Here is a 57,671-nt window from a genome sequence, read left to right on the forward strand (position 1 = left end):
CAACCCGATCGGGGTGACCGAGAACGACATCTCGGTGGCGCGCCTCGAGAAGGGCGGCGACTAAAGCCTACTCGTTGCGTTTAAATACCGCTGGCGGAGCCCAAAAGGCTCCGCCAGTTTTTTTGTGGCGTATCTCAAGCGGGGCCGCACGCCGCGGATCACAAACGAACGCATGGGAACGCAGGGTTGGGCTTTTTGGTTGTCACCACATTCTCGGATGGATGCGGGGCCTCTGGGGAAAGACTGGCTATTAAGGTGCCAGAGGTCGCGTGAGCAAGGGCTTGCGTGTCGGGGCTTGTTGGAAAAAACCAGCCGTTTTCAGAGGGGTGGTGCATAACCTGGAATCGAAAAATTTCTTGATTTTGCCGGGTGAAAATGGCCCCTTAAGGTTGAGCGTGAGCGCTGAAAAAATCGGCGAGCGAGGAGGAGAGAGAACAGCATGATTACTGCAAAAGACGTAATGGAATTTCATACGCCTTCGCCAGAAGAGAACAACATGCACTGGGCGGAGACCAACTTCTTCGGGTTCTATATTTCGAAGGAGAAACTCACGATCGGCGTTTACAATATTTTTCGCAAGCCCTTGGGCGTCGTTCTTTCGAACGTCTTCGTTGCCAAGGGGTTCGGAAAAGACCCAACCGAATGCCTATTTAACGATTTTCGTGTGCATCTGCCTATCCCGCAGGATGCCAGGCTCGGCAATTACAGCTTGGCGAATGGCCTTCAGGTAAAGGCCCTCAATGCGCCGATGGACTACGATATCCAGTACCGCAGTGAAGACGGCGAGATGGAGCTGGATGTCCATTATGAAGGGCTGATGCCCCCTTATGATATTACGGACCCCAAGATGGACCCGATCACCGCCAAGCGGACGAAGGATCATCTGGCGAAAGCGCAAGGCTTCGGCACGGCCTACAACAAACATTTCGACCAGTCCGGCCGCTATACCGGCACGATGAAGCTTCGCGGCAAGAAGTATGCGATTTCCGAAATCTCGACCATGGACCACAGCTGGGGTCCCCGGCCGGAATTCAACTCCCATAACATGACCTGGGGTCATGTTCACGCCGAGCCGGACTTCGCCATCCACACGATTTTTCAGATCGATCCGAACAAGGACCCGGTCAATTACGGCGAGCTTGCCCATGGCTACGTGATGGAAGGGGGTAAATGTTACGGTCTGGTAAGTGGCAAGGGCCGTGCGCTGAAGCGCGAGGGCTATCAGCAGAAGGAGATCGAGGTCGAGGTTACGGACGTTCGCCAGAAAACCTTCAGCTACAAGGGCAAGGCCTTGACCGGCTATCCTTGGCTTGCCTGGCCGAGCGTGTGCGGGTTTCAGTCGTTGAACGAGGTGACGCTGAACGACGGCCGGAAGGCCTATGGCGAATGCCAGGATTTCATGAGCATGCCATACATGACGCTGCCGAGCCGGCCAAAATACTAGACCGCTCGTTCCCGGCGGCTATGCCGTTCGGGTGAAAGATCAGCCTTTGCGAAGCCCCCGTCGGTTGAGTCCGGCGGGGGTTTTTTCTTTGCGCCGTCGTCAAGGCGGGGCACATCTATTGCAAATCGCCTATTGCAAATAGCCAGGACAGGGGCTTGGAAGCGAGTTACATTTTTTCTCAAACGGTAAAAAGGCAAAGTCGGGAGGTACGCGATGATTACCGAGCGGGATGCCCTGTTTTTCCATGCGCCGACCTCGAAGGAGGATGCCCTTTACTGGGCGGAAACGAACGCCTGGACCTTCTATCTGCCGGAAGAGGAGATGATGGTCATTGTCTATGCGCTTTTCCGTAAGCCACACGGGATCGTACTGACGAACGTCTATGTCGTGAAGGGCTTCTGCCGCTACCCCTACGAGGCGCTGCATAATGACTTTTATGTTCATCTCCCAATTCCGGCGGGTATCGAGATCGGAAAATACCAGTTAGCCAACGGGCTATCGGTCGAGGTTACGAAGGCTCCGATGGATTACAAAGTGGATTACGTCGCCCGCGACGGAACGGAGCTGCATTTTACCTATGAAGGACTGATGCCGCCCTACGACATTCAGGATCCCAGGATGGACCCGATCACCGCCGTGCGTAGCAAGGAAGCGCTCGCTGAGCATCAGGGTTTCGGGACGGCGTATAACGGCCATTTTGACCACACGGGTCATTACGTCGGCGTGCTCAAGCTTCGCGGCAAGACCTACCCGATCGACAACGTCTCCACCATGGATCACAGTTGGGGTGTCCGCCCCGAATCGCGTTCCGGAAACATGGCTTGGGGAAATATCCATTTCGGCCGCGATCTTGCCATCCATTCGATTTTTACGATTGATCCCCGCGCCGGCGGGGCCTACGGCCCGCTCGCCCACGGCTATGTGATGGAGAATGGCAAATGCTATGGCTTGGTGAGTGGCAAGGGTGAGGTCACCGAGCGGGATGGTTTCTACTCCCGCAGCATCGCGGTCGAGGCCGAAGACGTCCGCGGTAAAACGTACCATTATACCGGCCGCGCGATGGCGGCCTTTCCTTGGTATTACCTTCCGAACGTCTGCGGCTTCCACACCATGCTGGAATACGAGATGGGTGGCCGGAAGGCCTATGGCGGCGTCATGGATTTTCTGCACATGGACTACATGATTGAGGGCCGCCTTTAACTATCGGAAGATGTCTTTTCGAGCCAAGGCCTTAAGCGATGCGACAACGCGGGAATCCAAGGCCGAATCCAAGCTCCTAACTATCCGTTCCATATATCGAATCGCGCAATACTGACCTTGAGTTTCCGGCAAAAGATGGCTAGCTTTTTTGTGAAAAAAAATATAAAAAAGTTATCGAAACCTCGGGTTCCAAAGGAGCCGCCCATAGGGGGTAAAGGGGTACGATACAACTTGTAAATACTAGAGGGGGGAGGCGTCTGTGTCCTTGCCGACTCGAAATGCATGCCCAATCCACCCGGTTTCATGGTGGGGGTTTTGCCGCGGCCGTTGTTCGGGTCCCGTCCTTCAGGCGGGGTCTCGCATAGTTGAATATTTATCCTCTCGGCGGCCTTCCCCATAAGGATGGGAGGAAGCCCTTCGAGTGCGCAAAAATTCTTTGGGTAAGGTTATTAAAGAAACAAGGATCATGAAAGATGACAGTCATAGCCGAAGGATATAACACCTTCAATACCAACAAAAAACCAAGCGGCACGGTGAAATACCTGGCTAGCCCGCAGGATGTGATTAAGCTTATTCAGGGCGGCAAGCTGAAGGAGCATATCCTGCTGGTTCGGGGCGGGACGACGACGTTCCTGGCACCCGCGCTCAGCATGGGCGCCATTGGGGTGATCACGATGTCCGGGGCGCCGGAATCGCATCTCGGAATTCTGACCCGCGAATTCCAGATCCCCTGCGTCATGACGGTTAACCTGAACGACAGCAAATCCAAATACGTTCCTGGCGAGACGCCGGATTCTCACTTTCAGGAAATCATTCAGACGCTGGAAGGAAAGAAGGTCACCTTGGACTGCAGCGATCACGATAAGGGCAGAATTTCTGCCTAGGGTTGGTTGCCGGGCGTGAAGGGCGTAAACACGAACAGGTAATTCTGAACGCAAAGATAAGCTTGAGGAGGCATACAATGGCTGTCACCGCCAAGGCGGGTAGTGAAAAATCCGAGTGGAAGAAACGGTATGAGCCCAACGACACGGGCCTTCGTTTCCAGGATTTGAAATACACCGGTAACTTTACGGATCTTGAGCCGGTTCCCGACGGGATTCTCGGCGACCGCATGATGAAGGCGCGCATGCGGAGCAAGGTCATCGAGAAGGTCACCAAACAAGACGTCCTCAAGGGCGAATTCACGGTCGACGAACTCAACGACCTTAACGATTATCTGGCGTGGAACATCTGGGACGTTCTCGTCATGCGGGCGACGGAAGGCGTCTCCGGCATGATCCCGCGGCAGGAATATGAAATGTTGTCCTTCATGCAGGAATTCTACCGTTATCCGGAATTCATGCGGCGGATAACGGACGAGGTGGGCGCACAAGGTGTCATGGACATCGGAGCCTCAGCGCGGCGCGAAATCGGCACGAAGGTCAATTGCGTGCACGACTGGTGCCTCGGCGCGGTCGCTTTTGCCATGGGTCGCTGTGGCCTGCTTGCCTTGGAGGTCATCAAACCGGACGATTATGTCGAGGAGAGCAATACCATCCTCAAGTTCATGCAGCGGGTCCTGTGGGGCAAGCGGCAGGACGGCTGGATTTTGAACTCCCAAGACCGCTATCGCTGCACAATCCACGAAAAAGACTTTCTCGAATCGCTGGTTACCCACTGTGAGAATTTCGAGCCCGGCTCGGAGAAACACGACAAATTCGTCGCCTTCAACGCGGCAGCGGAACTGCTGGCTTTCTTCGACCATTACGATTGCCGGCTTGGGCTGGGCGATACGGGCCCTTACCAGATGCCGGATGGCCGGATTCTGATCGTTCGCGATCTCTTCGTGAACGAAGATATCTATCATTGGAGCGACGTCTGCGAAGGCTTGCCGCATTGCTTTACGATGCTGGTGCTGGTTGATCCGGAACTCATGGGGCTTAAGGAAATCCGGGTGAACGATATCTCGACGAGCTTCACGATCCCGAAGAACTACATCGAGGCGATCACTGGCGGCGCGGTCTTGGTGCGGGAACAGCACGACACGCCAATGGGCGAGGTGTATGCGGTCGGTATCAACGACATCGCAAAGCATCTCGAGAAAATCCAGCAGGCCACCTTCAACATGTACAAGAAGACGGCGAAGATGTCCCGGCACGAGCTCTGCCTGAACGGCATCTACAGCTACTACATCGAAATGATCCTGCCGCATATGCGCAAGGCGGGCATGTACGACTATTTCAACAAGGAACACGATTTCTGGGAAATTGATCAACGGGTTGCGAATTACTATTACGAAATCAACAAACGCAACTTCGCCCAGGCGACCGTGCCTTTGAAGGTTTTCTCCGGCGCTGGCTATCTGCCGTTCTCGAAGAAGGCGGATCTTCGGCAGTCGAAGTATTTCTGGTCCTGACGCGTTACGGGACGGTCGAGAAATAGGGGATGGATCAAAAATGCGCACCGGAGGTCGTCTCCGGGCGCACTTTTGATAAAGTGCCTCTTGTATTAGATTTTGGTATCCGCTTGGAGACACCGCGGTTGACCATGAAGCTGGCCGCGGCGTTTGTGTTTGATAGAGGCAAAAAAGAGAAGTCGGTGAGATGATCAGTGATGAAATCTTTCGAGTACTGAATGCGGTTTACCTTCGGAAAATGGCAAACGTCGAGGCTATTTCCGAATGTTCCGGTCTTAAGGCCGATGCGGCGCGCACCCTCGTCGAGGGTGCGGTCGGGAAAAGCCTTCTGCTGGATATGGGCGGGCAATATATGCTGCCGGAGGATGGAACGCGAGCCGTTCTCGAGTATTACGACAAGACCTACGCCCAAGAACGCCAAAACCAAGAGCTGGTGGCTTGGTATGACCGCTTCGAGACGATAAACACCCAGTTTCTAGGCTTGGTTAGCGCCTGGCAGTCTGAACAGGGCGGAGACGAAGGTACCCTCGGTAAGCTGACGCGGAGTGTCGAGCGTCTGATCAAGGCGCTGCCGAAGGCGGTTGTATTTGTTCCGCGCTATCAGGTCTATGCCGACCGGTTCGCAGCGGCGCTCGCGAAGGTGGACCAGGGCGATCATAGCTACGTCAGCAGCCCGACGACCGATTCCATTCACAACGTCTGGTTCGAGTTCCACGAGGATATCTTAGCCGTTCTTGGGAAACCTCGCGATACAGTGGAAAAATAATACATGAAACCTACCAGCCAGTTTGTTTGGGATATCGCCGACTTAGACGCGGACGATTTGACTCGCTTCGGAGGCAAGGGGGCCGGCCTTGGCCGGATGGTCGCCCAGAGGCTGCCCGTGCCGCCGGCCTTTGTCATCTCGACGGACGCCTACCGGGCCCACCGGGATGGCGGCAGCGGTTTGCCGGCGGGATTGGCGGAACAGGTCAACGCAGCGCTTGGCCGTCTGGAGAAGGCATCCGGGAAAAGCTTTGGGGGAAAGGAGGGGGCGCCATTGCTTATCTCCGTCCGCTCCGGTGCCAAGATCAGCATGCCGGGGATGATGGATACGATCCTCAACCTTGGCTTGGACGCGCATTCCGTTTCCAGGCTTGCTGCGATTTCAGACGATATGGCCTTCGCCGTCGACAGCTGGGCCCGCTTCTGGAGCATGTACGCGGATATCGTCCTTGGCTTGGATGCGCTTCTGCTTGAGGAGGAGACAGAGACCGCCCGCAAGGAAGCGGTCGCGAAAGGCACGCCGGAAGCCTTGAAGGCGTTTGAGGCGGCCCTGCTTGCTGCCATCGAGAACCAGGGCGAGGAAGCACCGCCGACCGAGCCAAGGCTGCAGCTTGACCATGCCATTATGGCCGTATTCAATTCTTGGGATTCCCCACGGGCAAAAACCTATCGCGAGCATCACGGCATTCCCGACGATCTCGGCACGGCGGTCGTCGTCCAGACGATGGTGTTTGGGAACCTGAATCAGGACTCCGGCTCCGGGGTTTGCTTCACGCGGAACCCGATTACCGGTGCGCATGAGCTTTATGGAGAATATCTGCGCGGCGGGCAGGGCGAAGAAGTGGTGGCTGGAACGACAACGGCGGACTCGCTTGCCGATCCAAAAACGCTTGGAGAAAAACTTACAAAGGAATTGATCGGCTACGGCGCGGCGTTGGAAGATTTGTATCGCGATGCGCTCGATATTGAGTTCACGGTCGAAAACGACAAGCTTTACTTGTTGCAAGTCCGGACGGCGAAACGAACGGCGGAGGCCGCCGTGTCGATTGCAACGCAGCTCGTTGCCGATAAGGTTATTGATGAACGCGAAGCGCTCGAACGTGTCACGGTTGACCAGATAAAACGCCTGCTTAGGCCGAAATTCGATCCCGACGCTCTTGAGGCAGCCCTTAAGAAGGGCGACAGGTTGGCAAAAGGCATCGGCGCTTCGCCCGGCCACGTGAGTGGCGCCGGCGTGTTGGATTCGGACCGGGCGGCCGATCGGGCCGCGACCGGTGAAAACGTTATTCTCCTTCGTCCAACCACCAGTCCCCTGGACGTTCGTGGCATGTTGGCCTCTCAGGGTATCGTCACGGGGCGCGGTGGCTCGGCCAGTCACGCCGCCGTGGTGTCTCGGGCATTGGACAAGCCTTGCGTCGTGGGATGCTCGGATATCGAGATCAATCCGGACGCAAGAACCTTCCAAGTAGCCAGCCGGAAGTTTTCGGAAGGCGATCCGGTTTCCATTGACGGGGAAACGGGGGATGTATTTTCGGGAATACTGCCGCTGCGTCCCGTGGACGTGGAAGGGGGCGCTCTTGCCCAGCTTCTTGCCTGGGCGGACAAAGCCTCTGGTGCCCATGTCTGGGTGGCGGCGCGTAACAGCACCGAAATCGGTATTGCCGCGCGGCGCAAGGTTGCCGGTATCGGCGTGATCCCCTTGACGGATCTTCTCGTCGCGACGGGCGCCATCGCGGGCTTTATTGAAGGCCTTTCCGCCTTTAGCGCAGATGGCTCGGCACCCTCCGACAAGGTGGAAAAACGGTTTGAGGAAACGGTTTACAAGGCCTGTGTGGCGCTCTTCAAGGCGGCCAACGGGTCGCCGATCGATATACGCCTCCCGAATCTTTCTAATACCAAGGCGCGCCGTTTGATTCCGGACTGGTCATCTTTGTCACCGCACCTTCTTTTGCCGCTGGGCGCTCCGAGGTTTGTCGAGGCGTTCTTGCGTATCATCGCCGCCGCCGCCAAGGACAGTGGGCACAAGCAGGTCACGGCTCTGGTTGGCGGCATCACCGACCCTGGCGAACTACAGGCGTTCCGTGATATCGCCAAGCGTGTGGGCGGCCTTCACACCGGGGCGGAGCTTCAAAATCCGGCGATTCTGCATTCAGCGCCCGACCTGCTACGGGAAGGTTCCGTATTTTGGGTAGATGTTTATGCGCTCATCCGTGCGGTGCGCGGCTATCCGGAAGAAATTCTCTATTCGGATGAAGTTTTGGAAGAATACGTGGCCAGTGGCCACCTGAGTCACCACCCAAGGTCCGCGCTCGATACGCTAAGCCGGGAACTGGTGCAGGGGCTGTTCGCGGCGGCGCAAAAACATCCCGGTTGTCGGCTCGGCATCGATCTGGGCGGGACACCTGGGCTTTCCGTCGTGACGGAGCTTTATCGGCTCGGGTTCCGCAACTTTACATGCCCGCTCGATCATTACGAAGGCATCCGGTTATTGCTTGGCCAAAGTCCAGAGTAGCGAATTATAACCCATTGATTATATGTGTAAATAATTCGAAAAAACGTGAGGCGGCAACGGATGGGCGGCAAAGCTTCAAAGGCCGAATGGTAGAAGCGGTACGAGCCTGACGACCAGGGGTTCCGCTTCATCGGCCCGACCTACACGGGAAGCTATACGGATTTACCGCCGGTGCCGGACGGCATTCTCATGGGCCGTCTGATAAATGCAACGCGAGGTGGACGTCCTGAAGGACGAGTTCGCTATTGCCGGTCTGAACGGCTCGAACAATGACATGGCCTGAAACACTTGGGACATTTTTGTCGTGCGGACGACAGGGGAGCGTTTCCGGCATGATCCCGCGGTCGAAATATTTCTGGTATTGATCCGAAAAGGGACCTTTTCTTGGGGGGGGCGGATCTTGACCGGGGGCTAATTTTTTTAGATAATTATTGGTTAACTTGAGGAATTTCCAATGCATTTAACGGCGAATGCGGAACGTCAATACCGCGACGAATGGCTTCTAAAGATTCGGACCTATGACAGCCTCGAGAAGCTGACGGAGATTCTCGTGGACTGGCGTTACAACGCGCGCCCCCCGAAGGAGCTGAGCGGGGACTACCGCTGGGTGGAGGCAAAACTCGAGGAGCAGCTCGCCAAACTGAAGTCGGAGAAGATGGAAGCCGCTGATCTGCTCACGCGGACAACGCGCGGGGAAGCGCTTGATCCGGTCCGCGAAGACTATATGAAGAAAGCGAGCGAGGCGGCCGACATCATTAAGCTCGAGGGTATCGTCGAAGAATTCCGCGAACGCTATCGTCCGCCGATCATGCCGGTTCATGACTACTTACAGGTCGAGCGAGAACTTTGCGAGATTCTGCTCCGCTTCCGTGGTGATCGCTGGTGGGACATGAGCGAGGAAGAATTGCGTGCCTACCGGGGCGCGAAGACCATCAAGAAGGAGAACCAATTTGCCCATTCTCTAATGGTCTTTTACCCGGCACCCAAGGATGTGCCACAGTTTGAGAGGCAATATCTGGAAGAACATGTGCCTCTGGCGCAGAAATTGGGCGCGAAGCTCTTGCGGGTTAATCGCGTTGCCGTAACGGTGCCGCGCAACCTGTTGCGGCCGGTTCTCGTCTTCGCCCTGCGCAACCGTCTCGTGCCTGGCAAGCTCATTTCCTTCTTGTTGCCGCGTGTTAACCCCCTCCGCGCCGCGACCGGCGAGAAGGCGCCCTACCACTTGATTGCCGAGTTGCATTTTAACGATCTGGAAAGCCTTGAGACCGCCGCCGGATCGGAGGAAGCGAAGACGGCTGTCGCGCACGCCATGAAGATTTCCACGGGCGGAGCGCCCGGTCTCATGATTGTCGAGTCGGACCTAGCCCTGGATGAGGTGTCGGGAGAGGCAAGGCCGCCGGTGAAATTGATGATCGCCTATCCGCGCCAACTGGACGAAGCGGCCTTCGAGAAACTTTGGGTGAACGAGATCGTGCCGTCTGCCCTGGCGGTGCCTTGCGAATGCCTAAAGGCCTATAAGGTCGTGGGTATGGCGGATGGCTCGCCGGCGCCGTTCCACCGTATCGCGGAACTTTACTTCAAGGACCACGCCCAGTTATTGGCGGTGGCCGGGACGCAAAAAGTCCGCGATGTCGTGGCGCGCAATCTTGGCTTCTCGCCGCCCCCGTTGATCCTTGTGATGGACAGCGTCACCTGATCCAAGGCGAGGAAGGTCTGGTTGCCGCTTACGGCTGAAGGAGGCCGACGAAACGGCGGAGAAAAGCTTCGGCGCGGTGAAGCTGATCCACCGTCACGTATTCGTTTGGCTTGTGGGCCTGTTCGATGCTTCCCGGGCCGCAGATGATGGTGGGAACGCCGGCTTTCTGAAGGACGCCGCCTTCCGTGCAGAAGCTTATTTTGGTGGTTGCGTTTTCACCACTTGCGTTTTTTGCCAGCGCCACGAGATCGGCGTCTTCCGGCGCCTTGAGGCATGGGATGTCGGAGATCACTTCCAGAAGAACGCCCGTTTCTATGGACCGGGCATGCATTCCTGGCAGAAGATCCCGCTCGATATAGGTGCTTATCTCGTCGAGCAGTTCGCGCGCGTCTTGCTCCGGCAGACAACGGAACTCGAATGCGAACGCGCAATATTTTGGAAGTATGTTAACGGCGGTTCCGCCCTGGATTGTGCCGGTCGCTACGGTCGTATAGGGGGGGGTAAAGCCGGCGTCGAAAGGACCTGCGCTGCGAAGCCGGCTGCCGATGGCGCGAAGGCGCGCAATGATTTCGGCGGCGATTTCGATAGCATTTACGCCTTCCTCAAGGGCGGAATGGCACTCAAGCCCTCGGACAGTACCGCGCAGGATCATCTTTCCCTTGTGCGCGATGACCACTTTCATTTCCGTGGGTTCGCCGATGATGCAAGCCCGAGGCCGCATCGGCAGCTTTTCGATCTCGGGTATTAACCGCTGAATTCCAAGGCAGCCGACTTCCTCATCGTAGGTAAAGGCCAGGTGAATCGGGATATTCCGGGCGATCTTCTGTAGGTCCGGCACCAGCGCCAAGACAGTTGCCAGGAATCCCTTCATATCGGCCGCGCCGCGACCGTAGAATCTACCGTTCCGTTCGGTAAGGAGGAAGGGATCCGTCTTCCATTCCTGCCCCTCGACCGGCACGACATCCGTATGCCCGGCCAGCAGGATGCCAGGACCGGCGGCAACTCCAAGCGTCGCAAGAAGATTTGCCTTTTGGCGAGTCTCGTCGAAATGTAGGCCGCTCTCGATTCCAAAGCCGGCCAGATAGGTTCGGATGAAATCGATACAATCAAGATTTGATTTGCTGCTGATCGTGTCGAAAGCGACCAGTTGTTTGAGCAGTTCCATGCTGTTCCCGATAGTCATCGGGTGTGCAGCGCTCCTTTTTTTTGATGTCAGGGGAGAAATTGCTCCTTTAGAATTCGCTCTTCGAGGTTATGCTCCGGGTCGAAGAGAAGGGTTGGCGTCCTTTTGCGATCTTCGCTCACATGCACGACCGCAACATCACGAATCTCGGTGAAATCGGCAACGGCGCTTACAGGCCGTTTTTCCGGTTCAATCACCTCAAAGACAATTTTCGCCGTATGAGGGAGAAGCGCCCCATGCCACCGGCGCGGCCGAAAGGCGCTGATGGGGGTTAAGGCCAGTAGATTGGCGTCGATGGGAATGATGGGGCCGCGTGCGGAAAGGTTGTAGGCGGTACTTCCAGCCGGTGTCGAAACGAGAATGCCGTCGCACATCAATTCCTCGATACGGACGATGCCGTCTACCCGCACGCGGATCTTTGCCGTCTGGCGTGTTTCCCGCAGTAGGGATACCTCGTTGATGGCAAGCGCTTCGTGTTCGATACCTTTGAGATTTTTTGCCATCATCCTCAAGGGACGAAGCCGGATGGGTTTCGCGGCGGTAAGTCGCTCCAGCAGGTCTTCTTCTTCATACCCGTTCATCAAGAAGCCGATACTGCCGCGATGCATGCCATAGATAGATTTGTTTGGCTCGATATATCTATGAAGGGTTTCCAGCATAAACCCATCGCCACCCAATGCGACGATGACGTCCGCTTCCTCCGGCGGCACGTGATCGTAGCGCTCCTCGAGGCGGGCAAGCGCTTCCTGTGCGGCCGGCGCTTCCGAGGCAACCAAGGCAATCTTCTGAAATTCCGTCTGGCCCATCTGGAATCGGTAGAGCGTCCTCAAGCACAAGGAAAGAGAAACAGTATATCGAAGTAGCGAAGCCGCGCCAGCGTCCTGTGCTTAAGGCTGGGGAACAGAGCGCCAAACGGGCGTAGAGCGAAGGAAGGGGATCAAGGCGCGCCGCCGGCCTGCAACAATTGCTGAATCGGCTTATGCCCTTCCCGAAGCGCGAAGTCGAACGCGGACTTTCCCGAGAAATCGCGGAGCTTTGGATCAGCGCCCGCCGCCAGCAGGGCTGCCACCGCCTTTGCATGGCCGTTCCACGATGCCCGCATAAGGGGGGTTAGGCCGTCGTTGTCGCGGTTGTTCATATCTAAGCCCGCTTCTGCCAGCATCTGTATTATCTCGCTATACCCATTGACGGCGGCCCAATTGGCCGCCGTCATCCCATCGTTGTCGCGGACGGTGATATCGGCCCCTTTCTCGAGCAGCAACCGGACGATTTTCGTGCGGCCCCGCCACGCCGCATTTATCAGGGCGGACCGGCCTGTATTGTCGAGGGCGTTTGGATCCGCCCCACGGATCAACATCAGTTGGACCGTGCTGATATCGCCGTTAGCGGATGCTTCCCGTAGGATCTCGTTCGGCTCGCGCTTGTCCTCAACGCCGGAGACAAAAGGGGCGGGGGCCAGTTGGGCTTCGTAGTGCTTAAACTTCTTGGCTAACTGGCGCGCCTTGATAATCTCTTCCACCCGCATCAACTTTTCTAACCTTTCTGCTCCGTAAATTGCCGCTTCGTTGCCGCGTTCGGCGGCCAGGCTCCACCAGGCCAGGGCTTCGGCAAAATTCCTCTCTTTATTTTCGGCGTTTGCAGCGAGGTAGCCAAGCAACACTTGCGCCTCGACATAGCCGGATTGGGCGGCCTGTGTCAGCCACTTCACGGCTTCCTCCGGCGCTTGCCCGTCGAGGCTGCTTTTCATGAGGACCTCGGCCAGACCGTGCTGGGCATAGGCATAGCCTTGCTCAGCGGCGTCTTGCAGGCGAAGGATGCTTTGCACCTGCCGCTCGTTCAGCTCGCTCTTCGGCGCTTTGAGAAGGGCGCGGTCGAGGCGTTGGTTGCGTTCGCGCATTCCTTGGAGCAATTCGCCAAGCTGGCCTTTTGCCGGCATGTCCTGCCCGGGTCGCGTATGAGCAGCCTTGGGCGAGGTCGGCAGCGCTGCCTGCGCAGGCTCTTCCGTCGCCCGGGCAACGGGCGTTTCCTTCTCTTGATCGGCCGGAGTTTTCCTCAGGGCTGCCGTTGAAGCTGCGGGTGTTTCCTTCCACGCTTCGTCGGTCGGGGCCGGCGGCTTGGGCCCCGTGGGCCCTACGCCCAGTTCTAGAGCCTCAATATCAATATCTTCTGGCTTGGAAGGCTTCCGTTCTGCTGTGGGGCGCTTGGGGCTTGACGGCACTTCCGAAGTGACGGTTTCGAAGAAAGGGGTTTCCCTCTTCGTCGTCTCCGGACGCTCCGTAACCTTCTTTTCCTCTTTTCTGATGTCTTCCGTTGTTCTGGCGTCTTCCGTTTTTTTCAATTTTGTTTCCGGGGATGTTTCTGCGAGTTCCTTTTCCCTCTCCTTTTCCCTCTCCTTTTCCCTCTCCTTTTCCCTCTCCTTTTCCCTCTCCTTTTCCCTCTCCTTTTCTTGCAGGTTATTTTCTGCAAGCTTCTCAGATTCTTGTCTTGCGCTCTCCTTTAGTTTTTCGGCCGTCTCTTGTTTGGGCTTGGCCTCTGTCTCCTTCGGCGGGGTTTCCTTCTTGTCCGGTTCGGTGCTTGGCTCAAGCAGGTCGGGAAGCGGCGCGCGAAATTCTGGAATTTTTTGCTCTTCCGTGAGGTCGATGAAATCGCTGACCGGAAGCGCGGCGGAATCAATCTTGTCGAAGACGACAACGTCCACCCTCAAAACGTCGGCTTCTTCTATTGGGATGGTTTTCACGAAACGCAGAATGGGAAAGGTGACGATAATAAACGGAAGAAGTAATGACAGATGGATGAGCGCAGACAGCGCCATTCCAAGCCTTCCTCTTTCTCCTGCAATTTCAGAAAGAGAGCGCAACTTGTCCTATCTCCCGTCCGGGTTCCCTTTCGGGCGCAGGGTTTCCTCCGTTATGTCGGCCAGATCGACGACCGCAGCATTGATAAGCACTTTGCCAGCGTGCTCAAAATTAACGGTGATTCGATCTTTGATCACGGATTGTACCTGACCGATGCCCCAGTCCGGCCGGCTTGGGTGGCGGACAAAGGCTCCCGGTAGTATGTGTTGCATTTCCGAGGCATCTCGTTAGCTTTTGGCTTTACGATTATAATAATCATACACCGCACGGGACCGGGGTTGCGATGAGAAATGAGGGCGTGGACACCGACATCGAAATTCATTTAGCGGAACTTCTCTGCTCTCGCCTTTGCCACGATCTTGTAAGCCCGGTCGGGGCAATCCATAACGGCCTCGAGCTTCTCGCGCAGGACGGTTCCGAGATGGAGGCTGAGGTTCTCGGTCTCCTACACAGAAGTTCAGACGAAGCGTCCCGCCGGTTGCGCTTCTTCCGCGCGGCGTTCGGACAGGGGGGTGGCGCTGCTGAAACGCTTCCACTGGGCGAGGGGCGGGCGCTGCTGGAAGGCTATTTGGGAGGGGGGCGTATCCATCTCGGTTGGCGGGAAGAAGTGGACCCGTTGGCGTCCTTGGCGAATGGTTCCGTGAAGCTGCTCTTGAACATGGCGCTGCTTGCATCCGAAGCGCTTCCGCAAGGTGGTGATCTCATCGTCGCCGTCGCCTGCCAGGCCGACAAAACAATTCTCGAAGTTGCGGCGAAAGGAAAAAGCGTTTTTTTCAAGAATGAAACTGTCGAAGCTCTTCGCCTTTCTCTTCCTGTCGAAAAATTGAATCCGCGTAACGTGCCCGCCTATTTTCTAGCGCGCCTCCTTGGCAGGTTTGGCTTCACCCTCACGATCGATTTGCATACGGACGCCATCACGTTAAAGGTCGTACACCAACGTTAATCGCCGATTCGTTACCTTCCCGCGCCTTCCCGCGCTTTACAGCTTTTTAACCTCTATTTGCGAGCGTTAGGGGACACATAAAAAAAGCATCGGGGAGGGGAACTAGGCCGTTCCATCCTCTTCGAGCAGGACAGGAAATGAATCATGGATGACCTACTCAGAGAATTTTTAACGGAAACGGCAGAGAGCCTTTCCGAGTTGGACGCCGATCTTGTTGAGCTTGAAAAGAATCCGAACGATCCAAAACTTCTGAGCGGTATTTTTCGTCTCGTTCACACGATCAAGGGAACATGCGGCTTCTTGGGACTTCCCAGACTCGAGCGGGTTGCTCATGCTTCCGAAGACGTATTTGGGCAATTTCGGGAAGGTAAATTGGAAGTCACGGCGGAAGCCGTAACCCTAATCTTTGAATCCCTGGATATGATCAAAGAGCTGCTGATGACTCTCGAAGGAACGGGGGCCGAACCGGAGGGCGACGATTCGGATCTAATCCGTCGTCTCCATGCCGTGATGGAAGGCGGCGGGGTGCATCCCGAGAAGGCGCTCGAAGAAACCACAGCCGTATTAGAGACGGAATCTGATGACGATGGCGAACTGGCTAAAGAGTTTGCGGAGGATACCGTAGAGGATATCCATGACGTCTCTCAAGCAGCCGTCTCGCTGGCTGCGCTGCCGCCGAGCGCAGCAAAGCAACCAAGTATTGCCACCCAAAACATTCGGGTCAACGTAGCCCTGCTTGAAAATCTCATGAACATCGTAAGCGAGCTGGTTCTGACGCGTAACCAATTGCTCCAGATGGTGCGGGGAAAAAGCGACAGTGAATTCATCGTGCCTCTTCAGCGGCTCAACCACGTTACGAGCGAACTGCAGGAAGAAGTGATGAAGACCAGGATGCAGCCGGTCGGCAACGCCTGGTCGAAACTTCCAAGAATCGTCCGCGATCTGGCCATGGAACTTGGTAAAAAAATCGAACTCGAGATGATCGGGGCGGATACCGAGCTCGACCGTCAGGTTCTTGAACTCATCAAGGATCCTCTGACGCATATGGTGCGGAACTCGGCCGATCACGGTATTGAAGTTCCAAAGGAACGGGAAAAAGCCGCCAAGCCCCTAACGGGCCAGATCATCCTGAACGCCTACCACGAGGGTGGTCACATTATCATTGAGATTTCCGATGATGGCCGCGGCATTTCGGTCGAGAAGATAAAGAAGAAGGCGTTGACCAATGGTCTGGCGACTCAGGCCGAGCTGGATGCGAAGACCGATCAGCAGATTTTACAATATATCTTCCAGCCTGGCTTCTCGACCGCAGAGGCCGTCACGAACATATCGGGCCGCGGGGTCGGCCTCGACGTCGTCCGCACGAATATTGAACGAATCAACGGCACGATCGAGATGCGAGCGAAAGAAGGCAAGGGCACGGCCTTCACCATTAAGATTCCTCTGACGCTTGCAATTGTTTCGGCGTTGATCGTGGAATGCCGCGGCGAGCGTTTTGCGATTCCCCAGATCAGCGTGCTTGAGCTTGTGCGTTCCTCTGCCGGGTCCGAGCATCGAATCGAGCGGATTCACGAAACGCCAGTTTTGCGTCTTCGGGATCGCCTGCTGCCTCTCGTCATGCTCGGAGATTTGCTGAATCCGGGTGTCCAGAACGCATCGGAAAACAAGGAAATTCCCTCTGTTGATAAGGACATCCATAAACGAGAAGGCAAGGAACGCTTTGTCATCATTACCCAGGTTGGTACCTACAAATTCGGGATTGCCGTTGATAGGGTCTTCGATACGGAAGAAATCGTGGTCAAGCCGGTGGCGCCAATTCTCCGCGATATCGGCATGTTTTCCGGCAACACAATTCTTGGAGACGGCAGCGTTGTAATGATCCTGGATCCGAACGGGATTGCTTCCGCCGCGGGCGATTCGCGGATCGGAGACGCACCGGAAGCCGAAAACAATGCGGCGGTGGAGACGATCCGGAACGAAGAACGTATGTCGCTGCTTTTGTTCCGGGCCGGCGGAGAAGAACCGAAAGCGGTTCCGTTAGAGCTGGTTGCGCGGCTGGAAGAGATCGGCTGTGACAAGATTGAATATTCGAACGGCATGCCAATGGTCCAGTACCGAGAGCAGCTCATGCTGCTCGTCCCGCTAAGCGGGATGCTTGAGAACGAACGGTCCGGTCATCGGCCAGTTCTCGTTTTTTCCGACCGTAACCGTACGATTGGACTGGTCGTGGATGAGATACTAGATATTGTCGAAAGTCACCTCAAAATCGAGCATGTCGGCACCCATAAGGGCACGCTCGGTAGCGCCATCATCGCTGGCAAGGCAACGGATATTCTTGATGTCGCCTATTATCTTACGCAGGCTTGTGGAAACTGGTTCGCGAGCGGGGAGGATGCATCTTACGACAACACCGCCACGCCTCGTCGTCTTCTGCTCGTGGACGACAGCCCATTTTTCCGCAATCTATTGATGCCGTTGCTTTCTGTATCTGGCTATCAGGTTACGTCCGTCGCAAGCGCGGATGAGGCCCTTCGCCTGCGGGAAACCGGTGCGGCCTTCGATGCCATTCTAAGCGACATAGAAATGCCGGGCATGAACGGGTTCGAGTTTGCGAAAGCTGTGCAGAACGATGGTCTTTGGCAGAATACGCCGCTGGTGGCGCTGTCGTCTCACACCTCTCAGCGCGACGTGGAACGCGGAAAAGCGGCCGGCTTTTCCAATTACGTGGCAAAATCCGATCGCGATACCTTGCTGCATACACTGGCTCAAACCCTAGACACGACACGAGGCGCGGCATGACGGAGCCAAAACAAATTTTAAACGTCTCCGATGAATTTGATCGGACCCGCGAGCGACGGGAATTCGTCACGATGCTTGTCGACGATCAAATGTTCGGTATTCCGGTTTTGGATGTTCAAGACGTACTGGGGCCGCAGAAATTGACGTGGGTGCCGCTTGCCTCGAAGGAAGTCGCGGGCGTACTAAATTTGCGCGGGCGTATCGTTACAGCGATCGACGTGCGAAAGCGGCTTGGCCTCCCGGCGTCGAAGGAAAAACAAAGCGGCATGAGCATCGTTGTCGCCCGTGGTGAGGAACTCTATAGCCTGGTCGTCGATTCCGTAGGCGAGGTCCTAAATTTGCCGCCCGATGCCCATGAACGCCCGCCGGCCACTCTCGATCCCCTGTGGAGCGAGATTTCTTCTGGTGTCTATCGTCTGGATAAGACGCTCCTCATCGTTCTGGACGTGAGCCGGCTTCTTGATTTTGCCACCCCAAAGGCAGCTTAATGGGAAAAGGAAAGGCCGTACCGCAACCTATCGGCGGGAAATAACGATGAAATATTGTCTCATTGTCGATGATTCAAAAGTAATACGGACGATCGCTAGGCGCATTCTGGAAGAGTTAAGCTTCCGGACTGAAGAGGCGACGAACGGCATTGAGGCGTTGGCAGTCTGTAGAAAAGAAATGCCGGACGTCATTCTGTTGGACTGGAACATGCCGGTCATGAGCGGCATCGATTTTCTGAAGGAACTTCGTAAACTTACCGGAGGGGAGCGGCCCGTCGTCGTTTTCTGCACTACAGAAAACGACCTGAAGCATATTCAGGAGGCTATTCAGGCTGGCGCGAACGAATATATCATGAAGCCGTTCGACAGCGAGATTCTTCAGGCGAAGTTCGAGCAGGTAGGAGTGCTTTGATGTCAGCGGCGGCTGATGTCAGACCAGACAAAGCTTCCGCCATCGGTTCCGTCACCGATCCTTATCGGGTGATGGTGGTTGAGGATTCCGCTGTCATTCGCGGTTTTCTGACGCGAATCCTTGAAGAAGACGGAGATATCGCCGTCGTGGCGTCCGTCGCCAATGGCAAGATCGCGGTCGGTACGGCGTTGCGTCATGACGTTGAAGTCATCGTGCTCGATATTGAAATGCCGGTCATGGATGGCATGACAGCGCTCGAGCTTCTCCTGAAACAGGACCCCAAGGTTCAGGTGATCATGGCTTCGACCTTAACGTTGAAGAACGCCGAGGTAAGCCTGCGCGCACTTTCCCTGGGAGCCGCGGACTATATCCCGAAACCAACCTCGGCAAGGGAGGTTGGCGGATCGCGCGACTTCCGCCATATGTTGATCGAAAAGGTCCGTAATCTCGGTGCCCGCCGCCGGGGAGCCTCCGTGGTTACATCGAACATAGACCGCACGATTCCCGACATGGTGGCGAAGGCGAGGGAGGGACGCCGTGGTGTTTTACCCATACTCCGCAAGCCATCCCTTCATTTGCCGAAGGTCATCGCCATCGGCAGTTCGACGGGAGGCCCCCAGGCCCTGCTCGCTCTGTTAAAGCAGGTGGGGGAAGGCTTCCCCCTTCCGATTCTCATTACGCAGCACATGCCGCCGACCTTCACGACCATCCTTGCGGAACATATCAGCCGGGTCTGTCAGATTCCTTGCGCGGAGGCCATGGATGGGGAGCCGATAAAGGCCGGTAGCGCTCGCTTGGCGCCAGGCGACTTTCACATGGTTGTCGAGAAAGGGGAGCCGACAAACACCTTGCGTCTTCTTCAAACGCCGCCTGAAAATTTTTGCCGGCCAGCCGTCGATCCAATGCTTCGAAGCGTCGCCGAAACCTATGGGGCCCACGCGCTTGCCGTGATTCTAACGGGCATGGGGCAGGATGGCCTCAAGGGCAGCGATGAAATCGTTGTCGCCGGGGGCACCGTCATCGCACAGGACGAGGAATCGAGCGTTGTCTGGGGCATGCCAGGGGCCGTTGCGATGGCCGGCTTGTGCAGCGCGATCTTGCCCTTGCAGAAGATTCCGGCCTATGTCCACGAACGAATTAGCGGAAAAGCACCATGACGCCAGACAACTTCCTGTTTCTGTGCGATCTGCTTTATCAACGTTCCGGTCTCGTGCTTTCCGAGGCGAAGACCTATCTGGTCGAGGCGCGGCTCACGCCTTTTGTTCGGCGTCTGGGCATAGGCGGCCTTGATGAGCTTATTCGGACGGTCCAGCTCAAGAAAGATGAGAAGCTTATCCGTGAAATTACGGATGCGATGACGACAAACGAGTCTTTCTTTTTTCGCGATGGGACGCCCTTTAAGATTTTTAAAGAGGATGTTCTTCCGAAGCTGTTGGCAGCTCGTTCGGAAACGAAAAAAATCCGAATTTGGAGCGCCGCCTGCTCGATGGGGCAAGAACCGTACACGATCGCAATGCTTCTGAAAGAGGAGGGCGCGAAGGTCCGTGACTACCGGTTCGATATTATCGGTACCGATATTTCTGACGAGGTATTAAAAAAAGCAAGAGATGGATTTTATACCCAGTTCGAGGTCCAGCGAGGCCTTCCCATCCAACTTCTTGTCAAATACTTCACAAAGGAAGGCGAAAATCGGTGGCAGATCTGTCGGGAAATTCGGGAGATGATAACCTACCGTTACCTGAATCTACTCGACGATTTTTCCGCCCTTGGACCATTCGACGTTGTTTTCTGCCGGAACGTGCTGATCTACTTTGACCAGCCGACGAAAGTGCGGGTGCTTGAGCGCATCAGCAAAATCATGGCAAACGACAGCGTGCTTTTTCTTGGCGGCGCCGAGACGGTGATCGGCGTTACGGACACCTTCAAGCCCGTTCCGGGTGCTCGTGGCACCTATGGGCTGGCAAAAGAGGGAGGCGCGGTCCACACGAAGGCAATCGGAACTTCGGTTGCGCGCCCGCCGACGCAACCTTCTGCCTCGTAATCTGCGATTCAAAAACTTGGCTTTTCGCTCGCGAACGTTTTGGCGCTTGCTTGGCGCGAGGGAGCAGCCTCGTCAGGCGCTGGCCGTCCTTGCCTGCCGTTCGGGTTGCGGGGGGGAGGCGAGAGGTGTTGGCTCTCCTTCTATGTCACCGGCCGGATCTCGGAGAACATAGCCGCGTCCCCAAACCGTCTCGATATAGTTTTCGCCGCCGAGGGCCGCGGAAAGCTTCTTGCGCAGTTTGCAGATGAACACGTCGATAATCTTGAGTTCCGGTTCATCCATCCCTCCGTAAAGATGGTTGAGGAACATCTCTTTCGTCAGGGTTGTTCCTTTGCGAAGGGAGAGCAGCTCAAGAATCCCGTATTCTTTTCCGGTAAGATGGATCGGTTTTGAATCAACCTCGACCATCCGCGTGTCCAGGTTGACGGAAAGCCGCCCGGTATTAATGATAGAATTTGCGTGCCCCTTCGATCGCCGGACGATTGCGTGAATCCTTGCAATCAACTCGCCTTTGTCGAAGGGTTTCGTGAGGTAATCGTCGGCGCCGATGCCAAATCCCTTGATTTTGTTGTCAGGTTCTGTGAGGCCGGAAAGGATGAGGATGGGGGTTTCGATTCGTGAGGAGCGGAGGTGTCTTAGTACGTCGTAACCGTCCATGTCGGGAAGCATTAAATCGAGAACAATAATGTCGTAATCATAAAGCTTGCCGATTTCCAAACCGTCTTCGCCGAGATCCGTCGTGTCGCAGACGATGTTTTCGGACCGCAGCATCATTTCAATGTTGGATGCCATCGTTGGGTCATCTTCGATCAGAAGCGCACGCATACGGTCCTCCCTAAAGACAGGCGCTAAACTAAACTCTGATAGCCCTGACTCTGACACTGCAGGGGTTAATATGATCTTAACTATGGCGATCGAGATGGCATCCAACCCGGCCGCCCTTCACAGAACCTTAAGCCTTAGCCCCTAGGATTTCTCTCGGAAGGCTCAAGGAACCTAATTTACATATCATATGAATCCCGGCACGTTAACCATTCCTTCGCGAAACGAGAATTTCACCGGTCTCGACCGGATTCCCCCCTATCGATTCTATGGACGGGTAACCGCCGTCCTCGGCATGATGATCGAAATTGGCGGCATTCAGAGCGCCATTTCGATCGGGGATCGGTGCCGTATCCTGGGTCGCGGCAAGCGGCCCGTCCTAGGTGAGGTAGTGGGCTTTCGCGATGGGCGGGCCCTTCTCATGCCCTTCGGCTCGCTGGAAGGGGTTGGCCTTGGCTGCAAGACCGAGCTGGTGGATACCGAGCCAGTCGTCTACCCAACGGCCAGCTGGCTCGGCCGCGTCGTGAACGCGATGGCCGAACCGGTCGATGGCCGGGGGCCTTTATCCCAAGGCAATCTGGCCTACCGTTTGCGCGCCGCCCCGCCTCACGCAAACGAACGGCAGCGGATTGGCAGCAAGATTGATCTTGGTGTTCGCTCCATCAACACCTTCCTCACCTGTTGCCGTGGCCAGCGCGTGGGGATTTTTTCCGGTTCCGGTATCGGGAAATCTGTCCTTTTGTCGATGATGGCGCGGTTCTCGACGGCCGACGTCAACGTTATCGGGCTTATTGGGGAGCGCGGGCGGGAAGTGCAGGAGTTCATCGAGGATTACTTGGGTCCGGAAGGGCTTGCCCGCAGCATCGTCGTGGTTGCAACCTCGGACGAATCGCCGCTTCTGCGTCGCCAGGCCGCCTATCTGACGCTCGCCCTTTCGGAATATTTCCGGGATCGCGGTAAGGATGTTCTTTGCCTGATAGACAGCATCACGCGCATCGCAACGGCCCAACGCGAGATCGGTCTTTCGGCCGGCGAGCCGCCGGCAAGCAAAGGCTATACGCCAAGCGTCTTTGCAGAGTTGCCGAAACTTCTCGAACGCGCCGGACCTGGGCGCCGGGGAGAAGGCACCATCAGCGGGATCTTTACTGTCCTCGTCGAGGGAGACGATCATAACGAACCGGTGGCGGACACCGTTCGCGGAATCCTTGACGGGCATATCGTGCTCGATCGTGCGATCGCCGAACGGGGCCGGTTTCCACCGGTCAACGTTCTGCGAAGCGTCTCCCGAACGATGCCGGCATGCAATAGCCAGGAAGAAAACGCGCTCGTGAGCCGAGCGAGGGCGCTCATTTCCGCTTATGAGGACATGGCCGACATGATTCGGATCGGTGCCTATCGCAAAGGCAGCGATGCGAAAACGGACGAAGCGCTCCACTACCACCCGCTGCTGGAAACGTTCCTGCATCAAAGCCATAACGAATGTTCAAGTCTGCAGGAAGGGTACGAGCGACTTGCCAAGATTATGAACGACGCGCCGGCAGCGTCCGAAGGTAATGCGGCATGAGCCGCCTCAAAAGTCTTATCCGGCTTCACCAATGGAAGTTGGACGAAAAACTTCGTGATCTGCGAGAGCTGGAACGCCTGCACAGTCAGTTACAGGATCGCTCCACCAAACTCAATCTGGAACTCGCTGCAGAACAAGCGATTGCGGAAAAATCCCGAGAGGCCAGTTATACCTACGCCAATTATGTGGAAAGCGTTTTCGAACAGCAGCGAAACCTGAAACAATCCATTTATGAAACCATCAGCCAAATTCAGGATTTGGAGGAGGCGGTAGCCAAGGCATATCGCGAATTAAAGAAATACGAGCTGACCGAAGCGAATCGACGGCAACGCCAGAAGCAAATACTGGAGCGTCATCAGCAGAATGACCTTGACGAAGTTGCGCTGAATCTTCATCGGCGCCGACCCGCGGGGCTAGCCTAGGCGCAGTGTTTTTCGGATTTTCAACCGGCTAGACTTCGAGGCCAAGCCCCGCCGTAGGGCTTTCGCGAAGCGGGGTCGTCACGAAGGGCTCGTTGGCGCGAAACATAAGATTGCCTTGAAGAGCCGAATTTTCGCAGCAACTCCCAAAAATTGAGCGGATTTCCGTCGTCATGAAGACGGGCAGTGGATGGCGCGTTCGCAAAATCAGATCGAAATGTCGCCCATGGTAAAGGCCATCCAGTTGCAGGTCGCCAAGACGGCTTAGGCTTACCTCGACGATGATCCGTGTGCCGCCGTTTCTTTCCTCGCCGCCATGACGGCTGTCATGGTGGCGGAGAAAGAGCTTCGCTTGGTGGAGGTTGTTCCCGTAAAGAATCGGGAACAGCATCGTTCGCCAATCCTCCTCGCCGCGCAAGGCCAAACGGCTAATTTGTAGAAACTCATCGGAAAGTCGCTGGGCCAACGCTCCCTTGTTGACCTGCTCGAGATCGTGCAGCAGGCGTTCGCCGAGCCAGTCCCGGATGTTGCCTTTCACCAAGGCGGAGAAATAATGCAGGAGCTTCGCAGCCATGTCCGTGCCGATCCGCGGTATCGTTATGTTCAGCAGGGTTGCCTGAAGTGCCGGGTTTGTTTTTCCGAGTATTTGTAGCGTTTCTTTCAGCGCCGCCCATTCCGCCGCGAGGGGAATGGCGATCCGTGAGATGGCTTCGGCGGCGGGCCGTGACGATGGCGGCTCGAGCAGCTCGAAGGTCAATACCACACCGATCGGTAATTCGGCCCGGATAGGCAGCGTCAGCTGACCGAGGGGCGTTTGCAGGATGGGCTGTCCTTGGCTGTTGGTTCCGAGAACGGTTCCGGAAAGAATCGTTCCGCCGGAGGCTGCCGTCGTTAACGGGACGGCAGGCATTGGTGCAACTGCCCCCCCGCCCGGCATCTGGAGAGAAAGAATGGCGAGGCGGACCGGGATTTCCTGCCGTGCCGCCGTTTTTAGCAAAGAGACGGCGGCCGAGGGGGTGTTGGATTTGGCTGTCTCCGACACAAGAGTTGCGACGATGGCTACCCTTTCGGTGTTCCGGCCTATTCCTACGCTGGCGCCGCCGGGCGGGCCCGGCTGGGCAAGGAGAGGGACTTGCGGCTGGGGTATGCCGGAGGCGGGTGGCGAACCCCCGCCGCCTCCCACCGGGAGTGGCGGCTGCGCTGCGGCTGATAGGGGAGCGGCGCCACCGCTTACCGGTTGTCTCCCCTCAACCGATAGGACGATTGCCTGCAGCCGGGCACCGACCGCCCGCACCTCAAGCTTGACCTCGGCCCCTGCCGGCAAAATCAGCCGGGTCGTCAGGGCAAGCTGCCCGTGCTCGGTGCGAAGCAGCGTCTGGCCGCTTTGATCCTGTCGCAGCACCGTACCGACGATCATCGTCCCGGAGGCCAGCTTGGCGATAGCCGGTGGCGAACTGGTGATGGTGGCCAGCGAAGTGGGACCTGCTTTCGGCGGCACCGAGGTGGGAATCGAGGAAGGTGGTTTGACGTCGCTCATTTTCTCTCGACAAGGCGTCTCGCCAGCGCCTCTACGTCCTGGGCGGCGTCGCAATTCGGATAGCGGGTTAGAAGCGGGGTCTGGGTGCGAATGCTGGCCTCGACGTGCGGGTCCCGGCGGACGATGCCGGCCAATGGCAAGGCAAGCGAGAGGAAACTTTCACAAGCGCGCCGGAGGACGGCGAAGGTACGCTCGCCGTCCGACGCGCTTTTCGCTTGGTTTACGACGATCCGTATGTCCGCGTCGCGATGCTGCGTCGCTCGCAGTTTAATATAGGCGTAGGCATCAACAAGCGAGGTTGGCTCATCGGTCAGCACGACAAGCGTTGTGCCGAAACTCTCGGAAAATATTTGAACACTGGAGGAAAGGCCTGCCCCAAGGTCGACGACGACATCGTCGTAGTGCTCGGAAAGCGCTGTCAACTCGCTTCGCAGAAAATGCAACTTCGGTCTTCCGAGAGCGGCGAGATTTCCAGCTCCGGAACGGCCTGAAAGGACGTCGAATCCACCATCTGGGTACGAAACGGTTGCCTGCCGAAGCCCGATTTTTCCTTCGATGACGTCCGCAATATCCCGTTCCGGCATCAGGCCGAGTTGGACGTCCACGTTTGCGAGACCAAAATCGCCATCGAAAAGAAGGGCGCGCCGTCCGGCTTTGGCGAAGGCGTGGATTAGGCTGATAGCAAGCCACGTCTTGCCGACGCCACCCTTCCCGGAAGCGATAGCGATGATGTTTTGACCGGCGGATCGAGGGGTTTGCGCCCCAAGGGCGGCAGTTTCCAACATGATTTATGTCATTTCTTTTCGCGAAATTGCACGTGCCGCTACATAGGCCGGCATCATGAAGCGCGCCAATGAGACGGGATTGATCGGGTGTAAGCTTTCCGAGATTTTCGGTGTCACGCTGACGTTTGAGAGATTCAAGCGCGCACGCTCCGCCGCTGCCAGCACGCCGCCAAGGCGCCGCGCCATGTCGAGGCGGGTGATCAGAAGTCGCCGAACCCCGAGGCGGCCGAAGATATCGCCGACCTCCTCCATCTCGTGCAGGTCGCCGCCGGCGGACAGAACGAGAACCGGTTCCCCACCGCTAGCCTCGATGAAGGCTTTCAGGGTAGCGATGTCCTCCTCGTCGTAAGGGTTGGTGCCGGCGCTGTCGATATAGGTGAAGCCGTGACTTCTTTCCAGCGCCAGCAAATCCCGAAGCGCGCCCGGGTCTTGGGCAACATGCAGCCGCGTGCCAAGGATCTTCGTGAAGGACTCGAGTTGTTCGATGGCGCCGGCGCGCTTGGTATCCGTCGTGATGACTGTGACGGGCTGTTTTTTTATGGTGGCGCTTGCGGCAAGTTTGGCGATGGCGGTCGTCTTGCCCATGCCGGGCGGGCCGATCAGCAAAAGAGGCACACTCACTGTCCGGTCTGAAAGAGGGAGAAAATGAAAATGCGAATCGAGGCCGGCCGCAAGTCGGAGTATTGGGTCGTCTTCTTGGATGGTTTCGGCGATCGCCAAAAGCTCAGAGGCCAGATTCTCCGAGACCCCGTGATAGGCTAACGCCTCTTCAATAGGTTGAAGGGTGGCGCGGCTATTTCCCCTCGGCGGGCGCGCTAGGATCTCCTCCGTCTCGATGGCGACGCTCACCCGAAAGCCGCCCGCCTCGGGGTCTTCCGTCGTGGCGACGATCACCGTATCGTCGCCCTGGTCCTGCCGGGCCAGATTCAAGGCGGCCGCCATCGTCGGTGCTGTGAACGACTTCAAGCGCATGCCATGGATTTCCCGTTAGATCTGGCCAAGCGTCTTGATCCTTGCCTTCGGGTGGATTTCATTTTGGGAGAGGACGGTCGTCATCGGGCGGAAACGCTCGATGATCGAACGGACATAGGGCCGGATGGCGGGACTGGTCAAAATGACAGGCTCTTCTCCCATCATGACATGCCGCTCGAAGGTTTGGCGGACCTGCTGGATGAAGGCCTGCAGGCGGCTTGGCGCCATGGAAAGCTGTCGCTCCTCGCCTTGGCCGGCGACCGACTCCACAAAGGACCTTTCCCATTCAGGACTCAACGTCAGAATCGGGATATAGCCGCTTTCTGTCGCGTGCGTGTCGCTGATTTGTCGGGCGAGACGGGAGCGGACGTGCTCGGAAATCGCCGTGATGTTCTGGGTAAAGCCACAGGCTTCCGAAACGCCCTCTAGGATGGCCGGAAGATCGCGAATGGATATGCGTTCCCGAAGCAGGTTCTGGAGAACGCGCTGAACACCTCCCAGCGATATTTGGCTGGGGATCATATCCGCCAGGAGCTTCTGCTGCTCTGCATCGAGGTCGTCCACCAGCTTTTTTGTTTCGCTGTAAGACAGCATCTCCGCCATGTTGTCCTTTACGACCTCAACCAGATGCGTCGTAATGACGGTGGTAGGCTCGACAACCGTGTAGCCGCGGAAGGACGCTTCCTCGCGATAGTTTTCCGTTACCCACATGGCGGGCAGACCGAACGTCGGCTCAACCGTTTCTTCGCCAGCCAGAGGGATCTTGTCGCCGCGCGGGTCCATGACGAGGAGCAGATTCGGCCGAATCTCTCCACGGCCGGCGCGAACCTCCTTGACGCGAATGGTGTATTCGTTCGCCGTGAGCTGCATATTGTCCTGGATGCGCACGGACGGCATGACGAATCCCATTTCGCTGGCCAGCTGCCGGCGAATGGCCTTGATCTGCTCGGTGAGCCTCGGGCCTCGTTCGTCGTTGATCAGCGGCAGCAGCCCGTAGCCAAGTTCAAGGCGAATGTTATCGATGTGCAGGATCTTCGCGATCGGCTCTTCCGCCACCGGCGCGGGCAGGGCCGCGGCCTGGTCGGCTTCGGCAGCTTCCGCCGTTATCTGGCGCTGTGAGAGACGCCAGGCGGCCCCGCCGGTAATACCGGCAAGCAGCAGGAAGGGCAGCATCGGTATGCCGGGAAGGAGTGCGAGCGCCACCATCAGCGAGGCGCTTAGGCCCAGTGCTCGCGGGTAAGTAGCCAGTTCCCCGAAAATAGCCTTGTCCGTCGAGCCGACGACGGCTGACTTCGACACCAAGAGACCGGCCGCGGTCGAAACGATGAGGGCCGGGATCTGAGTCACGAGGCCATCGCCCACCGTCAGAATCATGTACGTCTCGCTTGCGTCGGCAAGCGTCATGCCTTGTTGGGCGGTTCCGATGATAATGCCGCCCACAATATTGATGAAAGTTATGAGAATTCCGGCGATTGCATCGCCGCGAACGAACTTTGCAGCGCCGTCCATAGCGCCATAGAAGGTGGTCTCGTTCTCCAGCGACTTCCGTCTTGTCTTCGCTTCCTCTTCGTTTACAAGTCCGGAGGACAGGTCCGCATCAATGGCCATCTGTTTGCCCGGCATGGCGTCCAGGCTAAAGCGGGCGGCGACTTCCGCGATCCGTCCGGATCCCTTCGTGATGACAACAAAATTCACGATGATGAGGATGGCAAACACGATCATTCCGATGACAAAATTTCCGCTCATGACGAAACCGCCAAAGGCCTGGATAACCTTGCCGGCGGCATGCGTTCCTTCGTGGCCATGCGCCAGAATCAGGCGTGTCGAGGCGAGGTTGAGGGAAAGACGCAGGATGGTTGCAATCAGAAGAATCGTCGGGAACGAGCTGAATTCCAGCGGTTTTGCGATGAACAGCGTCGTCATCAGGACTAGGACGGAGAACGTGATGGAAATCGCGAGCGAAATATCGAGAAGCCAAGGCGGCATCGGCAGGACGAGGACAACCAGGATACATACGATGCCAATGGCAAGGGCAACGTCGCCGCGCCGCAGCGTGCTGCTCAGGCGGTCCAGCGGGTTCCCGGCCATGAGCGTCGTTTTGGTCGTTATCTCTGCCATATTCGCCAATTTCCGAGCGGCCTAGCCGCTCAAGTAAACAAAGCCTTATCTATGTGAGCAGCGAGTCAAGGCCGCCAGGCATCGGCACAGCTGCCCCTTCCTCGCTGTACTGCTTTAACTTGTTGCGGAGTGTCCGGATCGAGATACCAAGAATGCCGGCTGCGCGGGTGCGGTTGCCAAGGCAATGGTGCAACGTATCGAGGATCAGTTCGCGCTCGACATCGGCAACCGTACGGCCAACGAGCTGCGCCGCCTTGCTCTGCTCACTGGATTCTTCGACCGCTTCCGCATCCCCATCTCCATGGATCGAGCGGGCGTTCAACAAGATTGCTTCCGATTCGAGTTCGCTTTGCTTGGCGATCAAAACCGCCCGATGAATCGTGTTCTCAAGCTCGCGCACGTTTCCGGGCCAGGTATGTTCAAGCAATCGGTTAAGGGCCGCCAAGGCAAGATGTCGCCTAGGGATATCGTTGAGGTCGGCGTATTTTTCCGCGAAATGTTCCGCAAGTGCCGCGATGTCTTTTGGCCGGCTGCGAAGAGGTGGAATAACTAAGTTCATGACATTTATGCGGAAATAAAGGTCTTCACGGAAATTGCCCTTACGAACTTCTTCCTCCAGGTCGCGGTTGCTGGTTGCGAGAAGTCGGATATCAACCTTCACCGGATCGCCGCCGCCGACGCGGTCGATTTCTTGTTCCTGAATTGCGCGCAGCAATTTTGCCTGGAGGTGGAAGGCAAGTTCGCTGATTTCGTCAAGGAGCAGAGTGCCGCCGTTTGCTTCCTCGAATTTTCCGATACGCCGCGCGATGGCCCCCGTAAAGGCGCCTTTTTCATGACCGAAAAGTTCCGATTCAAGGAGATTTTCCGGAATCGCCGCGCAATTTACGGAAACAAATTTCTTTTTCGCCCGGCGGCTTTTATGGTGAATAAAACGCGCCAGAAGTTCCTTGCCGGTGCCGGACTCCCCAGTAATCAGTACGCTTGCATGGCTGGGCGCGATCCGTTCGGCAAACTTCAGGGTCTTTTGCATTATTGGATCATTGCAGACGATGGCGTTGTTCTCTTCCGTCACCGCTTCGATGACGGCGGCAATCAACTCGGCGTTCGGAGGAAGTGGAACGTATTCCTTGGCGCCGGCTCGGATGGCTTGGACGGCGGCCTCCGTATCCGAACCGACACCACAAGCCACGACAGGCACGTTGATGTGCTCAGATTCCAGGCGCTTGATCAACGAGCCAATATCCAGTGTGACATCCACCATGACCAGTTCCGCCCCGCGGCCGGAGCGAAGGGCGTCGAGGGCCGCGTCAATCGTACCGGCATGATCCACCGACGCGCCGCGTTCGATGGCGATTTTACTGGCAGCGCCAATCTGGCCGTTTAGCGAGCCAATGATAAGAAGTCTCATGCCGTTGTTCCTTTCCAAACCTAGTCAAAGAATTGTACGCGCTTTGCCGGCGGTAGAACCGTGTTGATCTGCGTTTCCAAACGGCGGGGATTTTCTTGTCGGCAGATCGAAGTCGTGCCAAGCAGGTACACGCTGCGCGTCAATAGCTCTTCCGTGGAATTTCGCTCCAGTTTTGAGGCCAGCGGCGAAAAGACGACGTTTGCCAGGATTGCGCCATAAAAAGTCGTCAGCAGTGCAACCGCCATGCTTGGCCCGATCGAGGATGGATCGTCCAGGTTTCCGAGCATTTGGACCAGCCCGACAAGCGTCCCAATAAGTCCCATCGCCGGTGAGACTTCGGCCGCCTTGCGCAGAATGCTTGTGCTCTGGGAATGGCGGGATGCGGTCGCCTGAATGTCTTGACGCATGATCTTCTCGACTTCTTCACCTGGCGTACCGTCAATGACCATCGTCAGCCCTTTGTGAAGGAAGGGCTCGCTCTCCAATTCATCGAGGGACGACTGAAGATTGAGCAGGCCCTGTTTGCGGGCCATATCGGCGAATTCAAGAATGCGATTCGCGGCGTCGGTGGGGTTCTGGCCAGGTTTGAACATGGCTTTCATGATGACCTTGCCGGCGCCCAGCATTTCGGGCAGGGAAAAACAGGCCATCGTTACGGCGAAAGTGCCGCCAAGGACGATGCAGATCGACGGGACGTCAACGAAAGCCAGAGGGGATCCACCAAGCACCATCGCGATCGCGATAAGGGCAAAAGCGCCCACGATGCCACCGACTGTCGCAATATCCATTGGGTCTGTTTCTTTCCGGCTTTTCTTTGCGCAAACCGTCGTCTAGCGGTCGGACTTGATGATCTCCGTCATAGTCACGCCAAGCCGCTCATCCAGAACGACGACTTCGCCGCGAGCCACAAGACGGTCGTTGACATAGATGTCGATTGCTTCGCCGACTTTGCGATCGAGTTCAACGACGGCCCCCCGCCCAAGCTTCAAGAGCTGGCTCACCTGCATCGTCGAGCGACCGAGCACAGCCGAGACCTGCACGGGGATGTCGTAAACCGCCTCAAGCCCGGAGAGGATGGCGGCGGCGTCGTCTCCCTCGTCCGAATCCGCTTTTTGGGATGCCTTTGGCTTCGCCCTCGAGTTGGTCTTGTCATCCGGCGGCGGCGCTTCTTCTTTCAGCTCTTCCAGATTTAGATTCTCTTCATTGCTCATCATTCTCTCCTGGGTCTTGGCTTACCCGAAAGGCTTCCGGTTTCTCACCGGGGACGGCTTCCGGCTCCGTTTTTTTGGATTTCCCGGCGATTGGGATGACAGGCTCCGCCCTTTGGGTGGCGGTAGGGGGTTTTTCGGCGGCCGGCAATGCTACTTTTTCGAGTTGGTCGGTGAACCGACGCGCGGCCTCCTCGATTTCCTTCCAGAGGCGCACCTCGTCCTTTTCGGCGCCGCCGTCCGCCCACTCGATTCGGCAGTCCGTGAGATTGAGAGAGTCGTCGGCCAGCAGGACAAGCTTGCCGGCAAAACCAGCCATAGCCGCCGTCGAGTCGATACGCGCGCGCAAACCGTCCAGCAAGCTATCGTGAACGCGAACCACAACCCGCGGCTCGTCGAAACGGTCCGCGAGGCACTTTCGGACCATCGCCTCGATTTCCGTAAGCGCGCCGCGTTCAGAGATTTCCGGAATGATTTTTCGCGCGACTGTCATGGCAAGTTCGGCTGCGTCGCGGGCGTTGGATTTGCTAGCTTCGGATTGGACAGCCTCGAGTTTGGCCATGCGATCGCCAACAACATTTAAAGCCTTGGCGGCAAGACGCTCCGTATCCGCTTCCGCCTCTTTGCGTCCGGCCGCTTTCCCATCCTCGAAACTTTTCCGACGGGCTTCCTCGATCTCGGCTTCCGTGTAGGTAGGAACGGCTTGTCCTATACGCTTGAGAGCGGCCGGATCCGCGAAATCTATTTCAAACAGGAATTTTTTTGTCGGCTGCATTCCGTCCACCGCTTAGTACACAAGCTCGTCATCGCCACCGCTCTCGCTGATGACAAGTTCGCCGCGCGCCGCCAGATCCTTCGCCGTGTTGACCATGTAAGATTGTGCTTCGTCGACTTCCCGCAGGCGAACCGGTCCCATCGCCTCCATGTCTTCGCGCAGAATTTTTCCTGCGCGTTCGGACATGTTTTGAAAGAAAAGATTTCGAATCACTTCGGAGGCGCCTTTCAGAGCCAAGGCAAGCCGGTCTTTTTCCACGTTGCGCAATAGGGTCTGGACACCGCTTGCATCAAGTTTGCCCAGGTCTTCAAAGGTGAACATCAGCGCTTTGATCCGCTCCGCGGAATCACGGTTGCGCTCTTCGAGCGAGGACATAATTCGCGCCTCGGTGGCACGGTCAAAGTTGTTGAAGATTTCTGCCATCATCTCATGGGCATCGCGACGGTTCGTGCGGGCCAAGTTGCTCATGAACTCGGTTCGCAGGGTCTTCTCGATACCGTCCAGGATGTCTTTCTGGACGACTTCCATCCGAAGCATTCGCAGGACGACTTCCATTGCGAATTCCTCAGGCAGGATTGACAGCACCCTTGCCGAGTGGTCCGCCCGAATTTTTGAAAGAACGACGGCGACGGTTTGCGGGTATTCGTTCTTGAGGTAGTTCGCGAGGACTTCCTCGCTCACGTTTCCCAGCTTATCCCACATGGTCCGGCCGGCCGGTCCACGGATCTCGTCCATGATGCCGTCGACGCGATCCTTGCCGAGTGTCTTTGTCAGGAACCGCTCGGCGCTTTCATAACTCCCGACGAGGGAACCGGTGGCGGACATTTGGTCAAGAAAATCATTGAAAAGGCGTTCGATAACCGTCGAGCTGACGGAACCAAGGTTCGCCATCGCCTGGGAGATGTCCTTGATCTCCTCGTCGTCCATGAGCGAAAAAACGCTTGAGGCCTGTGCCTCACTGAGCGACATCATAAGGATTGCCGCTTTCTGTGGCCCGTTTATGCTCTGGAAGTCGTCTTTTACGCTACTTGGATTCGCCATCGGCTATCCCCGTTCCTGAGCCATCCAACTGCGGACGACGCCGACCGTTTCTTCCGGATGCTTGTCCACGATTTCTCCGATCCGCTTCACGGTGGAAGCGCGGACCCGGCCTTCAACCTTCTCCATATCGATCATCGATTCCGGTTCTTCTCCTCCTTCATGCCCCATCGTGCCTGACCCGGCGGCAAACGCCTGCCTGGGCGCCCCCAAGGCGGGCGTTTCAAGTTCCCGCTGATCGGCCAGAAGCCGCTGCCCTTCCGCCATGGCTTCGGGGATCACGCGAATGGCATGGGTGATCAGTGGCCGCACGACGAGAAGAAGCACGAGCACCGCCACCACCGTCAGCACCATGATTTCAGCCATCCGGAAATAATCCGACTTCGTCAGGCCAAGAAACTCCAATTTCGGAATTTCTTCCGGCATGACTTCCGGACGGACAAACGCCATATTGACAACCTCTACCTTGTCGCCGCGCTCGACGTCATAGCCGATTGCCGTGCGGACTAGGGAGGTGAGCTTTTCCAGTTCCTCCGCGCCACGCGGTTGATAGACCTGGTTGCCAGCGGCGTCGTTTACGTAAGTTCCGTCAACCAATACGGCGACGGCAATCTGCTTGATCGTGCCGCTCTCTTGCGTGTGGGTTTCGATCGTCTTGGTAATTTCATAATTGACCGTTTCTTCAACGCGCGAAGACTGGCTGGAGTTTGTAGGCCCGTTTTCCGCGCCGATGGCTTCCGCTCCAGGCAGGTTTCCGGCAATCGTGACAGGCGCTTCGGTCTTGTCTTCGAGGTTGGACGCTTTTTCTTCGACCGTTTGGGTCGAACGAACGACTTGGCCGTCCGGGTCATAGCTTTCGGAATTCGTGATGGTGCGGTCAAAATTCATATTGACGGAGACACGCGCCTGCACCTTTCCGTCTCCGACAGAGCGCTCAAGAAGGTCAATGATCGAGGCGGCCAGGCGGGTTTCATAGGCTTGACGCGCTTCCGACGCAGATGTTGCCGTGAAGCCGGCCTCGTTTTCGCCTTCGGTAATGCCCCGGGCAAGCAGCGTCCCGCTGTCATCCACGATCGAGATATTTGTCGGCTTCAGCCCGGGAACGGCGGCAGCCACCAACTGCTGGATCGCAAACACTTGTGCCTTGTCGAGACGGCGCCCGCCCTGCATTTTCAGGATAATCGAGGCGCGAGGTTCCATTTTCTCGTGGCTGAACAATTCGCGCTTTGGGATGACAAGGTGCACCCTGGCCGAACGAATTGACGCAATGGCACCAATGGTTCGGGCAAGCTCACCTTCCAGCGCGCGCAGCAAATTGACATTCTGGACGAAATTCGTGACGCCCAGCGATTCGGAACGGTCAAAAATTTCATAACCAATTGACCCGCCCCGGGGGAGGCCTTGCTCGGCGAGTCCGATCCGCAGGCGAAGCACCTTGTCCGAAGGCACCATGACCTGCGTGCCGCCGCCGTTAAGCTGGTAGGGCACCGACATGCCTTCAAGCTTCGTGACAATCTGATTGCTGTCCTCCGGGCTGAGATCTCCATAGAGGAGGACCATGTTCGGAGAATTAAGGTGTGTCGTGAGGAAGAAAAAGAACCCAATGAGGGAAAGGCCCACGACGGCGAAGATGAGCAACCGTCCCATCCCGATTTTTTGGAGCGTTAGGTGCAACCCATTCACAGTGGCGTCTCTTAAGTATGTTTTTGGACTATACGAGCGTGAGGCCGATGACGACCACGCTCGAAACGCTACCGTTCATAGGTGAATAGGAAGTTAACCGCAGGCAAAATTTGCCTACTTGAGGCAGCAACCGAAAATTAACCGTGGGACATGCGCCGATCTGAAAAATCGGGGACAGTGCAAAAAATTACAGGGGCCCGCCGGTAGATCCCGGGTTGGAATTTCGGTATTCTTGAAGCCGTGTCACGCGAAGACCGTGGACACCATGGCTGTCAAACAAGCGCTGCCAGGAGAGAAATTCCTCGATCGACAGGGTATAGCGCTGGCAAGCCTCGTCCAGGCTCAACACGCCGGTTCGAACGGCTTCGACCACTTGCGCCTTGCGACGGACGACCCACCGCCGAGTATTGGGTGGGGGCAGATCATCCAGCGTCATCCGCTTGATAACAGGTCTCATCTTGGCCGCGTCGCCGTTCCTGTCCTTCATTCGCCTCTCGCCGTTTTGTGCTTCATCTGGCTCATTACTCCTAAGGCGGAGTTGTACCCGTCCCAGCTTAAAAAACCGCTAAAGGATAGATCGGATTTTAGAAGTTGGCGGCCCCGGCTACGGCGAGGGACCAAAGCCGGGGCCGCCCAGGGGAAAGATTGCCTACCGCTTAACGCGAATCAGTTCGTCCAGCATGTCGTCGGCGGTCGTGATGATCTTCGCGTTTGCTGAGTAAGCGCGTTGGGCAATGATCATGCTCGTGAACTCCTCTGCGAGGTCCACGGTTGAAGCCTCAAGGGCGGAGGCCGCAACTTTCCCGGCTGTACCCGTGTTGGCGAAGTTTAGGAAGAAGTTGCCGGAAGCGTCCGTCTGGCCATAAACGTTGCCGTTCTTCGGCTCCAGCCCGTTTGGGTTGGCGAAGGTCGCCAGTGGGATTCGGAAGATCGCCCGCGAGTCCCCGTTATCGAACTGAGCTGTCACGACTCCTTGATCGTTGATATTGACGCCGGTGAAACTGCCGAAGCTGACGCCGTTCTGATTAACGAAAGAGACGAAGAAGTCGCTCGAGAACTGCGTTACGCCATCGGTCTGGCCGGTGCCAATTGGCCCAGCCGTGCCTAGGTTGAGCGCAATCGTGCTGTTGGTGGCACCGTTTGCCCAGTCGATGTTGGCCGTGGCCACGTTGAAGCTGTTCGGCGTTCCATCTCCGTTGAAGGTGGCGCCCGGCCCGCTTGCCGTCAAGGCTGCGACCGTAAACGGGTCAACCTGCGACACGAAAGGCGAGGAGGAAACAACCGGGCCGTCCGCAACCGCGACGGCAGCCCCGGCTGCAGCCTGGGTGATAAACATGGAATTGATGTTCTGACCCGTCCCGCCCGTAAAGCGTCCGGTTCCCGGCACGGCCGAGCCGTCGATGGCCGTCTTCAGGGCGCTGATCGCTTGTGCGATCGTCACCGCGGCGCTGATATCTACTTCGACGTTGCCGGCACCAACGACGCCGGCTCCGTCCGTAAATTCGAAGGTCGTTCCGGCAAGCGTGATCGTATCGCCAAGGACTGCGCCGCCGGTGCTTGCCGTCGGAAGGCGGGTAAAGTCAAGACGCCCGCTGGAGGCGTATGTCTGACCGGACGCGTTGAGGAGAGTCACGACAGACGTGTCCGGTATTGCGGTTGCTGAAATATCCCACACGTTGGGCGTCGCTTGCTTCGTCCAGGTCATTTGCAGGTTGTGGTCAACGCCAAGCGAGTCGAAAGCAAGGACATTCATGACATGAGCATCGCCAGCCGTGGCTTCAGCCGGCACGTTGGCGCCGACCGTGACGGCGGTTGTTCCTGAGGCACTGCCGGCCAAGCTCGAAATATTCACGGTTGTGAGGTCCGTCAGAAGGTTATTATTGACCGTCGTCGGAGTCCCGACCGTGTCCGTGACCCAACCCTGAAGGTAGAAGCCGGCGGCGTTCCGGAGCGAACCGGTTTCGTCCACCGAAAATTGGCCGGCGCGTGTGAAGAAACGTTGGTCGTTCGCACCCGGGGTTCGGTTCGCGGTGACGACGAAAAGGCCGTTTCCGGAGACGGCAAGATCCGTTGCCGAGGCCGAGTTCTGCAACAAACCCTGCCGCTCGATCTGGAAGAAGGGTCTGGTGCTGACGCCTCCCGGTGCGTAGGACGATTGCAGGGATTGCTGAACGACCAGGGTATGAAACCGCGGCGAAACGGCCTTGTAGCCCACCGTGTTCATGTTCGAGATATTATCTGCAATCATTCCAAGCGCCTGACCTTGTGCGTTCAGGCCGGAAACGCTCGAGAACATTGCTCCAAAAACGCTCATTTTCCTTCTCCTATGTCTATCCCTTGTCGCGAGATGATCCTCAAAAGTCCCTTACACACCGTTTGCTTGCGAGCCTTTCGGCTTTACCGATACGACGTCTGTCATCGGCACGCCGATGCCGTTGAGAGAAAGCAGGACAGAACCATCCACCGTCGTCTCGAAGCCGGTAACCGTGCCGATGATTCCGGTTTCGACGGCGACCGGCTTGTTGTTTGCGTCAATGGCGGTCACGACAATGGAATATTTGCCATCCGGCTGGGCTATGCCATTGCTATCCAGGCCATTCCAGGTAAAGGTGTGACGGCCGGCTGCCGTCGCGCCGGAGGTGGTGTGGACGAGCTGGCCAACCTCGTTGAAAACCGAAATTTTTGTCGAGGAAGCAGTGCCGGCGAGGCCATAGCTGAATTCGGCAGTGCCGTTCGTCAGCATGTTCAATTTTCCAAAGGCTTCGATCTGCATGCCGATGAAGCCGACCGCGTTGGATATCTGGCTCGCCTTCTGAAGATCGATCAAGGACGCCAGATTGCTGTTCGTATTGATGGCCTGCTCCACGGCGCTGAATTGGACGAGTTGCGTCGTAAACTCCTTCGCATCCATCGGCGAGAGCGGATCCTGATTCTGCATTTGCGCCGTAAGTAGCTTTAGGAAGTCGTCAAAGTTTTCCGCAAGCGCGGCGCCGGCTCCCGCGGCCTTAAGGCCGGCTGTGGACGTTCCAATTCCTCCGATTTGCATGTTCCGCTCTCCTATACCCGGATATCGACGAAACCATCGCCGACGACCCAGTAGTTGTAATTTTCCAAAGCCGTTGTTTCCGTATCGGTCACCGCTGGATCGGAATCCTTCACCGAAGAAGAATCAGCACCTTCCGCGCCAGTCGGCGTTCGGCCGTTCCCTTCGCCGCGCAGCTGGAAGTGCAGGCTATTCGAATCCGCGCGCAGGCCGGAATCCTGAAGCGCGCGCTCCAGCGTGCGCGCGTCCCGTTGCAAAAGGTCCAGCGTCTCCGGTCGCTCGACGGAAACGACAGCCGTTACCTTGCCGTCCTTGCCCACTTCCATCTTGACGTCGATATGGCCGAGAGAAGCCGGTTTCAGTTGAATGCGAATCCGGTCCAGGCCGTCCGCCGCTGCCCGCTTCAAATGAAGGGCTATCTGATCGGTCATCACCGGCGGCGGGGTTGCCGTTCGCTCTGCCGTGGCCGTGGCCGCGATGGCGATCGGCCGTCTCGCCGCTTCGCTTGTCATGTTCGGGGGCAAAAGACTTTCGGTTGAAGTCTCCGTCATTACCGATGCGGCGACGTTCGTAGGGACGGCGTGCATGCCGGCCGCCAGCGGAATCGGGCCGTTTGGATTTGCCGGAATAGGATGAAAAAGCGTCTTGGCGGCGTCGAAGGCCGGTTGGCCGATTAGCACTTTCTCCTGCCGGAATTTGGCGAGAACGTCTGGTTTCCCGTTGCCGGTGAAGGCGAAGGCGTTGTCCGGCAAGCCGTCCTCCCCGTCCTGTGGCAGCATGGCCTCCTTGCCGGTGAGGCGGGGGTCCGCGGCGGCTACCGTGCTCGGCAGTGCGGCACCTTCGGCCATCAAGCGCTGCAGGCCCAATGGCGTCTGGATATCGCCTGTGGCACGGATGGCCTGAGCCAACGGATTGGCCTTCCCATGACCCTCGATTGCCTCCGCAATGCCTTGGAGGCGATCCGCCGCCGGCGGCCAATTCGTCAGAATCAGTCCGGCCGGGATGGCGGGTGCGTCCGGGTGTTCGGGGTGCGCCTCGCTAGGTGTCGCGGCCAGGCCAGATAGGTTTATGTCGCCGTCCGGCGTCGTGCTCTGTTCAATTGGCGCCTCTACATCCATCGGATTATTGATTTTTGCCTTGTTCTCGGCTGCCCCCGTCTCTTCCACCTCGTCGAGGGAGGCGGGTTTGCTTTCGGCCGCGACAAAAGCGTTCCCTTCATCGCTGTCCTTTGCTTTTTCCTTGCGCTCTTGGCTGTCGGCCGTCCTTGTCGGACGGTCGGTTTTTGTTTTCACCGGACGGTCGCTGCCATGATCGGCCTTTGCGGTCTCAGTCTTTGCGGTCTCGATCGGCGGGCGCTTGTCGCTCTCCAGTTGCAGGAGCTGATCGAACGGAACGAGCGGAGCCGCGCCTTCGCCGACCCGCTTGGAAACCTGCGCCAAATTCGACGCAATCTGCTTTACCGATACGAATTCCATTTACCGTCTTCCTGACTTTACGTTTTGTCTTCCTGACCGCTAGCTTCAATAGATCAAAAACTCACCTTCGCTTGGCCTGGAAATTTGCATGTCGAGATTTTCCCAGGAATTTAACAAGGACTCGAGAAGGCGCGCGCCTTCCAGGGCCGGTTGCGGATCGTTCTTGAGATTGACGTCCGGCAAACGCCGCAGGAGGTATTTGTAGATCTGGCCCAGATTCTTTGCGATATCGCCTCCGCGTTCGAGGTCCAATGTCAGATAGAGGTGGGCGAGGATATTTGTCGCCTTGGCGCTTGTCTTGTAGCGCATCTCAATATTCCCGCGCTCGATGGCGACCAGGCTTGCCTTCAACGCAACCAGGGCCTCTCGGTAAAGCATGACGATCAAATGGGATTGGGACGCACCCATGATCTCGTCGTAGCTGTAGTTCATGCTGCCTTCGAAAGGCGCGATTGTTTTTTCGCCTTTCTTGCATTGGGACGTTGGATGCAGTTTGTTCATGGCAAGAAGGAGAGCAAATGGCGGGCCAACTCCTATGCTTATTTATCTATATGATAAATAAGGAAAAAATTGGGATTTTCTTGGCCGATGTCCGGACCGGCGGCGAAACCGGGAAAAAGCTGCTGGGCCGGTATGGCAATTTCTGCCCAGCTAACAAGCATCAATGATGAAAAGATGGCGCCATCGGCAGCGATGGCGGGGCGAGGGAAGTGGCCTTGTGATCTTCAGGCCGAAACGGCGATGTTTTTCTTGGAAAGCGCGTCTGAGGCTGTCGGCGCCTCGGCGATGGGGGCAGGCCCTTGATTGGCGAGCTCATGCCAGGAGGCGCGAAGAGGCTCGAGCAGGGCGATGACATCGAGGGCTGGCTTGGGGTCGTTGTTGACATCTACCAAGAAAAGCCGGGCAAGCATAAAACGGTAGAGGCGATCTAGGTTCTCGGCAATCTCGCCGCCACGGCTGTGATCGAGCGTGGCGGAAAGATGCGTGAGGATTTCCTGGGCGCGCAGGTTTGCATTCCACCGCGCCTGGATATTCCCGACCTCAATTGCGTGAACGGCGTCCTTCAGACTGTCGATCGCCTTGTCGTAGAGCATGGCGACCAGCTTCACGCCCGGCGCCGTCAGGATGCGCTGCATCTTGTAGATATTCGAGGCCTTGTGTTCCACGCGCTGTTCCTTGGTTGATGCCCTTACCATCGCATGCCGTAGTTAACTACTTGTGAAAAAAAGATAATATTTTCGTATTTTTTATTCGAATTCAAAATTTTCGACCGTCCTGCGGCGCCTACGGCTGCGACGTCAGCGGCGCGTCTTTCCGTCAATTCTGGTTTTTCGAACGAAGATCGGTCGAGAGTTTCAGATTGTCGAGAATGCGTTGCATCGAGGAAAGAGCCTGTTCCATGGCGATGAACTTGGCGAGAAGAGATTGGCGTTCCCGCTCGAGGCGCCCAAGCTGTTCCGTGATTCGGCGGGCCGTCAGCGTGTTCTGATCCTTCAAGGCGTTCGTTTCCGTCCGGATGGTGCCGTTTGTCAAATTCAACGTCGAATCCAAGACGGCGTACATCTGGGCGCCGAGTCCAACCGTATAGTTGACCGAAACGTTACTGGCGTCTTTCGTGCCCGAGTATAAAAGTTTGAGGCCGTTCGCGCCGGTTAAGTTCGTCGCCGTGATCGTCTTGCCGCTGACCGTCGCCGAACCGGCAACCCCGTTGATGGTAGCGCTTAGAATGCTGGCGTTGAGATCTTTCGCGACGCCGAGCTGGCTGATCAGGTCGCCGCTGTCGGTGAAGCCAAGCTCGGTGCTGTCGTCGGCGACGATGTCGATATGGAATTCGCCATTTTGCTCGAGGATAAGGGCGGAAACACCGGCAACGGCGTTGATGGCGTTCGCGATAGCCTGAAGGCTGTCGGTCGCGGCGTAGTTGATCGTCCCGCCCGGGATCGGTGTGCCCGTGGCATCAAGGATCTGGAACGAGCTGTTGAGATTGCCGGCGAGGTAATTGCCGATCCCGGAAGTCTTGCTAGTGACAACCGAGGTTTCGGCGAACAGGCCGGCCCCGATGTTAATCGTAATCGCGGCCGTGCCTGGCCCCGTCGAGGTGAGTGGGTTCAGCGTGAGGACGGCGATCTCCTGGCCGTTCACGACGATGCCGACGGTATGCGGATTGCCATCCTCGAGGTCGGCCGTCGTCGCCGTATCGTTCGAGCCGTTGAAGGCGGCGTCCAGCACGAAGGTGACGCCGGCGGTCGCGTCGAAGAGCGTGCTTCCCAAGCCATCCGACGTAAGGTTTAGGCTAAGCCGCCCGGTCGCCGCGCTGTAGACCGACGAGGCGGCGCCCGTAAGCAGGGCTTGAAGCGTGGGCTCCGTGAAACCGCCGTTTGCGTCGTTTGCGTTCGTTACGTTTCCGAAAGTAACAAAACCGACGGCGGAAGTGTCCGCGTTGGGGTTGGCGGTAATATTCTGGGTCCGGTCGAAGGCGGTGCCGTTGCCGGTCAGCGTCAGCGTGATGAAGGCTTCCGGGAAGGTGATATCCACCGTTTGCCCGGCGCCAAGATTGTTGCCGACGCCGGCCGCCGCGTTGAGGGCGGCGGTGATGTTGACGGTGCTGGCAATGCCGGTCGCCAGGTTGACGATGGTGAAGTTTTCCATTGCCGCGTCGTAGCTATAGCGGAAGGATTCGCCGGAAAACACTTGGTCGCCGAACTGGATCTGGCTGATGCCATTGCTGGCCGGCATGCCGGTCATGGCATAGCTTGGCGTAAACACCGTGTCGTTGGCGATCGAATTGCTGATATAGCGATCGTCGAAATCAACGTTAAGCGTGTAGCCGGAGGCGTTGAAGGACGTCGCGCCGGTGAAGCTAAGCAATGAGACGTTTGGGTTCGACGAGGTAAGGTCAAAAGCGAAAAGCCGCCGGACGTCTTCCGGGTTGTTGAGAAGGGCGGTATCCAGCGCCTCCTCGTTGAGGACGAGCTTGTTCGCGTCCAGCGGGTTATCGGGGTTCAACTGCTTGAACGTGATCCCGATTTGGCGAAGGACGCTGAATTGGCTGTTTACGCCCTGGACGCCTCGCCCGAGGATCCCGCCGAGCTGGGCGGAGAGCTGTGAGAGCGTCGTGGAGCCGAAAAGGATCGCGTCCTTGGCCGGGGCGCCGGTCGTTGGATCGACCTGGAAATGCTTGTTAATGAACTCCCGGCCGGCGTTGTAGGTATCAACGAAACTCTGAACGTTCGTCTTGACGGCGCTCAGGTTCCGCTCGACGTCGATTTTAACCGTCGTGCCGGCCTCGGCCTGGAAAAGGGTGATCGTCATGCCCGTGAAAAGGTCTTTGATCGTGTTGGTGTCCCGTTCGATCACCTTCAAATTCGGCTTTGTGAAATTCAACGAAGTCAGCAAGTTGTTGGTGTCGTTCCCAAGCGTGATGGCGGCGCCGTCGTCCTTCGTGATCCGCAGGCGGAACTGGCCGGAATCGGCGACGACCTGGGCCGATATCCCGCCGATGGCGTCGATCGTCGCCGCCAGGGTGGTGAGACTGTCCGTATCCGCATAGTTGACGGTTCCGAGCAGCACCCCGTTTGCGTTACGAATTTGAAAACTGTGGGCGCCGGCGGTTACCGAAGTATAGCCGCTGAAGGGCGCCGCGCTGTTTGCCACCAGGGCGGACTGGTAGAACGACGAATCGAGAATGCCATCTGCCGTGAAGCGCGCCTTCTGGGCCGCCTGAAGCTCTGTCTTGACGCCGGTACCGGAGAGAATGCCTAGCGTGTTCAGGGGCGAACCCGCGCCATCCGTAAGCACCAGGGCCTTTCCCGTTTCGGCGGCCGTAACAACGAGGTAGTTTTCCGTCGCGCTTACCGAAACGACGCTTGCGGACACCTTCGTCGCATTCGTTCCCGTGTTCGCGTTGTTGATCTTGTCGCGGACATCCAGCAGCGTATCCGAGCTGGAAAGGTTGATCGTCGCCGAATTACCGCCGGCAAGCCCGATCGTGAACGAGGAATTGTCCGCGATCCCGGCGATGGCCGTCGTCGCGCTTGTGAAGGCATTGCTGCTCACCTTATGGGCGGTGGCGATCTGCTGAATCGCGATCGTGTGGCTTCCAATGGGGGCCGAACTGGTTACGCTGACGCCCAGCAAATTGGCGGCGGCCGAAGGCGTGCCGGCGTCGATGCGCGAGGTCGAGGCGAAGGCCTGTTTCAATGCGAAAGCGTTGGTGATGCCGTCCACGCTCACGGCGCCGCGGAGCGTATTCAGGGCAAGACGAAATTGTCCGAGAAGCCCTTCAAATTCCTGAAGGGCCGCGATTCGCGTTTCGTTGTTGGTGGTCTTTGTTTGAAGCTTGTCGATGGGAATTTTTCGGGCCGCGATCAACTGATCAACGATGCCGACGAAATCAATGCCGGAGGTGAGGCCGGAGAACCGCGTCAAACCGTTCTGTCCAACGGAAAAATTATTCAGATTTATAGGGTTTTCCATATCGGCTTTCGAAAAATACCCCTTGGATTATGCCTTCCCGAACTTCTTGGAATTTGCATTCCACCCCTGGAAGAGAAGGACGAGGGAGAGGGGATTTTTCCCCTCTCCCAAGCCTTTGGGCTTACTGGAACAACCGCAACAGGTTCTGCGGCAGCTGGTTGGCTTGCGCCAGCATGGCCACACCAGCCTGAAGCAGGACTTGCTTGCTGGTAAAGGCCGTCATTTCGGCGGCCACATCCAGATCCAACAGTTGGCTCCGGGCAGCTTCCGCGTTCTCGATCGCCGACGCGAGGTTCGCGGAGGCAAAGGAGAGTCGGTTCTGCGCCGCACCGATCGAAGACCGGCCGGTGTTCAGCGTGGTGATCGCAGCCGAGACCGCAGTCGAAGCGGTTTCTGCGTTCGCCCCGGTCGCGCCATCGATCTGGATCGTTGCGCTGTCAACGCCCAGTACCTGACCCGTCGCCGACGCGACGCTGAAGGTCAGATCGTCTTCCGTGGAAACGTTACCGGTACCAATCTTGAAGGTGAAAGACGTCGATCCGCCAGACGCGGTGTAGTCGTTGTAGATCATCGCCTGACCGAGATTGATCTCGATGAAGCCACCGGTCGCAGCCGTCGTCGTAGACGTCACGCCGGAAAGCGTCAACGTGGCGAGCACTTGACCACCGACCGTGATGTTGACGGCTGCGCCGCCCGCTGCGAGCGTGTGCAGGGTGTTGACGCCAGAACCAAAGTTAACCCCGGCAAGCGCCAGGAAGTCGATCTGGTTTGCACCGGCGTTGTTCCCCACCGCGATGCGGAGGACACCGGTTGTCGCATCATAACCGGCACCGTTCGCATCCAACGCCGTGAGCCCGGCCAAAGCCGTCACCGCACCCGCGACCGTCACGCCGGTCGTCGCGAATGAAGCAGCAGCCGTCAAGGCCGAAATCTGGGCGTTCGCCGCAACCACGTTGTTCGTGGTCGTGGGGGCGATCGCCGCCGTCCGATCGAACTGGTCGTTGATCGTGAGCGTAACCCCCAGGTTGGTCAGCGTGATCTTGCCCGTTTGGCCGGCGGTAAGCGTGTTGCCGGTCATGAGCGCGTCAAGCTGGCTCTGGATGTTGACGGTCGCCGTGTTCGGCCCGGAACCGGCCGCGTCGAGCTTGGTGAGCGTCAACTGGTTCGCCCCATCGTAGGTAACCCGATAAAGGTTATTGTCCTGCGCATGGAGCGACGTGCTGAAGTCCACCGACTGGATGCCGACGGCGGAAAGGGCCGACGTCGAGCTGGTGGCGTTGGTCGAAGAACCCGAAATCAGCTTCACCCCGTTGAACTCCGTATCGTTCGCGATACGAGAGACTTCGTTCTGAAGTGACAGGAACTCCGTCTGCAGGATCGAACGCTCGGTCGAAGAAAGCTGACCCGAAGCCGATTGAACCGCCAGCGCTTTCATCCGGATGAGGATGTCGTTGATAGCGGTGTAGGCACCGTCCGCGATCTGCAACAGAGAGCCAGCCTGACCGGCGTTGACGCCCGCCTGACGCTGGGCCGCGACTTCCGCCGCAAGACGGGAACCAATAGCCAGCGACGCGGCGTCGTCGGCGGCGGAAAGCACCCGCGTACCGGACGACAGCTTTGCCAGCGAGTTTGACGCCGCCATGTCGGTCCGCATCAAATTGCGGTGGGCGACGTTGGCAGCAAAGTTAGAGATTAGATTGAGAGCCATTTTAGTCTCCTACTTGGATTGTCAAAGTTAGCTTCCTGCTAACCAGGGGATGCTTAACGCACCACGACCGCGCGCAACGCACGAAGCCGCAGTCTTTCAAAAGCAATTCCAATGCCAATTCTATATTTTCCAAAATTCGTTGGAAACACTCGGAAAATTTTCGATAGATTATTTGAATAACCGGCAATTTTTGCCCAGGGCGGCAAAATTTACCGGAACGAGGACCGGAAGGTGGCAATTTTTGCCGAAGAATCCGAAACGGTTTCTGATCAAAAGAATCAAAGAACATGACGAATCGCATAGTCCGGGTTGGCGAGCACGCATTGGCGGCCAACATGCCGCCGGGTGTCCACGAAGATCGGCGCCCGCAGATTGGCCGAGATCACGGATTTTCCATCTTCCTGGCGGGCCGTGAGAATGAGTAGGACAGCCCCGTCTTCTTTCTGGATGGCGAGCTGTTCGTAGATTTCCTCCATGTCCTTTCTGGCGATCAGCCCCGCATCCAAGTCGAGTGGCGATACCAGGAAGGAAAGCGCCGGGTCCTCCAGGCATTGCAGAATCTTGAAATGGGAGAATTCCCGCTTCGGGAAATTCGCCAGACCAAAATTGTGATAAGCGGTAAACCCGAGAAGCCCCTTCGGCAGGCGCACCAGATTGTTCGGGCCGAACCGAAGTTCGCCGAACCGGCTGGGAATCGTCATCTTGCCGGCGGCATCCTCACTCCCCATCGGGGACGGCAAATCCGCCTGATATTTATTCTGAAGTATCATGGTGTTGTCCTCCGTTTCCACTCGCATTCGGTTGCTTCCCGCTAACGCAGGAAATTCAGCAGGGACAGCGACGACAGCCTGGCCAGCACCATGAACGAGGCCTCCAGGTGCAACTGGTCGTTTGACAATTTCGTCATCGCCGCCGCAACGTCCACGTTCTCGATGTCGCCCACGGTTTCCTGCGCTTTGAGCAGGGCATCCGTATGGATCGTGTTAGCCAACTCCAACGTCTTGATCGAAGCACCTATGCCGGTGCGGATGTCGGGAATTTCATTGACGGCTTCCTCGGCAAGTCTCAGGGCTTCCTCCAGCCGAGTCCGATCCAGCGGCGAGGTGACCGTCGTCTGGGCAAGGCGGAGGGATCGGATCAATTTTTCGAAACCGGATGCATTCGCCCGAACGCCGTAGGTTACATCCAAATCGTCGTCGGCATGGGCGGTCAAGGTGGCGTCGTTACCCTGGTAATAGTCCGTATCTGCGAGCGAGGGGTAAGCGGGCGGAGGCGCCGGAAAATTCGGGTCATTCAAATCAACGGGCGGGGTGTCCGTTTTGGTGCCGGAAAAAAGATAGCGGCCCTCTATATCGACGTTTAGAAGGCCCGATACCATTTGCAGGCGATTCGTCGCCTCGGTATTGATGGCGATGTTGGTGGCGTTATTGTCCGTGTTGAGCGCGCTGATCAAAAGGGTGCGGAAATCCGTCGCGATATCGAAGATCTGCGACGTGTGCGTCTCCATCGTTTGCAGACGTTGAACGACCTGCTGGTTGTTGAGCAGAAAACGGTCCATGCGCTTTTGTGCCGACTTCAGGTTGACGAGCCGGTTTGCGTCAGGTGCAATTTGCCAATAACGCTCCGCGACTTTCTGGGTCGAGATTTGGTTTTGGGTCTCCAGGATCTGCTTCTGCGTATCAAAAATGCGCTTCAGAAGCTTCGTTTCTTGGGCAAGATTGGCGATTGTCGAAGAGATCATGTTTTTCTCCTACGAGCCTAGATTGACCAAGATCTCAAGCATCTCGGAAATCGTCGTTATCATGCGCGCCGAGGCGTTGTAGGAATTCTGAATCAGCACCATGCGCGCCATTTCCTCGTCGATATTGACCCCACTAACGGACGTTGCCTGAAAGGAGATTTCGTCAACGAGGTTTTGTCGAAACTCCAGATTGTTCACGACGTTATTTGCTTCCGTGGCGTTCACCGACAGGATTGAGGTGGCGTATTCGATCAAGGTGTTGGCAAGAGGCGGCAGCCCGCCGGCCGAAACAAAATCCAGCTTTTCGGAAAACTTGTTAGCGAGCAACTGCGCGATCGTACCGTCGCCGTTGGCTACGCCCGTATCGCCGAGCGCGGGCGCACCCGTCAGGCTCAAGGCGCCGCGGGAAAGTTTCGCCGGGTCGCTTGCGATGTTGCTTCGAACGGCAAGGACGGCGGATTCTCCGGTGCGGTCCGGCGCGATACCCAGCGAGGAAACAAGCGTTCCCCCGCCGCCGTCGGACAGGAAAAAGTTATCGCCATTCGAATCCGTGATTTTCAAGCGATAGCCACCCCCCTCCTGAACGACCTGCGCCGTGATGTTGACGCCAGCGCCGGAAAGGGTTCCGTTCTGGTTTATCTTGGTTGCGAGGCTATCGAGGGTATCTCCCGCTACGTAGGCGACGGTGGCGGTGAAGGGGGCGGGCCCAGCCGAATTGTAGCCGGAGAAAAGGAGATTACCGCTCAACTGAAGAGGGGCCGTGTTCGAGGTTTGTTGGGCCGTCGAGTAGCCGTCGTAGTTGGCTCCCGTCGTGAATAAATCATTGAGCCCGAAGAAATGGGAGAAGCCCATCGTGTCGTTGCCGACGGCGATGGCGCTGGTGTTTTCGTTGATCGCCACGCGGTTGGCCGGGTTCGTCGCCTGGATGACGAGGCGGCCATTTGCGTTAATGCTTGCCTGGGCGACGGCGGGGGCGAACGCGGCGTTGATCGCATCGACGACGTCCTGCACGTTTGCCGGACTGGGAAGAGAAGCAAGGTCCAGGTCGAAGGCGGCGGCGCCGCCGGAGCCATCATCGGCGAAGTTGCCGTTGGTATCGAGAACAGCGATCCGGACGACGCCGGTGCCGAGGAAGGGATCGGTTCCAGCTACGGTCCGGCTGCCCGTAAGGGCGTTCTGCCCCGGCAGCCCAACGCCCTGGTTGTGCAGCTTGTCGAGCTCGAAGCGAAGCCGAACGGCGAGCGAATCCGCTTCCGCCTGAAGCTGGGGCAGGGAAATGTCGCGAAGGTCGAGGAGCCCTCGCAATTTACCCCCGCGCAAACGGTCCGTAATATCAATGCCGTTCAGGTTGATGGGGCCGAAGGTATTGTTGGCGGAACTGACCAAGGAAGAGGGCGTGAAGCTAAGCGGCATCGCCTGCCGGTCCACCAGCGCGTCTCCCGCGCCGATGGAGACGACGACTTCTCGATTCCCACGGAAGTAATAAGAAATATCGAGATGTTCCGACAGTCGGCTAAGCGCGATATCCCGCTGGTCCTCCAGCTCTGTGGCCTGTTTTCCGGAGCCGACGAGTTTCGAGATGCGCAGGTTCAAATCGGCAATCGTCGAAAGTTGCAAGTTTATCTCTTGAACTTCCGCCGCTATACCGGTTTCCGCCTCAAGCCTTAGCTTCTGAATGTTCGATGAGAGCGCGTTGAAGCGCTGCGCCATCGTCACGGCGGCATTCACGACATCAAGGCGCTGAGAAACGCCCTCTGGGGCGACCGCAAGCGCCTCGAACGTCGTGGCAAGGCTTGTGATCTGGGTGGTGAGCGAGGAGCTTGATCCGAGCGAGCCGAAAAGGTCCTGCATCCGGTCAAAGAATTCTTTCTGGACCGTATGCATACCAAGCGAAGCTGTTTGAGCCCGCAAATCCCGCAACAGAAATTCATCGACTTGGCGTGTGATGCTAGAAACGCGGACACCGGCGCCCATACCTAGGATATTTTGGGCCTCTAGGTTAACGACCTTCCGCGAATAACCTTCCGTGTTTGCATTTGCGACGTTCTGCGTCACAACGTCGATGGCGGTGCGCGTGACGTTGAGGCCGCTGATCGCAGTGAGAAGGGAGATGTTGAGGGACATAAGAAGCTTTCCGCGCTCTCTATAGGTTCTGGTCGAGGGCGATCGAGATGCCTGGCTTCCGCGTGCCTGCCGCCTGGCCGTTGCGGCTGTAGTGGTTTTCCTTTGCGTTCAGCTCGGCAACGGCCCGGGCAATGGCGCGCAGCACGTGGTTGTTTGCCTCCATCGCCGCTTGCAGAGCCAGCGCATTTGACTGGGTGGTTTTCCGAAAGGCGATCTGCCGGTCCTTCAGGCGCTCGACCGCTTCCGGCACAACGTTGCGAAGGTTCTCCGGCCGCTCGCGCAGGCCCCGAAGGTGTTTTTCGTAAACGTGGGCAAGCTCGGCCTTTTCCACCTGTAGGCCGCGAATATCCTCATGTCGGTGTTGACGAAGGAAGGAGGTTTCCCGGTCCATCAGGACGATCAATTGGTCGGTGACCGTCACTAGATCCTCAATTTGGGCTGTCATGTTCATGTCCATTCACCTCCTGCAGTTTCAGGATTTCCGCCATCACCGCATCGGCAACGCCCACACCTCCGCGTTTGGCCATCACTTTTCCGTATTGTTCCGTCAGCATGGATTGGTAGATGGTTTCGCTGAAACCACCGCCGAACGGCCCGTCGGTCTGGATGTTGGCAAACATCGGCGTCAGCATCTGGGCGAGAAAGAGGGCCTCGAACTCCTCCGCCACCTGGCGCGCCTGCTCGGCGCTGCGGGCCGCCTTGGTGTTCGGCTCCGTACTTCGTTGCAACGCCAGAAGCGCAGGGTCAACCGGGGATCGCAGGCCATCCATCACATCACCTCGATTTCGGCCTGGAGCGCACCCGCTGCCTTGATCGTTTGCAGGATGGTGATCAGGTCACGGGGGCCTAGGCCAAGCGCGTTCAGCCCGTTCACGAGTTCCTGCAAGTTCACGCCGCCGCTGAAAACGGCCATTTGTTTGCCGGTGTCTTCGTCGACGGTGATATCCGTTCGCGGTACCGTCGTCGTCGTGCCGGTGGCGGAGAAAGCGGTCGGTTGCGAGACCTGCGGTGTTTCCGTGATGCGAATGGTGAGGTTGCCCTGGGCGATCGCGACGGTGCTAATACGCACGTTTTCGCCCATGACGATCGTGCCGGATTGTTCATCGATGACGACACGCGCCGATTGGTCCGGATCGACGGTTAATTGCTCGATGTCCGTGATCAGGGAAACGATATTTTCCGCGTAGGCCTCCGGCACCTGCAGCGTCACGGTTGCCGAGTCCATGGTCCGCGCGGCAGGCGTATTCAAATGGCCGTTGATGACCTGTGCGATTCGGCTTGCTGTCGTGAAATCGGGATTACGAAGCGAAAGATTGACGCTCTGAAGATTCCCCATATTGAAATCGACTTCGCGTTCAACGATGCCCCCATTGGGGATGCGCCCGTTCGTCGGCACCCCCTTCGTGACGCTGCCGGCGTCGCCCTTCGCGGCAAACCCGCCGACCGCCACTTGGCCTTGCGCGACGGAATAAATTTCACCGTCAGCACCCAGCATGGGTGTAACCAGAAGCGTTCCGCCGAGAAGACTTTCCGCATCGCCCATGGCGCTTACGGAGACGTCGATGCGCCCCCCATGCCGTGCGAAGGGCGGCAGCGTGCCGGTCACCATGACGGCCGCCACGTTGTCCGTTTTGATGTTCTCGTCCCGGACGTTGATGCCGAGCCGCTCGAGCATGCCGATCAGGCTTTGTTTCGTGAAAATCGCGTTCGTGAGCGAATCCCCCGTGCCATTGAGCCCAACGACGAGGCCGTAGCCGACCAACAGGTTTTCGCGAACGCCCTGGAAATCGGCGATGTCTTTGATGCGGGCGGCGGCGTTTCCCGGGCTTGAAGGCAAGGAGCTCGCAAGAAGACAGACGCTGCTGAAAAGCGCGACCAGCCGTTTTCGCGAGCGCTTGCCGAAAACCCTACCGCTTTTTTTCCCCTGCATAGGCCTTCTATCCCTCGCTGGTGTTCTTCGCATGGCCTTCGCTGCGAAAGGCGTGCCAGCTTTTGAAAGAGGTAACGCCTTGATTTTAAAGTTGATTATTTGAGGCCTTTCGTCGGAGTGGCAGGAAAGACCCGACGGCAAGACCGATGTGATCAAGAAAGGGAAAAATTTGCCGCCTTGGCATAGCGGCGGTTTTCCGTCGCTTGCGTCGAGCGGTGGCGCTGGCGCGCCCCTCGCTTAACGACTTTTTAAGAGCAATCGCCGATCCTCGTGTAACGCATGTTTAAGAAGCCGATGTAAGGCCATATTTTTGAATGAAGATTCACGTTACTGGCCCAGGTCGCGCCGGCCAGATCAGGCGCAGCGGAAAAACGACGCGAACGAAGGGCGGTGGGGAATTCATCTCGCATCTGCAGCCATCGTTGCCGGCAGGTCCCGCAGCCGCCACAACGATGCCGACGGCGGTGGAGGGTATCTTCGCGTTGCAAGAAGTTCGCGACGCAACCAGCGAGGCTTCGCAAGCCAAGGCGTTTGCCGAAGGGCTGCTTGACCAGCTCGATGATCTCCGGCACGCTCTCTTGACGGGCAGGGTATCGCCGGAAAAGCTCCGCGGCCTTCAAGAATTCGTGCGCCGGAAGCGAGTCCATGCGGCTGATCCGCGGCTAGCCGAAATCCTGAATGAAATCGAACTCCGCGCCGCCGTCGAACTCGCGAAATATCGCAAGGCGTTGTAAGGCGTTCGATTTGTTCCGCTGGGAACAATGTAACTATCTGAAAATAATTATGTTTTAGGCCGCCCCCCGTCGGCCATGGCGGGTAGCCGCAAGCCTTGCGGTAGGGGGGTTGCTTACCTATACTCCGCACCCGCATTTTTGACCATTCGCGCCACGACGGGCCATCTGATGAAGGTTGAGCTTTCCAAAGACTACCGCCCATCCGAAGACGAACCGTTCATGAATCCCCGCCAGAGGGAATATTTCCGCCGTAAGCTCTTGCAGTGGCGAGAGGATCTCCTGAAGGAATCGAAGGAGACTCTTGAGCATTTGCGGATCGAAAACGGTCAGGAAGCCGATATTGCGGACCGCGCCTCCCTTGAAACGGACCGTTCGATCGAACTGCGGACCCGAGATCGCGAGCGTAAGCTGATCGCAAAGATCGATGAAGCGCTTCTCCGGATCGAAACTGGCACCTATGGCTATTGCGTCGAGACGCGGGAGCCGATCAGCCTCAGTCGACTGGAGGCGCGCCCAATTGCCACGCTTGGTCTTGATGCTCAGGAACGTCACGAAAGAATGGAAAAGACCCACCGGGACGATTAGCGGGCAATTTGGCGGACAACCAAGGAATCAAAACAAGGCCGATGGCGTGTATCGGCCTTGTTTCGTTTCGGGTGATCCCATCCCATCCTCAGAAGGGCCCCATCCTCAGAAGGGGAAGAGAACGTCGTATACCTGTGTTCCGTAGCGCGGCTGCTGGACATCGGAGAGATGCCCGCGGCCGCCATAGGTGATGCGCGCCTCGGCGACTTTTTCATAGCTGATCGTATTCGAGGCGGTAATGTCCTCCGGGCGCACGACTCCGTTGATCAAGAGTTCACGGACTTCGTAATTGATCCGAATCTCCTGGCGCCCTTGAATCACGAGGTTCCCGTTCGGAAGCACTTGATTCACGACGGCGGCAACCTTGAGATTGATCGTTTCGCTACGGTTGACGGAACCGGTGCCCGAAGAAGTTGACGAGCTGTCGGCCTCGACGAGTTTCGTGGGGTCTACCGTTTCCGGCAGTATTTTGCTCAGGCTGTTCTCATAGCCGAGGATTTTCGGAAGGGATGCATCCTCCGCTGTCGTGCGACTGCGCGATGTCGTGTTGGAAACGTTAGCGTTGTCGGCAATCGTGATTGTGACGGTCAGGATATCGCCGGTCCGTGCCGCCCGCTGGTCCTTGAAAAAGGCGCGCGCGCCTGGTCGCCAGAGGGAATTTTCGTGCCGGCTGATTTCCACCGCCGGCATCGGCAGACTCACCGGCTGGTAGTTCGGTTGCTGAACCGGGTTCTGGATTTCGGTAAGCCTTGGTTCTTCGCCGACCTCCGACAATCGCGTCAGCGTCTTGCAGCCGGCAAGCGCCAGGGCCACCGGCAGGACACCAAGAAGCCGGAAGAACCGCACTCGTCCCTTAGCGCACATAACCCGTTCCCCCGCTTGTTGCGATCGGTCCGCGGCTATCGACGCTGACCATATTCCGCCCCGTGACGGTTGCATCGACGATAAATTTGCTCTGCGTATTCATGACGCGAATCGTATCGTTCTGGCCGCCGACGTCCATCGCGCGCCCTTTCGTTCTCAAGGTCATGGAGGGCGTCTCATAGGTTATGGTCACGGTATCACCCTTGGCGACAAGAACTGGCGGGCGAACGTCGTTTCTGGGAATCGATTTTCCGGCCATGATCACCCGCCGCGGCGTGTTTCCGATGAGACCCTCCGCCGACGTCACGGCGTTCGAACTAACCCGGTCCGCCCGCATCTGAATCCATTTGATGTCTTCCTTGCGGATGATATCCCCGGCGTTGGCGTGCTCGCGTAAGACCGGAATAGGTATGGTGGCATAGGCGCGACCGCTTACCTGGAATTCTTTCGCCAGAGGGTCGTTTGCCGGGGAGACCATGAGCGCCGAGAAATACTGAGTCCGTTTGTCGTATTGAAGGTATTTCACGGCAATGGTCGCCGGTTGGTTGGCCGGAACGTGGATCTGCAGGTTCGCGTTCGCGATCTCGATCTTTGCCTCTTCCGGAAGGCCTTGTGCGTTGAGGCTGTCGCGGAGGGCTTCCAGGATTTCCTCTCGGGGTACGGCAGTGCTGGTGCGTTCGATAACGATGCGATCGAAGCGCGACTGCATCTGCCAAGGCAGCCGATAGGCCTTCGCGATACGGTAGAGCCGATCGGCATCGAGGACGATCTGCGCACCTGGTGCGGGCGCCTTGGCGATCGTGATTTCCCCTTTCTCGCCGGCGTCGGTGAAAAGATCGCCGAGCCGGATAACGTCCTCTTCGATGAAGACGTGATCCCGCAACAGGGGTTGGCTCCAGGCCGCGCTTGCCAGCATCGCGCCGACTGCTAAGAAAAAAGCGGTTACCGTAAATTGCTTCATCTTCACTCGCTTTCTAGGTCACCTGGTTGGCCGCCTGCATCATCTCGTCGGCCGTCTGGATAACTTTTGAGTTCATTTCATAGGCGCGTTGAGCCGCAATCAGGGTGGTGATTTCCGTCACCATGTTGACGTTCGAGGATTCGAGAAAACCCTGAAGAACGGTTCCAAAGCCGGTGGAACCGGGCGTGCCGGTGGTGGGACTGCCCGAGGACGCGCTTTCAAGAAACAGATTTCCGCCGACGGCTTGAAGGCCGGCCTCGTTCGGAAAAGTGGCTAGTTCAAGCTGACCGACGTTCTGTGGGCTTGTCTGCCCCGACACCTGAACCAACACTTCGCCGCTCGCGTTGACGGTTACTTGCATCACGTCGGAGGCGATCGTAATACCGGGCAACACCCGGAAGCCATCCGCGTTCACGATCTCGCGACTCGGACTAAGCTGTAGGGACCCCGCCCGGGTATAGGCGATCGCGCCGCTCGGCAGTTCGATCTGGAAATAACCTTTCCCTTCGATCGCTAGATCGAGCGTGTTCTCTGTGCTGACCATATTGCCTTGGCTTGTGATTCGGTAGACGGTGCCGGTCTTCACGCCGGTACCAAGCTGAATGCCGGAGGCATCGATCGTTCCATTATCGCTCGAACTTGAACCGACGAGCTTCAGGTCCTGGTAAAGCAGATCCTGGAATTCCGGGCGTTGGCGCTTGTAGGCCGTCGTATTGAGGTTGGCGATGTTGTTCGCTATTACCTCAACGTTGAGCTGTTGCGCCAGCATCCCGGTTGCTGCAATGTCAAGAGCGCTCATTCCTCATATCCTCTTCTTGTAGGGCACTTGCGTCGCGACGCCTAGTTCGTCTGGGTCAGAGTCTGGATGGCGCGGCGCTTGCGATCGTTTTCGCTTTCAATGAGTTTGTTGGCGGATTCGTAGGCGCGGGCGATCTCAATCATCTTTGTAACTTCCGAAATGGGCTCGACGTTCGACTGCTCGAGCTTGCCTTGTAAAATTTTTGCCTGGTCGGCGGGTTTGGGTTGAAGCGGTGCGCTGAAAAGGCCGTTTTCGGTTCGGCGAAGCTGGTTTTCGTCGTCGAACTGGAACGTCTGGACCTTTCCGATCAGGCCGCTTTCCGTTGAAATCTCGCCTGTGTGGGCGATCGTGATTTCGCGGTCGTTTGGCCCGAGCACAATCGGCCGATTGCTGCTGGAAAGAAGCGGATAGCCATCGGAGGTAACGATTTGTCGCAGTTCGTTCAGCTGAAAATGTCCGTTCCGCGTATAGCGGGTTCCGAGGGGTGTCTCGACGGCGAAATACCCCCTGCCTTCGATAGCCATGTCCAGCGAGTTCGTCGTATCGATCAATTGCCCCATCGCATAGTTGCTGACGATGCCGGTCCCCTGGACAAAGGAAATTTTTTCGTTCTGGCCAGCCTTCGATAGATATTCGGCAAACAGCATCTGTTCGCCCTTGAAGCCCACCGTCGATACGTTCGCGATGTTGTTGGCGATGACGGAAAGCTGCTGCTTCATGAGCACTTGTTTCGATAGGCCGATTAAAGCCGGCGTATCCATATCCTTATCCCTCGCTAGGTGGCGTGGCTGTCCCCGCCCGAAGGAAATGCACGGGGCGTGCCAAAAAATAATGCATTGTTTTCAAGTGGTTAAGTAAAAGCCGGGTGGTCTTTTCCGAGGCTGGACACGCCCATCGGAAAGAGCTGCCCGGCAGTTCTTGCCGTGAACGGAGGCAATAGCGACAGAAGGGGTCTGGATTTCAATCACCTGTTAACCCTTCTTTTCTAGGCTTTGGCGGTTAGGTAGCCCCGCCGCAAGCCGATGCTGCCGCGGAGGCGCCGCCGTTACGAACGAGGGACTCGAGGATGGCAAAGCCCGAAAAGGGAAAAAAGGAGATCGAGGCGGTCGAAGAGGCCGAAGCGGAGGCTTCGGAGGAAGCCAAGGGAGAAGAGGGCGAGCAGGCAGAGGGGGAAAAGGAAAAGAAACGCCTGCCCGGCAAGAAGCTCATTCTCTTTTATGCCCTGCCGGCCGTGCTGGCGATCAGCATCGGGGCGGCGTTGGCGATTATCCTTTTTGATGGCCCCCTCTCCGGCGGGGAAGCAGGCTCGGAAAAAATTGCGGAAAAAACGGCTGGCGAGAGCGAGCCGTTGAAGCCAGCCGTCTTTTACGAGGTCCCGGAAATCCTCGTGAACCTGAATGCGAAGGGGAGAAAGGCCAGCTATCTGAAGATTAGCGTGAGTTTGGAACTCGAGAGCTCGAACGACATTCCGCAAATCGAAGCGGTCTTGCCGCGGATCGTCGACAAGTTCCAGGTTTACCTTCGGGAATTGCGCGTCGAAGACTTGAGCGGTTCGGCTGGCATGTATCGGCTGCGCGAGGAATTGCTGCGCAGGGTGGTTATCGCCGCCGAGCCGGCAAAGGTGAAGGACATTCTATTCAAAGAAATGTTGATTCAATAGGTTCGATAGGAAGGGCGCGAATGGCAGAATCGACCGATTCCGGGTCAATGGGAAACGAGACGAAACCCGCCGAAGCAGGCGCATCCGCCGAGGAGCAGGAACGCCTCGCGGCCGAATGGGAAGCCATGGCAGAGGGGGACGATGCGGGCCAGGCGGATGCAACGGGCGGAGAGGCGATTTCGGAGCAGGAGCGGGAGCAGGAGACGGCCGCCAAGACCAAGGCGCGCGTTCTCAACCAGGAAGAAATCGATTCGCTTCTTGGTTTCGATGAAAGGGACAGCGAATCCGGTGATACCGGCATCAAGGCAATTATCAATAGTGCGCTCGTTTCCTATGAGCGCCTGCCTATGCTGGAAGTCGTTTATGACCGGCTGATCCGGATGCTGTCGACGAGCCTTCGCAACTTCACATCCGACAACGTCGAAGTCACTATTGAAAACATCACGTCCGTTCGCTTCGGGGATTATTTGAATTCCATTCCCTTGCCGGCGATGATGGGCGTCTACAAG

Annotated in this window: 53 protein-coding genes (1 of these 53 running past the window's edge); 20 read left to right on the forward strand and 33 right to left on the reverse strand. The window is 57.3% G+C overall.

Features of this window, described 5'->3' with window-relative positions; translation table 11 throughout:
• Nucleotides 1-439 precede the first annotated feature (439 nt).
• The 8 genes from AB1781_00005 (at nt 440) to AB1781_00040 (ending at nt 10,012) form a co-directional block, all read left to right on the forward strand.
• A complete protein-coding gene (locus tag AB1781_00005) occupies nt 440-1,444 on the forward strand; it encodes a hypothetical protein (GenBank protein ID MEW5702964.1) in 1,005 nt (334 codons plus the stop codon).
• 213 nt (nt 1,445-1,657) lie between these two features.
• A complete protein-coding gene (locus AB1781_00010) occupies nt 1,658-2,644 on the forward strand; it encodes a hypothetical protein (GenBank protein MEW5702965.1) in 987 nt (328 codons plus the stop codon).
• A 473-nt stretch (nt 2,645-3,117) separates the two neighbouring features.
• Complete coding sequence (locus AB1781_00015) at nt 3,118-3,528, forward strand: PEP-utilizing enzyme (GenBank protein MEW5702966.1); 411 nt, start codon at nt 3,118-3,120, stop codon at nt 3,526-3,528.
• Between the two features lie 77 nt (nt 3,529-3,605).
• Nucleotides 3,606-5,039 (forward strand): hypothetical protein, encoded by a 1,434-nt coding sequence (locus AB1781_00020; protein MEW5702967.1) that lies wholly within the window; start codon nt 3,606-3,608, stop codon nt 5,037-5,039.
• A gap of 29 nt (nt 5,040-5,068) precedes the next feature.
• On the forward strand, nt 5,069-5,230 hold the full coding sequence (locus AB1781_00025; protein ID MEW5702968.1) for a hypothetical protein: 162 nt from the start codon (nt 5,069-5,071) through the stop codon (nt 5,228-5,230).
• Nucleotides 5,227-5,805, forward strand: a complete 579-nt coding sequence (locus tag AB1781_00030) for a hypothetical protein (GenBank protein ID MEW5702969.1) — start codon at nt 5,227-5,229, stop codon at nt 5,803-5,805. The genes AB1781_00025 and AB1781_00030 overlap by 4 nt, the downstream gene beginning before the upstream one ends.
• Before the next feature lie 3 nt (nt 5,806-5,808).
• Complete coding sequence (locus AB1781_00035) at nt 5,809-8,316, forward strand: pyruvate, phosphate dikinase (GenBank protein MEW5702970.1); 2,508 nt, start codon at nt 5,809-5,811, stop codon at nt 8,314-8,316.
• Between the two features lie 454 nt (nt 8,317-8,770).
• On the forward strand, nt 8,771-10,012 hold the full coding sequence (locus AB1781_00040) for a hypothetical protein (protein MEW5702971.1): 1,242 nt from the start codon (nt 8,771-8,773) through the stop codon (nt 10,010-10,012).
• Nucleotides 10,013-10,040: 28 nt separating this feature from the next.
• Here AB1781_00040 and argE read toward each other — a convergent pair whose 3' ends face one another.
• From argE to AB1781_00060, 4 genes are all read right to left on the reverse strand, one after another.
• Nucleotides 10,041-11,195 carry an acetylornithine deacetylase gene (gene argE, locus AB1781_00045; GenBank protein ID MEW5702972.1) on the reverse strand — a complete coding sequence of 385 codons (1,155 nt, stop codon included), beginning with the start codon at nt 11,193-11,195 and terminating at the stop codon, nt 10,041-10,043.
• 29 nt (nt 11,196-11,224) lie between these two features.
• Nucleotides 11,225-12,001: an NAD kinase gene (locus AB1781_00050; protein MEW5702973.1), complete on the reverse strand. Its 777-nt coding sequence runs from the start codon at nt 11,999-12,001 to the stop codon at nt 11,225-11,227.
• A 131-nt stretch (nt 12,002-12,132) separates the two neighbouring features.
• Entirely contained in the window at nt 12,133-14,007 is a 1,875-nt protein-coding gene (locus AB1781_00055) for an ankyrin repeat domain-containing protein (protein MEW5702974.1), read from the reverse strand.
• A 51-nt stretch (nt 14,008-14,058) separates the two neighbouring features.
• On the reverse strand, nt 14,059-14,262 hold the full coding sequence (locus AB1781_00060; GenBank protein ID MEW5702975.1) for a DUF3553 domain-containing protein: 204 nt from the start codon (nt 14,260-14,262) through the stop codon (nt 14,059-14,061).
• 86 nt (nt 14,263-14,348) lie between these two features.
• Between AB1781_00060 and AB1781_00065 the strand changes: the two genes are divergently transcribed.
• The 6 genes from AB1781_00065 (at nt 14,349) to AB1781_00090 (ending at nt 20,733) form a co-directional block, all read left to right on the forward strand.
• On the forward strand, nt 14,349-14,993 hold the full coding sequence (locus AB1781_00065) for a histidine phosphotransferase family protein (protein ID MEW5702976.1): 645 nt from the start codon (nt 14,349-14,351) through the stop codon (nt 14,991-14,993).
• A 144-nt stretch (nt 14,994-15,137) separates the two neighbouring features.
• The gene (locus AB1781_00070; protein MEW5702977.1) at nt 15,138-17,792 is read left to right on the forward strand and encodes a chemotaxis protein CheW; all 2,655 of its coding nucleotides are present in this window, start codon (nt 15,138-15,140) and stop codon (nt 17,790-17,792) included.
• On the forward strand, nt 17,789-18,280 hold the full coding sequence (locus AB1781_00075; protein ID MEW5702978.1) for a chemotaxis protein CheW: 492 nt from the start codon (nt 17,789-17,791) through the stop codon (nt 18,278-18,280). The genes AB1781_00070 and AB1781_00075 overlap by 4 nt, the downstream gene beginning before the upstream one ends.
• A gap of 46 nt (nt 18,281-18,326) precedes the next feature.
• The gene (locus AB1781_00080) at nt 18,327-18,692 is read left to right on the forward strand and encodes a response regulator (GenBank protein ID MEW5702979.1); all 366 of its coding nucleotides are present in this window, start codon (nt 18,327-18,329) and stop codon (nt 18,690-18,692) included.
• Nucleotides 18,692-19,849: a chemotaxis response regulator protein-glutamate methylesterase gene (locus tag AB1781_00085; GenBank protein MEW5702980.1), complete on the forward strand. Its 1,158-nt coding sequence runs from the start codon at nt 18,692-18,694 to the stop codon at nt 19,847-19,849. Before AB1781_00080 ends, AB1781_00085 begins: the two co-directional genes overlap by 1 nt.
• On the forward strand, nt 19,846-20,733 hold the full coding sequence (locus AB1781_00090) for a protein-glutamate O-methyltransferase (protein MEW5702981.1): 888 nt from the start codon (nt 19,846-19,848) through the stop codon (nt 20,731-20,733). Before AB1781_00085 ends, AB1781_00090 begins: the two co-directional genes overlap by 4 nt.
• 72 nt (nt 20,734-20,805) lie before the next feature.
• Here AB1781_00090 and ctrA read toward each other — a convergent pair whose 3' ends face one another.
• Entirely contained in the window at nt 20,806-21,558 is a 753-nt protein-coding gene (gene ctrA / locus AB1781_00095; GenBank protein ID MEW5702982.1) for a response regulator transcription factor CtrA, read from the reverse strand.
• A gap of 187 nt (nt 21,559-21,745) precedes the next feature.
• On the opposite strand from ctrA, the gene fliI reads away from it, so the two are divergent.
• Together fliI and AB1781_00105 are read left to right on the forward strand one after the other, a co-directional pair.
• Nucleotides 21,746-23,119: a flagellar protein export ATPase FliI gene (fliI, locus tag AB1781_00100; GenBank protein MEW5702983.1), complete on the forward strand. Its 1,374-nt coding sequence runs from the start codon at nt 21,746-21,748 to the stop codon at nt 23,117-23,119.
• The gene (locus AB1781_00105) at nt 23,116-23,541 is read left to right on the forward strand and encodes a hypothetical protein (protein MEW5702984.1); all 426 of its coding nucleotides are present in this window, start codon (nt 23,116-23,118) and stop codon (nt 23,539-23,541) included. The genes fliI and AB1781_00105 overlap by 4 nt, the downstream gene beginning before the upstream one ends.
• Before the next feature lie 28 nt (nt 23,542-23,569).
• On the opposite strand, the gene AB1781_00110 is transcribed toward AB1781_00105, so the two are convergent.
• The 24 genes from AB1781_00110 to AB1781_00225 form a co-directional block, all read right to left on the reverse strand.
• Nucleotides 23,570-25,075, reverse strand: a complete 1,506-nt coding sequence (locus AB1781_00110; protein MEW5702985.1) for a hypothetical protein — start codon at nt 25,073-25,075, stop codon at nt 23,570-23,572.
• A complete protein-coding gene (locus AB1781_00115; protein MEW5702986.1) occupies nt 25,072-25,860 on the reverse strand; it encodes a MinD/ParA family protein in 789 nt (262 codons plus the stop codon). Before AB1781_00115 ends, AB1781_00110 begins: the two co-directional genes overlap by 4 nt.
• Before the next feature lie 3 nt (nt 25,861-25,863).
• Complete coding sequence (locus AB1781_00120; GenBank protein MEW5702987.1) at nt 25,864-26,832, reverse strand: GTPase; 969 nt, start codon at nt 26,830-26,832, stop codon at nt 25,864-25,866.
• A 15-nt stretch (nt 26,833-26,847) separates the two neighbouring features.
• Nucleotides 26,848-28,920: a flagellar biosynthesis protein FlhA gene (gene flhA, locus AB1781_00125; GenBank protein ID MEW5702988.1), complete on the reverse strand. Its 2,073-nt coding sequence runs from the start codon at nt 28,918-28,920 to the stop codon at nt 26,848-26,850.
• A 79-nt stretch (nt 28,921-28,999) separates the two neighbouring features.
• Entirely contained in the window at nt 29,000-30,358 is a 1,359-nt protein-coding gene (locus AB1781_00130; GenBank protein MEW5702989.1) for a sigma-54 dependent transcriptional regulator, read from the reverse strand.
• A gap of 20 nt (nt 30,359-30,378) precedes the next feature.
• Entirely contained in the window at nt 30,379-31,146 is a 768-nt protein-coding gene (locus tag AB1781_00135) for a MotA/TolQ/ExbB proton channel family protein (GenBank protein ID MEW5702990.1), read from the reverse strand.
• Nucleotides 31,147-31,188: 42 nt separating this feature from the next.
• Nucleotides 31,189-31,569 (reverse strand): flagellar motor switch protein FliN, encoded by a 381-nt coding sequence (gene fliN, locus AB1781_00140; protein MEW5702991.1) that lies wholly within the window; start codon nt 31,567-31,569, stop codon nt 31,189-31,191.
• On the reverse strand, nt 31,559-32,341 hold the full coding sequence (locus AB1781_00145; GenBank protein MEW5702992.1) for a FliH/SctL family protein: 783 nt from the start codon (nt 32,339-32,341) through the stop codon (nt 31,559-31,561). The genes fliN and AB1781_00145 overlap by 11 nt, the downstream gene beginning before the upstream one ends.
• Nucleotides 32,342-32,353: 12 nt before the next feature.
• Nucleotides 32,354-33,382 carry a flagellar motor switch protein FliG gene (gene fliG, locus AB1781_00150; protein ID MEW5702993.1) on the reverse strand — a complete coding sequence of 343 codons (1,029 nt, stop codon included), beginning with the start codon at nt 33,380-33,382 and terminating at the stop codon, nt 32,354-32,356.
• Between the two features lie 3 nt (nt 33,383-33,385).
• The gene (fliF, locus tag AB1781_00155; GenBank protein MEW5702994.1) at nt 33,386-35,062 is read right to left on the reverse strand and encodes a flagellar basal-body MS-ring/collar protein FliF; all 1,677 of its coding nucleotides are present in this window, start codon (nt 35,060-35,062) and stop codon (nt 33,386-33,388) included.
• 187 nt (nt 35,063-35,249) lie between these two features.
• Nucleotides 35,250-35,549: a DUF1153 domain-containing protein gene (locus AB1781_00160; GenBank protein ID MEW5702995.1), complete on the reverse strand. Its 300-nt coding sequence runs from the start codon at nt 35,547-35,549 to the stop codon at nt 35,250-35,252.
• Nucleotides 35,550-35,711: 162 nt separating this feature from the next.
• Nucleotides 35,712-37,376, reverse strand: coding sequence for a flagellar hook-basal body complex protein (locus tag AB1781_00165; protein ID MEW5702996.1), 1,665 nt, complete (start codon nt 37,374-37,376; stop codon nt 35,712-35,714).
• Nucleotides 37,377-37,427: 51 nt separating this feature from the next.
• Nucleotides 37,428-38,108 carry a flagellar hook capping FlgD N-terminal domain-containing protein gene (locus AB1781_00170; protein MEW5702997.1) on the reverse strand — a complete coding sequence of 227 codons (681 nt, stop codon included), beginning with the start codon at nt 38,106-38,108 and terminating at the stop codon, nt 37,428-37,430.
• Between the two features lie 11 nt (nt 38,109-38,119).
• Nucleotides 38,120-39,580, reverse strand: a complete 1,461-nt coding sequence (locus tag AB1781_00175; protein ID MEW5702998.1) for a flagellar hook-length control protein FliK — start codon at nt 39,578-39,580, stop codon at nt 38,120-38,122.
• Nucleotides 39,581-39,625: 45 nt separating this feature from the next.
• A complete protein-coding gene (gene fliS, locus AB1781_00180) occupies nt 39,626-40,012 on the reverse strand; it encodes a flagellar export chaperone FliS (protein MEW5702999.1) in 387 nt (128 codons plus the stop codon).
• A gap of 293 nt (nt 40,013-40,305) precedes the next feature.
• Entirely contained in the window at nt 40,306-40,746 is a 441-nt protein-coding gene (gene fliS / locus AB1781_00185; GenBank protein MEW5703000.1) for a flagellar export chaperone FliS, read from the reverse strand.
• A gap of 151 nt (nt 40,747-40,897) precedes the next feature.
• Nucleotides 40,898-44,056 carry a flagellar filament capping protein FliD gene (gene fliD / locus AB1781_00190; protein MEW5703001.1) on the reverse strand — a complete coding sequence of 1,053 codons (3,159 nt, stop codon included), beginning with the start codon at nt 44,054-44,056 and terminating at the stop codon, nt 40,898-40,900.
• Nucleotides 44,057-44,177: 121 nt separating this feature from the next.
• Complete coding sequence (locus AB1781_00195) at nt 44,178-45,764, reverse strand: flagellin (protein ID MEW5703002.1); 1,587 nt, start codon at nt 45,762-45,764, stop codon at nt 44,178-44,180.
• Nucleotides 45,765-46,042: 278 nt separating this feature from the next.
• Nucleotides 46,043-46,561, reverse strand: a complete 519-nt coding sequence (gene fliW, locus AB1781_00200; GenBank protein ID MEW5703003.1) for a flagellar assembly protein FliW — start codon at nt 46,559-46,561, stop codon at nt 46,043-46,045.
• A gap of 14 nt (nt 46,562-46,575) precedes the next feature.
• Nucleotides 46,576-47,505 carry a flagellin gene (locus AB1781_00205; protein MEW5703004.1) on the reverse strand — a complete coding sequence of 310 codons (930 nt, stop codon included), beginning with the start codon at nt 47,503-47,505 and terminating at the stop codon, nt 46,576-46,578.
• A 9-nt stretch (nt 47,506-47,514) separates the two neighbouring features.
• A complete protein-coding gene (gene flgK / locus AB1781_00210; GenBank protein MEW5703005.1) occupies nt 47,515-49,629 on the reverse strand; it encodes a flagellar hook-associated protein FlgK in 2,115 nt (704 codons plus the stop codon).
• Between the two features lie 19 nt (nt 49,630-49,648).
• The gene (locus AB1781_00215) at nt 49,649-50,080 is read right to left on the reverse strand and encodes a hypothetical protein (GenBank protein MEW5703006.1); all 432 of its coding nucleotides are present in this window, start codon (nt 50,078-50,080) and stop codon (nt 49,649-49,651) included.
• The gene (locus AB1781_00220) at nt 50,058-50,399 is read right to left on the reverse strand and encodes a rod-binding protein (GenBank protein ID MEW5703007.1); all 342 of its coding nucleotides are present in this window, start codon (nt 50,397-50,399) and stop codon (nt 50,058-50,060) included. The genes AB1781_00215 and AB1781_00220 overlap by 23 nt, the downstream gene beginning before the upstream one ends.
• Nucleotides 50,399-51,559, reverse strand: a complete 1,161-nt coding sequence (locus tag AB1781_00225; GenBank protein MEW5703008.1) for a flagellar basal body P-ring protein FlgI — start codon at nt 51,557-51,559, stop codon at nt 50,399-50,401. Before AB1781_00225 ends, AB1781_00220 begins: the two co-directional genes overlap by 1 nt.
• A 314-nt stretch (nt 51,560-51,873) precedes the next feature.
• Here AB1781_00225 and AB1781_00230 point away from each other — a divergent pair, with 314 nt between their 5' ends.
• Together AB1781_00230 and dksA are read left to right on the forward strand one after the other, a co-directional pair.
• Complete coding sequence (locus AB1781_00230; protein MEW5703009.1) at nt 51,874-52,293, forward strand: flagellar assembly protein FliX; 420 nt, start codon at nt 51,874-51,876, stop codon at nt 52,291-52,293.
• Nucleotides 52,294-52,461: 168 nt separating this feature from the next.
• Nucleotides 52,462-52,878, forward strand: coding sequence for an RNA polymerase-binding protein DksA (dksA, locus tag AB1781_00235; protein MEW5703010.1), 417 nt, complete (start codon nt 52,462-52,464; stop codon nt 52,876-52,878).
• Between the two features lie 105 nt (nt 52,879-52,983).
• Here the strand turns inward: dksA and flgH are convergent, their stop codons facing one another.
• The 4 genes from flgH to flgF are packed head-to-tail and all read right to left on the reverse strand — an operon-like array spanning nt 52,984 to nt 56,263.
• Nucleotides 52,984-53,742 (reverse strand): flagellar basal body L-ring protein FlgH, encoded by a 759-nt coding sequence (gene flgH / locus AB1781_00240; protein ID MEW5703011.1) that lies wholly within the window; start codon nt 53,740-53,742, stop codon nt 52,984-52,986.
• Entirely contained in the window at nt 53,732-54,703 is a 972-nt protein-coding gene (flgA, locus tag AB1781_00245) for a flagellar basal body P-ring formation chaperone FlgA (protein MEW5703012.1), read from the reverse strand. Before flgA ends, flgH begins: the two co-directional genes overlap by 11 nt.
• A 13-nt stretch (nt 54,704-54,716) precedes the next feature.
• Nucleotides 54,717-55,502, reverse strand: a complete 786-nt coding sequence (gene flgG, locus AB1781_00250) for a flagellar basal-body rod protein FlgG (GenBank protein MEW5703013.1) — start codon at nt 55,500-55,502, stop codon at nt 54,717-54,719.
• 41 nt (nt 55,503-55,543) lie between these two features.
• Nucleotides 55,544-56,263, reverse strand: a complete 720-nt coding sequence (gene flgF, locus AB1781_00255) for a flagellar basal-body rod protein FlgF (protein ID MEW5703014.1) — start codon at nt 56,261-56,263, stop codon at nt 55,544-55,546.
• A gap of 305 nt (nt 56,264-56,568) precedes the next feature.
• Here flgF and AB1781_00260 point away from each other — a divergent pair, with 305 nt between their 5' ends.
• The gene (locus AB1781_00260) at nt 56,569-57,162 is read left to right on the forward strand and encodes a flagellar basal body-associated FliL family protein (GenBank protein ID MEW5703015.1); all 594 of its coding nucleotides are present in this window, start codon (nt 56,569-56,571) and stop codon (nt 57,160-57,162) included.
• A 47-nt stretch (nt 57,163-57,209) separates the two neighbouring features.
• On the forward strand, nt 57,210-57,671 hold the 5' portion of the coding sequence (gene fliM, locus AB1781_00265; protein MEW5703016.1) for a flagellar motor switch protein FliM. Its footprint extends 693 nt past the window's final position; only the first 462 of its 1,155 coding nucleotides appear in the window; the start codon lies at nt 57,210-57,212; its stop codon lies off the right edge, out of view.

This window comes from Pseudomonadota bacterium (genome assembly GCA_040752895.1).
GTDB lineage: Bacteria > Pseudomonadota > Alphaproteobacteria.

Coding starts and splice junctions, on each gene's coding strand:
- AB1781_00115 (MEW5702986.1), bottom strand. CDS start 25,860: ATGTTGGAAACTGCCGCCCTTGGGGCGCAAACCCCTCGATCCGCCGGT.
- AB1781_00055 (MEW5702974.1), bottom strand. CDS start 14,007: ATGGCGCTGTCTGCGCTCATCCATCTGTCATTACTTCTTCCGTTTATT.
- AB1781_00025 (MEW5702968.1), top strand. CDS start 5,069: ATGGATCAAAAATGCGCACCGGAGGTCGTCTCCGGGCGCACTTTTGAT.
- flgK (MEW5703005.1), bottom strand. CDS start 49,629: ATGTCCCTCAACATCTCCCTTCTCACTGCGATCAGCGGCCTCAACGTC.
- AB1781_00080 (MEW5702979.1), top strand. CDS start 18,327: ATGAAATATTGTCTCATTGTCGATGATTCAAAAGTAATACGGACGATC.
- AB1781_00175 (MEW5702998.1), bottom strand. CDS start 39,580: ATGGAATTCGTATCGGTAAAGCAGATTGCGTCGAATTTGGCGCAGGTT.
- AB1781_00260 (MEW5703015.1), top strand. CDS start 56,569: ATGGCAAAGCCCGAAAAGGGAAAAAAGGAGATCGAGGCGGTCGAAGAG.
- AB1781_00060 (MEW5702975.1), bottom strand. CDS start 14,262: ATGCAACACATACTACCGGGAGCCTTTGTCCGCCACCCAAGCCGGCCG.
- flgA (MEW5703012.1), bottom strand. CDS start 54,703: ATGAAGCAATTTACGGTAACCGCTTTTTTCTTAGCAGTCGGCGCGATG.
- AB1781_00030 (MEW5702969.1), top strand. CDS start 5,227: ATGATCAGTGATGAAATCTTTCGAGTACTGAATGCGGTTTACCTTCGG.
- AB1781_00120 (MEW5702987.1), bottom strand. CDS start 26,832: ATGCGCTTGAAGTCGTTCACAGCACCGACGATGGCGGCCGCCTTGAAT.
- AB1781_00070 (MEW5702977.1), top strand. CDS start 15,138: ATGGATGACCTACTCAGAGAATTTTTAACGGAAACGGCAGAGAGCCTT.
- AB1781_00145 (MEW5702992.1), bottom strand. CDS start 32,341: ATGCAGCCGACAAAAAAATTCCTGTTTGAAATAGATTTCGCGGATCCG.
- flgH (MEW5703011.1), bottom strand. CDS start 53,742: ATGTGCGCTAAGGGACGAGTGCGGTTCTTCCGGCTTCTTGGTGTCCTG.
- flhA (MEW5702988.1), bottom strand. CDS start 28,920: ATGGCCGGGAACCCGCTGGACCGCCTGAGCAGCACGCTGCGGCGCGGC.
- AB1781_00130 (MEW5702989.1), bottom strand. CDS start 30,358: ATGAGACTTCTTATCATTGGCTCGCTAAACGGCCAGATTGGCGCTGCC.
- AB1781_00015 (MEW5702966.1), top strand. CDS start 3,118: ATGACAGTCATAGCCGAAGGATATAACACCTTCAATACCAACAAAAAA.
- AB1781_00215 (MEW5703006.1), bottom strand. CDS start 50,080: ATGAACATGACAGCCCAAATTGAGGATCTAGTGACGGTCACCGACCAA.
- argE (MEW5702972.1), bottom strand. CDS start 11,195: ATGACTATCGGGAACAGCATGGAACTGCTCAAACAACTGGTCGCTTTC.
- AB1781_00225 (MEW5703008.1), bottom strand. CDS start 51,559: ATGCAGGGGAAAAAAAGCGGTAGGGTTTTCGGCAAGCGCTCGCGAAAA.
- flgF (MEW5703014.1), bottom strand. CDS start 56,263: ATGGATACGCCGGCTTTAATCGGCCTATCGAAACAAGTGCTCATGAAG.
- AB1781_00165 (MEW5702996.1), bottom strand. CDS start 37,376: ATGAGCGTTTTTGGAGCAATGTTCTCGAGCGTTTCCGGCCTGAACGCA.
- AB1781_00135 (MEW5702990.1), bottom strand. CDS start 31,146: ATGGATATTGCGACAGTCGGTGGCATCGTGGGCGCTTTTGCCCTTATC.
- AB1781_00105 (MEW5702984.1), top strand. CDS start 23,116: ATGAGCCGCCTCAAAAGTCTTATCCGGCTTCACCAATGGAAGTTGGAC.
- AB1781_00085 (MEW5702980.1), top strand. CDS start 18,692: ATGTCAGCGGCGGCTGATGTCAGACCAGACAAAGCTTCCGCCATCGGT.
- AB1781_00040 (MEW5702971.1), top strand. CDS start 8,771: ATGCATTTAACGGCGAATGCGGAACGTCAATACCGCGACGAATGGCTT.
- fliW (MEW5703003.1), bottom strand. CDS start 46,561: ATGCGAGTGGAAACGGAGGACAACACCATGATACTTCAGAATAAATAT.
- dksA (MEW5703010.1), top strand. CDS start 52,462: ATGAAGGTTGAGCTTTCCAAAGACTACCGCCCATCCGAAGACGAACCG.
- AB1781_00170 (MEW5702997.1), bottom strand. CDS start 38,108: ATGCAAATCGGAGGAATTGGAACGTCCACAGCCGGCCTTAAGGCCGCG.
- fliG (MEW5702993.1), bottom strand. CDS start 33,382: ATGGCGAATCCAAGTAGCGTAAAAGACGACTTCCAGAGCATAAACGGG.
- AB1781_00195 (MEW5703002.1), bottom strand. CDS start 45,764: ATGGCTCTCAATCTAATCTCTAACTTTGCTGCCAACGTCGCCCACCGC.
- ctrA (MEW5702982.1), bottom strand. CDS start 21,558: ATGCGTGCGCTTCTGATCGAAGATGACCCAACGATGGCATCCAACATT.
- AB1781_00075 (MEW5702978.1), top strand. CDS start 17,789: ATGACGGAGCCAAAACAAATTTTAAACGTCTCCGATGAATTTGATCGG.
- AB1781_00050 (MEW5702973.1), bottom strand. CDS start 12,001: ATGGGCCAGACGGAATTTCAGAAGATTGCCTTGGTTGCCTCGGAAGCG.
- AB1781_00035 (MEW5702970.1), top strand. CDS start 5,809: ATGAAACCTACCAGCCAGTTTGTTTGGGATATCGCCGACTTAGACGCG.
- fliD (MEW5703001.1), bottom strand. CDS start 44,056: ATGGAAAACCCTATAAATCTGAATAATTTTTCCGTTGGACAGAACGGT.
- AB1781_00160 (MEW5702995.1), bottom strand. CDS start 35,549: ATGAAGGACAGGAACGGCGACGCGGCCAAGATGAGACCTGTTATCAAG.
- AB1781_00230 (MEW5703009.1), top strand. CDS start 51,874: ATGAAGATTCACGTTACTGGCCCAGGTCGCGCCGGCCAGATCAGGCGC.
- AB1781_00110 (MEW5702985.1), bottom strand. CDS start 25,075: ATGAGCGACGTCAAACCACCTTCCTCGATTCCCACCTCGGTGCCGCCG.
- AB1781_00005 (MEW5702964.1), top strand. CDS start 440: ATGATTACTGCAAAAGACGTAATGGAATTTCATACGCCTTCGCCAGAA.
- fliN (MEW5702991.1), bottom strand. CDS start 31,569: ATGAGCAATGAAGAGAATCTAAATCTGGAAGAGCTGAAAGAAGAAGCG.
- AB1781_00205 (MEW5703004.1), bottom strand. CDS start 47,505: ATGATCTCTTCGACAATCGCCAATCTTGCCCAAGAAACGAAGCTTCTG.
- AB1781_00220 (MEW5703007.1), bottom strand. CDS start 50,399: ATGGATGGCCTGCGATCCCCGGTTGACCCTGCGCTTCTGGCGTTGCAA.
- fliS (MEW5702999.1), bottom strand. CDS start 40,012: ATGAACTACAGCTACGACGAGATCATGGGTGCGTCCCAATCCCATTTG.
- flgG (MEW5703013.1), bottom strand. CDS start 55,502: ATGAGCGCTCTTGACATTGCAGCAACCGGGATGCTGGCGCAACAGCTC.
- AB1781_00090 (MEW5702981.1), top strand. CDS start 19,846: ATGACGCCAGACAACTTCCTGTTTCTGTGCGATCTGCTTTATCAACGT.
- AB1781_00010 (MEW5702965.1), top strand. CDS start 1,658: ATGATTACCGAGCGGGATGCCCTGTTTTTCCATGCGCCGACCTCGAAG.
- AB1781_00020 (MEW5702967.1), top strand. CDS start 3,606: ATGGCTGTCACCGCCAAGGCGGGTAGTGAAAAATCCGAGTGGAAGAAA.
- fliI (MEW5702983.1), top strand. CDS start 21,746: ATGAATCCCGGCACGTTAACCATTCCTTCGCGAAACGAGAATTTCACC.